The organism is Rhodococcus sp. GQ147 (genome assembly GCF_059759155.1).
In genome coordinates, this window is record NZ_JCAXDU010000005.1 from 168385 (window position 1) to 222746 (window position 54362).

The following is a 54362-nucleotide window of genomic DNA, read 5'->3' on the forward strand; positions in this document are numbered from 1 at the left end:
CGGAGCGGGCTGTCCCGGACCCGGCTGTCCCTGACCGGCACCGGCAGGAGGACCGGGACGTTGCTGCCCGGGTTGCGGTCCGGCGGAACCGCTGCGCTGGGGCGGGACGGCCTTGTTGTCCTCGGGTTCGTTGTCGGGGGAACTCACGTACTCATCTCCAACTGTTCTCGCGACGCATCACGCCGCGGCCTCGACACTGCTCCACGAAGAGCCGATCGGCGATGCCGACGGACGGCAGTCGATCGACGATGTGCGCAGCGGACGACGCGACGATCAGGTCGTGCGGGTCGGACCCAGGAGCGAACTCCACGAGAAAGCGTACGGGCACGTTGCCGGTACCCCTTCACTCGCTGGCGGTACGACGGCTCGATCCCGTCGACCGGCGACGCGGGCTCTTGGGTGCTGGTTGCGATCCCAGGACGTACGACTGCACCAGGTGATTCCAGCTGCAGGTGCGGCACACCTCGACCACGTGAACCGAGAATTCCTCCTGGCTGGCGGCCAGACGCACCAACTCTTCGGGGGTGCGCGCCGACCCGGACACCGGACCGAGTTTGTCGCCGAAGACCCACGAGACAAGAGTCAACTGCTCCTTACGGCAGATGGGGCACATCACATCGCTGCCCCGGCCGTGAAATTTCGCCGCCCGCAGCAGATAGGGGCTCGCGTCGCAGACCTCGCTGACTCCGCGTCGCCCCGAGTAGACCTCTGCGAGCAGCGAGCGCCGCTGCAACGCGTAGTCCACCACCTGCCGCTGAATTCGCACGGCTTCCAGAGTACGTGCGGGCGATGCGGCAAGGGGCGGGGAGTGGCCCACCGGACATCGAAGACGGGTGGTCGAGTTGGCACCGACGCATGTCCGATCGGGTCCGGAGAAGGGTGCCCGCCCGCAACCGGACGTGACACGAACCGTATGGGGCGTATCGTCGTATATATCGGCGCGATATAGTTCCGTGTCGTATCAATCGGTTGGTTCGAACGGAAACAGGAGGTGACCCGTGCTGGAACTGGCGATACTCGGGCTCCTCCTCGAATCGCCCATGCACGGCTACGAGCTGCGCAAGCGTCTGACCGGGCTCCTCGGAGCCTTCCGCGCCTTCTCCTACGGGTCGCTCTATCCGACTCTGCGGAGAATGCAGGCGGACGGCCTCATCGAAGAGGATCCGGGAATTCCCGGTCCCGTGAAACGACGTGCCCGCCGCGTCTATCAGCTCACCCCGAAGGGTCGAGAACGCTTCACCGAGCTGGTCGCCGACACGGGACCGCAGAACTACACCGATGACGGATTCGGCGTGCACCTCGCCTTCTTCGGTCGCACTCCCGCCGAAGCGCGGATGCGAATTCTCGAAGGCAGGCGCCGCCAGGTCGAGGAGCGCAGAGAAGCGCTCCGCGATGCGATCGGACGGGCCAGCGGCACACTCGATCGTTACACCCGTCAGCTCCATCAGCTCGGCCTCGAGTCCAGCGAGCGCGAAGTGCGCTGGCTCAACGAACTCATCGCCGCCGAGCAGTCGTCAGCAGCACGCAACAAAGAAGGAGAACCCGACCATGGGTGAGAACAGCACCGCGGTGCGCGTGGCCATTGTGGGCGTGGGGAACTGTGCCTCTTCCCTGGTCCAGGGCGTCGAGTACTACAAGGATGCGGACGCCGAGACCACCGTCCCCGGCCTGATGCACGTCGAATTCGGTCCCTACCACGTGCGCGACGTCCAGTTCGTCGCCGCGTTCGACGTGGATGCCAAGAAGGTCGGCTTCGACCTGTCCGAGGCGATCCTCGCGAGCGAGAACAACACCATCAAGATCGCCGATGTGCCGCCGCTCGGCGTGCCCGTGCAGCGCGGCCACACGCTCGACGGCATCGGCAAGTACTACGCCGAGACCATCGAGCTGTCCGACACCGAGCCCGTCGACGTGGTTCAGGCGCTCAAGGACGCCCAGGTCGACGTTCTCGTCTCCTACCTCCCCGTGGGTTCCGAAGAGGCCGACAAGTTCTACGCGCAGTGCGCCATCGACGCGGGCGTCGCCTTCGTCAACGCTCTCCCCGTGTTCATCGCCTCCGACCCCGAGTGGGCGCAGAAGTTCACCGACGCCGGTGTCCCGATCGTCGGCGACGACATCAAATCGCAGGTCGGCGCCACCATCACCCACCGCGTGATGGCAAAGCTGTTCGAGGACCGCGGTGTCGTGCTCGACCGCACGTACCAGCTCAACGTCGGCGGCAACATGGACTTCAAGAACATGCTCGAGCGCGAGCGTCTGGAGTCGAAGAAGGTCTCCAAGACCCAGGCCGTCACGTCGAACCTCAACGGCCCCCTCGCCGGCAAGGTCCACGACCGCGACGTGCACATCGGCCCCTCCGACTACGTGCAGTGGCTCGACGACCGCAAGTGGGCATACGTCCGCCTCGAGGGTCGCGCCTTCGGTGACGCCCCGCTGAACCTCGAGTACAAGCTCGAGGTCTGGGACTCTCCGAACTCGGCCGGCATCATCATCGACGCCATCCGCGCGGCGAAGATCGCCAAGGACCGCGGCATCGGCGGCCCGATCCTCCCGGCTTCGGCATACCTGATGAAGTCCCCGCCGGTCCAGATGGCCGACGATTCCGCTCGTGCCCAGCTCGAGGCGTTCATCATCGGAGCCGACGCGTAAGTCGTTCTCCGGCAGTATTTCCGGCGAAGGCCGCATCCCTCACGTGGGATGCGGCCTTCGCCGTTGCCGCTGTGGGTTCCGGACCCGCCTACGCCATCTTCCGGATCACCGACAGCGGCAGCACCTTCATCGCGTAGCCGAGCGGAATCCACGGCCAGCCCGGCACGTACGCCTTGGCCGGTTCCTTCTCGATCGCAGCCGCCAGTGCGCGACAACCTGTTTCGGTGTCGACGATGAACGGGACCTTCTTCACCTTCTCGTTGATCTCCGACCGGATGTATCCCGGGAAGATCGTGCTCACCGAGATGTCGGTGTCGGCGAGGTCGGCCCGCATCCCCTCACCGAGCGAGGCGACGGCGGCCTTCGACGCGGCGTAGGTCGTCAGGTTGCGCGGCATGCCCCGCACCGCGCTCATGGACGAGATGAGGACGACGTGCCCGCGCCCACGGGGCCGCATGAGCTCGAGGGCCGCTTCGCTCTGCGCCAGTGCACCGAGGAAGTTGGTGTTCGCCGTCTGGGCGTTCGCGCGGAAGTAGCCGGTACCGAGCGGTTGTCCCTTGCCGAGGCCGGCGTTGACGATCACCCGATCGAGACCACCGAGCTCCTCGTCGAACTCGCGGAAGACGGTGAACACGTCGTCGTGCTTGTTCACATCGAGAGCGCGCACGCTCACGGTGATGCCCGGGTACGCGGCGAGCAGTTCGTCCCGCAGCTCCTCGAGCCGTTCGACGCGCCGAGCGGCGAGCGCGAGATTCCTTCCTCGCGCGGCGAATTCACGCGCCATTCCGGCACCGAGGCCGGAACTCGCACCGGTGATGAGGATGTTCCGTCGCTGCGGGCGGCTCATCGGCTCTCCTTCTCGTATCGATCGATCAATGCACTGCAACGGGATTCGAGATAGCCGACCACGATCCAGAAGTCCTTGAAGGCAGGATTGGAGGTGTGGCCGTGGTGATAGCGGTAGTAGATCTGCTGGGCGATCACGGCGAGGCGGAACAGTCCGAACACCTCGTAGAATCCCCAACCGTACACCGGCAGTCCGGTTCGCTCGGAATAGTATTCGACGATCTCCTGACGAGTGAGCATGCCGGGGAGATCGGACGGCTGTCGCTTCGTCAGCAGCAGCATGTCGTCGTCGTCCGCCTGGACCCAGTAGGCGAGCGACGAGCCGAGGTCCATCAGGGGGTCGCCGATGGTGGCCAGCTCCCAGTCGAGGACCGCGACCGGATTCAGCGGATCGTTCTCGTCGAGGACGATGTTGTCGAGCCGGAAGTCGCCGTGGATCACGGTCTGCGCGACGTCCTGCGGCTGCCGAGCCGCCAACCACTCGGTGACACGGGCGAAGTCGGGGACGTTGTCGGTGCGGGCCTTGGCGTAGCGCGACGTCCAGCCCGCGACCTGCCGTGCGACGTAACCGGATCCGCGACCCAGTTCGGACAGTCCTGCGGACTCCGGATCGATGCCGTGCAGTTCGACGAGCAGATCGACGATGCGCAGGCACAGGGTGCGGGTATCCGCTTCGGAGAGGTCGAGTTGCGTGGGCGGATTCGTCCGCAGGATGGTTCCGGGAACGCGGTCCATGACGTAGAAGTCGCTGCCGAGCACGTTGTGATCGGTGCACAGGCCGATCATGGTGGGCACGTAGGGGTAGACCGGTGCGAGCATCGACTGGATGCGGTACTCGCGTGCCATGTCGTGACCGGACGACGGCTTCGCCCCGGCCGGCGGCCGGCGCAGCACGAGATCGCGATCCGGATAGCGCAGCAGGTAGGTCAGGTTGGATGCGCCGCCGGAGAACTGGCGGACCTCCGGCACTCCGGTGATGCCGGCGTGCTCGGCGAGCCAGGCCGCGACCGCGTCGACGTCGAAGGCGTCTTCCTCGCGAACGGTGCGGGCGTTGTCGGGAAGTGTGGTCATCGTCGAGATCTCCCTCTCACGCGTACTTGCCGAGTTCGAACCGGGCGACGAGCCCCTGGTGCACCTCGTCGGGTCCGTCGGCGAGACGCAGTGCTCGCGCCGCCGTCCACGCACCGGCGAGGGGGAAGTCGTCGGAAAGGCCGCCACCACCGTGGATCTGGATGGCGAAGTCGACGATCTGCTGGGTGACGCGCGGTGCGACGACCTTGATCTCCGAGACCGCCGAGCGCGCTCCGGCGAGTCCCTGCGTGTCGAGCAGCCAGGCCGCGTGCAGGACGAGCAGCCGCAGTTGGTTGATCGCGATACGGGCGTCGGCGATGCGTTCGCGGTTGCCACCGAGGTTGATGATCGGCTTGCCGAAGGCGGTGCGCTCGAGGCCGCGGCGACACGCGAGTTCGAGGGTGTGCTCGGCCAGCCCGACGAGGCGCATGCAGTGGTGGATGCGGCCGGGACCGAGCCGGCCCTGGGCGATCTCGAATCCTCTTCCGGGACCGGCGATGACGGCATCGAGCGGCAGTCGCACGTCGGTGAACGACACCTCGCCGTGGCCGCCGGGCTCGTCGAAGAAGCCCATCGTCGGGAGCATGCGTTCGACCTTCACGCCGGGGGTGTCGAAGGGCACGAGGACCATCGAATGTCGCTGGTACTTGTGGGCTTCCGGATCGGTCAGGCCCATGAAGATGAGCACCTTGCAGTCGGGATGGCCGACGCCGGTGCTCCACCACTTACGGCCGTTGAGCACGATCTCGTCGCCCTCGACCACGGCGGTCGCGGCCATGTTCGTCGCGTCCGACGACGCGACCTCGGGTTCGGTCATACAGAAGGCCGAACGGATCTCACCGTCGAGGAGCGGGCGCAGCCACTGTTCCTTCTGCGCCTCGCTGCCGTAGTGGTAGAGGACCTCCATGTTGCCGGTGTCGGGGGCGTCGCAGTTGAACACCGCGGAGGCGAACTGTGAGCGGCCCATCTCCTCGGCGAGCGGGGCGTATTCGATGTTCGACAGTCCGGCACCGAGTTCGGCGTCGGGCAGGAAGAGGTTCCACAGGCCCTCGGCGCGGGCCTTGCGCTGCAGCTCGCGGAATTCGGGGGAGACGGCCCACCTCTCGGCGGCGTCGATGTCGCGTCGTCCCTCGCCCGGGGTGCGTCGCTCGGCCCGCAGTCGCTGTTCGACGGGCGTGACCTCGGCGACGATGAACGCTCGGAGGCGTTCGAGATAGTCGCGACTGCGCTCGGACTGTGCGAAATCCATCGGGTGCCTTCCGTCGAGTTCGACCGGGAATCTGCCCGGTCGGGCGGTCGTAACTGAGCGATGCTCAGTTAGGCTATCGGTGTGAGCACCCCGCGACAAGAGGCGTCCAAAGGACGGCGTCGCCTGCCACCCGAGGAACGTCGCCGGCAACTCGTGGCGATCGGGCTGCAGGAGCTGTCGACGCGCCCGATCCACGCCCTGTCGATCGATCGCGTCGCCGAGATCGCCGGCATCTCCCGCGGCCTGCTGTTCCGCTACTTCCCCACGAAGCAGGACTTCTACGTCGCCGTCGTCGGCGCCGCATCACGCCGGTTGCTCCGCGCGGCGGATCCCGATCCGGACGAGCAGGATCCCCTCCGGGCGGTGCTGCACCCGTTCGTGTCGTTCATCGACCGCCACGGCGACAACTACCAGACGTTCTTCCACAGCGGCGTCGGCTCCGACCCTCAGATCCGCGACATCCACGACTCGATGCGCGACACCATGGTCGAGCGGGTCGTCGCGGCGCTGGGCTGCGATGACACCCCCGTCACCCGCATGCGGCTGCGGGCGTGGTGGGCGTTCGTGGAGTCGCTGGCCATCGACCGGTTCCGCGAAGGCACACCGAGCGTCGACGAGGTCGTCGACTGTTCGGCCGCGCTGCTGCCGACGGTGCTGGCCGGGCCGTAGACCCGAACCGCCTCGACGACGAAGGGGAGGTTGTGTGCGTTCCCGGACGGGAACACGCACACGACCTCCCCTCGATGGGTGGAGTGCGGATCTACAAGCCGGGGATCTGGATCGTCACGCCGGGGAACACCTCGATCTGCGAAGGCACGGGGACAGGCAGATCGACCGGGGGCGCGGGAATCGTGATCGGCGGCAGGTTCGACAGGTCGGGCAGCTGGAAGGTCGGCGCCGGGGGAGCGGTGGTGGCCTCGATGCCGGCGTCCTTCGGGACACCCGCCTGACCACCGATCGACGCCGGCCACGGGAAGCTCTCGACTGGCGTGCCTTCGAGGGCGCCGTCCATCGTTCTCTTCCAGATGTCCGACGGCAGTCCGGAACCGTAGATCGACCCGCCCCAGCTGTTGGTGATCGCCCCGGCGTCGGGGGTGCCCATCCACACGGCCGTCGACAGCGACGGCGTGTACCCGACCATCCAGGCGTCCTTGTTCAACCCGGTGTCGCCGAGCTGCGTGGTGCCGGTCTTCGACGCCGACGGCCGGCCACCGGCGAGCGCGTGCCCGCGCGAGTATGCGGCGATCGGCATCATGGCCTGGGTTGCGTTGTCGGCGACCGCGGCGTCGAAGCGCTGCTCGCCGGGTGACGGCGGACGATCGAGGAGCACGACACCGTCGGCCGTGACGACCTTCTGCACGAAGTACGGCTCGTGGAAGACACCGGACGCGGCGATCGTCGCGTAGGCGGAAGCCATGTCGATGACCCGTGCCTGGTACTGGCCGAGGACGATGCCGCCCTCCGGCGGACCGCCGTTCTCGCTCAGCGTCTGCCCCTCGACCCCGGGGATCGTCAGCGGGATCCCCGCCGCATGCGCGGCGTCGGCGATCTTCTGCGGGCCGTTCGACATGGACATCATGAGCCGGTAGAAGCTCGTGTTCAGCGACCGCTTGAGCGCCTCGGCGATCGTGCAACGTCCGCACGACTCACCCTCGACGTTGCCGATGCGGATATTGCCCACCGTGAGCGGGGAGCTGTCGAAACGCGCGTTGAGGCCGATCCCGTCGTCGAGGGCGGCGAGCAGGCCGAACACCTTGAACGCCGAACCCGTCTGGACGGGGGCCTGTGCGAAGTCGAAACCGGCACCGTCCTCACCGCCGTAGTAGGCGCGCACGGCACCGGAGCGGGGATCGATCGAGACCACGGCGGTGCGCAGTTCCCCGGGTTCGCCGGACAGCGTGGACCGAGCGGCGTCGATCGCCGCCTGCTGGGTCTTCAGGTCGATGGTGGTAGTGATGCGCAGACCTTCGGTGTTGAGGGCCTGTTCGCTGATCCCCGCCGCGGACAGCTCACGCAGCACCTGGGTACGGATGTGACCTTCCGGTCCGGTCGCCTCGGTGGCCAGCACGAGGGTGTCCGACGGCACCGTCGGGGGGAACACCTGGTCCGGCCGCTCGGCCGGGTCGAGGACCTTCATCTCGACCATGCCGTCGAGCACGTAGTTCCAGCGCTCCTCGATGGCAGGCAGGTTGTACTCGGGGTCGAGCGACGACGGTGTCTGGATCACCCCGGCCAGGACGGCGCCCTCGGAGACCGACAGTTCCTCGACGGGCTTGCCGAAGTACGCCTGGGACGCCGCGCCGATGCCGTAGGCGCCGCGACCGAAGTAGATGGTGTTGAGGTACGCCTCGAGGATCTCGTCCTTCGACCACTGCCGCGCCATCTTGGTGGAGATGACGAGTTCGCGCATCTTGCGTTCGAGCGTGCGATCGGAGCCGACGAGCACGTTCTTGACGTACTGCTGCGTGATCGTGGAACCGCCGCCGGCGGTGTCCTTGCCCATGACGTTGTCGCGGGCTGCGCGTGCGAAACCGGTGATCGAGAAGCCCGGGTTGCTGTAGAAGTTGCGGTCCTCCGCCGACAGCACGGCGTTGCGGACGTGCTCGGGGATCTGCGCGATCCCGACCTCGACACGGTTGCCCTCCGGCGGGACCACCCGGGTGATCTCGGTGGCGTCGTCGGATGCGTAGACCCGCGCGAGCTGGTTCGTCTTCATGTCCGCCGGGGTCGGCACCTCCGCCGAGTAGTAGGCGGTGGCGAAGATCCCGAGCGGGACGAGCACGGCGAGAACGAACGCGACGAGTACGGCGTAGCGAACGATGCGTCCCCTGCGCTTCTTCGCTGCGGCCGCGGCGGCGCGCGAGGATGTCGACCTTGTCGGGCTCGTCACTCGTTCCACTTTCTCGGTACCGAAAATCCGGACGGGAGGGTCTCCCGCCCACCGTATGGTACGGAAACGACCACGAGACGCCTCCGGAACACCGGTACGGTGCTCCTTCTCACGTCACGGCGGGGCCATCGTCACGACAGGGTCAGCCCGATCGGCGCCACGCGCGGAACGCGAACCCCCACATCACGACGAATGCGAGCAGCACGAGGGACGGCACGATGCCGGGTGGCGGCGACGTCAGCTCGGCGACCGCGGAGATCACGGCCATCACCGTGAACACCGTGAGCAGGCCGAGCAGCATCTCGAGTCGGTTCCGGCGCGGAACCTTCCTCACGACTTGACGCCACCCGCGGTCAGACCCGAGATGATGCGTCGCTGGAAGAGCAGCACCATCACCACGAGCGGCACCATGACGAGCGTGCCGCCGGCCATGATCGACGCGTACGGGGTGACGTACGGGTCGGTGCCGGTGAACCGTGCCATCGCCACCGTCACCGGGGCCGTGCTCTCGCTCGACAGCTGCGACATCAGCAGGTACTCGTTGACGGTCGCGATGAAGGCGAGGATCGCCGTGGTGAACAGCGCAGGTGCCGCGAGCGGCAGCATGACCAGGCGGAACGCCTGCCCGCGCGTCGCGCCGTCCATGCGGGCGGCCTCCTCGAGCTCCCACGGCAGTTCGGAGAAGAACGAGGTGAGCGTGTAGACGGTCAGCGGCAGCACGAACGAGATGTTCGGGATGATCAGCGCCTGGTACTTGCCGATCCAGCCGATGTCGGTGAACAGCTGGAACAGCGGCGTCACGAGCGCGACGACCGGAAACATCGACGCGCCGAGGATGATGCCGGTGACGAAGTACTTACCGCGGAACTCGAAGCGCGACAGGGCGTAGGCGGTGAACACGCCGAGCAGCAGCGCGACCGCCGTGGTGGCGCCGGCGATGATGACGCTGTTGAGCAGCGCCCGCGAGAAGTTGACCTTGGCGTCGGGGTCGAGCGCGTCGGCGAAGTTCTGCAGTGTCGGGTTCGACGGCCACAGGGTCGTGCTGAACGTCTCCGACGGGTCGCGCAGGGCCGTGACGATCATCCAATAGCAGGGGGCCAGGCCCCACATGACGATCAGCGCGACACCCAGATAGGTGCCGACCGTGCTCATCCTGCGCTTGAACGGCACCTTGCGGGTCTGCACCGGCGTGGGCTCCGGCTCCGGCCGGCTCCGAGGAATCTCGGTGGTGACGGTCATACGACCTCCCCCTTACGCTGCTTCTCCTGCGTACTCACCGCGTTGGCGCCGAGGAACCGCACCAGCACGAAGGCGACGGCGAAGATGAGCAGGAAGGTGATCGTCGACAGGGCGGACGCGGAGTTCGAACCCTGACGCATCTGGTCGACGACGAGCACCGAGATCGTGGACGTCGCCGGATTGGACCCCATCATGATCGCGGGCAGGTCGTACATGCGCAGCGCGTCCATGGTGCGGAAGAGGATCGCCACCATGAGGGCGGGCTTGACCAGCGGCAGCGTGATCATCTTGAACCGCTGCCAGGCGTTCGCACCGTCGACCTTCGCGGCCTCGTAGACGTCCTGCGGGATCATCTGCAGGCCGGCGAGGATGAGCAGCGCCATGAACGGTGCCGTCTTCCACACGTCGGCGACGATGATCGCGAAGCGCGCGGGCCACGGATCGGCGGTCCACAGGTAGTCGGTGCCGAGCAGTTTGTTGGCGGCACCGTCGTTGGCGAAGATGAAGAACCACAGCTTGGCGGTGACGGCGGTGGGGATCGCCCACGGCACCAGCACCGAGGCGCGCAGCAGGCCGCGACCCCGGAACGACTTGGCCATCACGATCGCCATCGCGAAACCGATCACCGTCTCGAGCGAGACCGTGACGACGGTGAAGAAGAAGGTGTTGAAGATCGACTGCCAGAACTGGGAGCCGAGGGTGCCCGGAGGGCACGGAATCGAACCGGTGGCGGTGTTGCAGGTCTGGGTGATCCAGCGCGTATAGTTCTCGATCCCCACGAAACCCCCGGTGACGAATCGGCCCGTCTCGGGGTCGAGTCGCTTCGAGTCACCGTGCAGCGACATCCACACCGCTCGTCCGAGCGGGTACAGGATGATCACGGCCAGGACGAGCATCGACGGGGCGACGAACATCCACACCGGGATCTTGCGCCGCTTCTTCACCGCCGTGACGGGAGGTGCGGGCACGCGGTGACGTCCGCCGACACGTCCGCGGTCGGGACCGGGGACGGTCCCGACCGCGGGGGCGTGTGGCGGATCCGCGGGAGTGTCGACCTGCGGGTCAGCCATGTACTGCTCCTAGAGCATCAGTTGCCGGCGGTCTCGATGCCGGCCCGGGTGTCGTCCAGCGCCTGCTGGACGGTCTTCTCGCCACGGATCGCAGCGTAGGCGTTGTCGGCGATCGCCTTCGACACGGCCGAGTAGTACGGCGACGCCGGACGCGGCTTGGCGGCCTCGAGGGCCTCCTTCAGCGTCGAGAAGTAGGGGTACTGCTCGAGGATCGAGGCGTCGTCGTAGACCTCGGCGAGAACCGGGGCGCCGCCCGCTTCCGCGTAGTACATCTGCGCCTGGCGGGTCTGCATGAACTCGAGGAAGTCGCGCGCGGTGGCGGGAGCATCCGAGAACGCGCTGATGCCGACGTTGTAACCGCCGAGCGTCGAGACGCCGGGGCCGTCGACGCCGGGCAGGACGGCGATGCCGTAGTTGCCGGCGACCGATGAGGTCTCACCGTCGGTGTAGAAGCCGGGCCACGTGCGCAGGAACAGTGCCTCGCCGTTGCCGAAGGCGGTCTGCGACTCGCCCTCGGTGTAGGTCTGCGCGGCGGCCGGGATGATGCCGTCCTCGAAGTTGTCGACGATGAACTGCAGGCCCTCGGCCGTCTTGTCGTCGACGGCCGGGGTCAGGCCGTCCTCGGCGACGAAGGAGCCACCGAAGGCGTTGACGATCTCGGTGACGTTGACCGTCAGGCCCTCGTAGTTCTTGAACTGACCGATGTAGCAGGCGATACCCGCCTCCTCGGCCTTCGGGCACTCGGCCTTCAGGTCGTCCCAGGTCGCGGGGGCCTCGTCGACGAGGTCGGTGCGGTAGTAGAGGAACGCGCCGTTGGTGTTCTTCGGGGCGGCGTACAGGGTGCCGTTGTAGGTACCCGACTCGACGGTCGCGGGCAACAGGCCCTCGGTGTCGATCGCCAGGTCGTCCTCGAGGGGGAGCAGCCAGCCGTTCGCGGCGAACTCCGCCGTGTTGGTGACGTCCACGGCGATGAGGTCGTATTCGTCGCTGCGGGCCTGCATCCGCTGGGCGATGTCGTCGTACTGGTCGTTGGCCTCCTTGGCCAGCGGCTTGAACGTCACCTGCTCGTCGGGATGCTCGGCGTTCCAGTCGGCGATGATGCTCTCGAGCGCCGCGTTCAGGGGATCCTGCCCCTCGACGATCGTGATCGGGCCGCGGCCCTCACCGGAAGCAGCGGTATCCTCGCCGCCGGTCGAGGTGTCGTCGCCACCGTTGTCCGACGAGCAGCCCGCGAGAACGAGCGCGGTCGCGGCCGTAGCGGCGATCGCAGCCCTCCGCATCGCCTTCGTATTCAGAACCATCAACAACTCCCCATTTCGAGGTCGTAGAACACACGTCGGTGACCCAGCTGCACCGACACCGGCCACTACTGTGGCACGCAGCACCGGTAAAAGTCGGCATTCCGCCCATCCTGAATCGGTCGAGTGTCGACTCCGCAGACCGATCCCGGAGCGGTGATCAGCCGATCCGCTTCCCGTCGGACGTTCCGAAGACGTGCACATGCTCGGGGTCGAAGCGCAGGTACAGCCGGTCGCCCTTCTGCGGAGGGTTGCGCCAGTCGCTGCGGGCGACGATCTGCTGGCCGATCCCGCCGACGTCGGCCCGGCCGTAGACGTAGGCCTCCGAGCCGAGCTCCTCGACCACGTCGACATCCATGGCCAGACCCTCGTTCGAGATCTCGAGGTGTTCGGGCCGGATCCCGAGCACGACCTCCTTCTCGGTGACCTGGCCGACCACGTCGCGCGGCACCGGTACGTGGGTGTCGCCGATCATCGCGCCGCGGTCGAAGACCGGGAGGCGGAACAGGTTCATCGCGGGCGAGCCCATGAAACCGGCGACGAAGACGTTCGCGGGCTTGTTGTAGAGCACGCGCGGCGACGCGCACTGCTGCAGGATGCCCTTCTCGAGCACAGCGACGCGGTCGCCCATCGTCATGGCCTCGACCTGGTCGTGGGTGACGTAGACGGTGGTGGTGCCGAGGCGGCGCTGCAGCTGTGCGATCTGCGTGCGGGTCTGCACGCGGAGTTTGGCGTCGAGGTTCGACAGCGGCTCGTCCATGAGGAAGACCTGCGGCTGGCGGACGATGGCCCGCCCCATCGCGACGCGCTGACGCTGACCGCCGGACAGCGCCTTGGGTTTGCGGTCGAGGAACTGCTCGAGGTCGAGCATCTTCGCGACCTCGACGACCCGTTCGCGGATCTCGTTCTTCGGTGTCTTGGCCAGTTTCAGCGCGAAGCCCATGTTCTCCGCGACCGACATGTGCGGGTAGAGGGCGTAGTTCTGGAACACCATCGCGATGTCGCGTTCCTTCGGATCCTGCCCGGTGACGTCCTGGTCGCCGATGAGGATGCGTCCGCTGTGCACCTCCTCGAGACCTGCGAGCATGCGCAGCGAGGTCGACTTGCCGCAGCCCGACGGTCCGACCAGGACGAGGAACTCGCCGTCCTCGATCTCGAGGTCGAGCGCGTCGACCGCAGGCGTACTCGAGCCGGGGAACAGGCACGTGGCCTTGTCGAAGGTCACCGACGCCATCTCGAAGATCCTTTCCGAAGCGGTACACGCTCGTGCGGTAGGGGAATCTACCGTGCGTCGCTCGATCGGCTCTCGACCGGCGTGACGTCGTCGTCGTTCCACACCTGGATTCCGCGGAGGCCCGGGACGTCACCGGCGCGGAAGACGGGGTCGCGACCCTGCTTGCGTTGCGCGCTGTAGTGATGGAACAACGCGTAGGCGATACCCGACAGCGGGATCAGGGCGATGAGGTTGACGGTGGCCATGATTCCCATGGCGAGGTCGGCCAGCGCCCACACCAGCGGCAGCGAGCCGATGGCCCCGAGGAAGACGCACAGCACGACCGCCGAGCGCAGGTAGGGCAGAATGCGGCGCGATCCGGTGAGGAACTCCATGTTGGATTCGCTGTAGTAGTAGTTGCCGATCACCGAGGTGAACGCGAGGAAGAAGATCAGCACGGCGAGGAAGTGCACCGTCCAGTCACCGAGTTGCAGCGCGAGCGCGTTCTGCGTCAGAGCGGCGCCCTCGAGACCGCTGCCGAATTCGGGTTCCGACAGCAGGATGATGAAAGCCGTGATCGAGCAGACCAGCAGGGTGTCGAAGTAGACGCCGAGGCTCTGGACCAGGCCCTGCTTGACCGGGTGGGAAACCGCGGCGGCGGCGCCGGCGTTGGGCGCCGAGCCCATGCCGGCCTCGTTCGAGAAGAGACCTCGGCGGATGCCGTTCATGAAGGCAGCGCCGAAGCCACCACCGATGACCTCCTCGAGACCGAAGGCGTTCTCGACGATGAGGCGGAAGACGGTCGGAACCTCGCCGATGTTGAGGACCACGACGATGATGCCGATGACCAGGTAGACGAACGCCAGGACCGGCACGACGATCTGGGAGACGCCGGAGATGCGGCGGATTCCGCCGAAGATCACCGCGCCGACGATGAGGGCGACGGCCAGCCCCACGATCACCTGGAGTGCCATGGTCTTCTCGCCGACGGAAATCGAGACGGCGTCGACGATCGAGTTGGTCTGCACCGCGTTGAACACGAATCCGTAGGTGATCGTGATGATGACCGCGAAGATCATGCCCATCCAGCGTTTCCGCAGCCCGTACTGCATGTAGTAGGCGGGGCCACCGCGGAAGCTGCCGTCCTCGTCGCGCACCTTGTACAGCTGGGCGAGCGTGGACTCGAGGAAAGCGGTCGCTGCACCGACCAGAGCCATCGCCCACATCCAGAACACCGCGCCGGGACCACCGAGGCTGATCGCGATCGCGACACCGGCGACGTTGCCCGTTCCCACGCGAGAGGCCGCCGAGACGGAGAAGGCCCGGAAGGCGGACAGGCCGGGTTCTCCGTTGGGTTGTCTCTCGGGTTTCTCCACGATGGAACGCAGCATGTCGGGCAGGAGCCGGATCTGGATGAACCGGGACCGGATCGTGTAGTACAGGCCCGAACCGATGAGCAGTGCGATCACCGCATACCAGAACGTGTCGTTGATATCGGTGACGAAATCGACCGCAGTGTCCATCTGCACGATCTTGGTGGGTCGCGGGTGGTTTCGCAGGAACTTCGTGCGTGTTCCCGGTCTCGTGGGCGGAGTCGGTGCCAAGCTCTACGCTCGCTGGGTGAGTTCGGACAAGATGTTGAGTCGTATCGGCGGGTTGCTCCGCCAGGCGGAGTCCACCGACAACCCTCACGAGGCCGACGCCTTCCTCGCCGCGGCGCAGCGGCTCGCGACGTCCTCCTCGATCGATCTGGCGGTCGCGCGCAGTCACACGGCGGCGAAGGAACGCCGCGCGACTCCCGTGCAGCGACTGATCACCATCGGCGAGACGGGCAAGAAGGGACTGCGCACCTACGCCCAGTTGTTCATCGCGATCGCCGGGGCCAACGACGTGCAGTGCGACATCACCGCGAACTCCACCGTCATCTACGCCTACGGCTTCGCCGACGACATCGACGTGTGCGAGGCGCTGTACTCCTCCCTGCTCGTGCAGATGGTGCGGGCGTCCGACGCATATCTGCGCGAGGGCACCTACCGGAACGAGACCACGGTGCGCACAGTCGTCGAGGAACGCGGTGGCCGCCGTGTGCGCACACGCGTGCGCAAGCCCGTTGCCGCGGTGACGGCCCGGCTGAACTTCCAGTCGGCGTTTGCCGCCCGCATCGGCGCCCGGCTGGCCGAGGCGAAGCAGGAGATCGAACGCGAGGTGGAAACATCCGCGCCCGGTACGGCGTTGGTGTTGCGTGGGAAGAGTCTGGAACTGCAGGACTTCTACCGCAGTACGTCGCAGGCACGGGGCAGTTGGCGGGGAAACCGGGCCCCGTCGGCGCGCTCGGCCGATGCCCGGCGCGCGGGCGACCGCGCCGGACGCGCGGCCCGGCTGGGAACGGCACCCGAACTGCCGTCGGCTCCGAGGAGGCTGAAACGGTGACCAAGGTGCGCGACACCCGCAGAACCGCTGTGTACGAAGCGGAGTCCATCGTACGGAAGATGCTCGACCGCGCCGACGAGCGCGGTCTGCGGACCGTCGAGGTAGCCGGTTCCCACGTCACGCTCCCGGTGGAGAGACGGTTCGCCTCCATCGCCTCGGTCCAGGACTACATCGACGCCGTGCTCGCCCTCGACTGGGTACGCACCCGGTGGGAGCGCGCCGCCGTGCCGGTGCGCGTGCGGGCCCGTGCGGGCAACGCGGCCGCACACTACGAACGCGACTGCGCGACGATCGCTCTTCCCGAGCACCGGGTGAACACCGCGTGGGCGTTCCGCGAGATGGTGGTGTTGCACGAACTCGCGCACCATCTCGATCCGCAGGATCCCGACGACGCCACCGAGGGGGCCCACGGGCCGGCCTTCGTCGACCGCTTCCTCGCACTCGTCGGCGAAATCATCGGTCCGGAAGCAGCATTCGCTTTGCAGGCGACAGGGATCGCCACCCCGGTGCATCTGCGGCGATAGCCTCCGGTTTCCGGAATCCTTACCGGCTCGAGAACCTTTCTTTGGCATGCCCGCGGACGGCCGGTCGAGATCTGTAGCAAGCCTCGTATCCTGTTGCACAACATACTGATTGGTACTTTTCGAGCCCGTCGTTCACTCCGGAATCCGCATGCCGACGAAGCACGCGAATCAAGGCCTCGAGTGACGTACTGTGGTTTGCATCACACAAAGACGCGCATCGGCTGCGTACCGTACCGAGACCTCCCCGGCCCCTTCCGAGCACGCCACACGACGCGCGGCATACGAAGGAGAACGGTGATGAAACCCGGAGCACGAGTCGCCCTCGGTGTGGGCATCGGATATTTCCTCGGCCGTACCAAGAAGATGCGGGTGGCCATGATGCTCGCCGGTGCCGGAATGACCGGCAAACTGCCCAGCAATCCGCAGGAACTCCTGCAGCGCAGCGCCTCGATGCTCGGCTCGTCTCCCGAGATCAGCAAGATCACCGAATCCGTTCGCGGAGAACTCGTGCATGCGGCTCGTGCCGCTGCCGTGACCGCGGCCAGCAACCGGATCGACGCCCTCAACGAACGTCTGCAGTCCCGTGCGAGCGGTGGCGGGCGATCGGAGGAACCCGAGGATGCCGAATACGAGGACGAATACGACGAATCACGCGACGAGGAGGAAAGTCGCGGCAGCAGGCGTCGCGGCAGCCGGAATCGGGACGAGGAGCCGGATTACGACGAGACGGACGAAGAGGGTTCCGACGAAGAGGATTCGGGCGAGGAGGATTCGGGCGAGGAGAATTCGGGCGACGAAGAGGAGCCGGAACCCGAGCGTCCCGCACCGCGGCGCCGTGCAGCCCGCGCCACATCCCGTCCGCGGACGTCCCGCAGCAAGAAGACGGCCGACAGCGAAGATCCGGACGACTCGGAGGAGGCACCTCCGAAGCCGCGCAAGCGCGCAGCGCGTAGCACTGCGTCGTCCTCCTCCTCCGGTCGTGCGCCCGTACGTCGAACGAAGCGGTGAGAGCGATGGCCAGGTTGAGCGATGTATCGGGCGGAGTCGCCGACGCGGTGGGCAAGGCCGGGAAGACCGCGACCGATACCGCCGGTAAGGCGGGCCGCACCGCCTCGGACACGGCAGGGAAGGCCACGGGCGGACTGACCGGCGGTCTGCAGCAGTCGTTGCAGGGCCTCGCAGGAACCGTCGCGCAGAATGCGTTGTCGAGCCTGTCGGACAGGGTCACCGGCACGGCGGGACGATTACAGGATTACTCCGAGGGCAAAGGCGGAAATCTGGCCAGTGCGCTCACCGGCGTCGACAAGCTCGCTCAGGGCGAGTCGCCGCTGAAGGCGGCGGCGAGCTCGGGGTTCGAGAATCTGAAGAACACCGCGAAGGACAAGTTCGAGGACGTCAAGGAGGCCGTCACCGGCGGGGGCCAGGGGGGCGGCGGCGGCAACAAGAAGATCAAGCTCACCAACATCGTCGAGAGCATCGACGTGGGGGTGCCGGTCGATCTGGCCTACGACCTGTGGACGCAATTCGCCGACTGGCCGAAGTTCATGAAGAAGGTCGAACAGGTCGAGCAGGTCCAGGACGAGAAACTCCATTGGACGGGCAAGGTTTTCTGGTCGCGTCGGAACTGGGAGTCCACGATCCTCGAACAGGTGCCGTTCGAACGGATCGTGTGGCGTTCCAAGGGAGGAAAAGGTTACATCGACGGCGCGGTGACCTTCCATGAACTCACACCGGATCTCACCCGGATACTCCTGGTGCTCGAGTACCACCCCCGGGGCCTGTTCGAGCGCACCGCGAATCTGTGGCGGGCGGTGGGTCGCCGGTCACGCCTGGAACTGAAGCACTTCCGGCGCCACGTCATGACCGAAGCCGTGTTGCATCCCGACGACGTCGTCGGCTGGCACGGCGAGATCCGCGACAGCGAGGTCGTCAAGGACGACGAGACCGCGCGCCGGGAGGAAGAGGAGCAGGAGCAGGAGGACACCGGCGAGAACGACGAGGAGTGGGAGACCGACGCCTCCGGTGACGAGGACGAGATCCGCGACGAGGACGAGGATTTCGAGGAGAGTGAGCCGTCCGAGGACGAAGGCGACGAGGAGTCGGCCGAGGACGAGGAGGATCTCGAGGACGAGTATCCCGAGGAGGACGAGTCCTCCGACGAAGAACCCGACGACGAAGAGGAAGAGCCCGAACCGCCTCGGAAACGTGCGCCCGCCAAGCGGACCCGGGCGACGAAGAGCACCGGTACGCGCTCGTCCCGCTCGAGAGGATCCCGGTCATGACCATCCAACCTGCAGGGGGCGGCGGTGGAGGCGGCGGGGGCGGTATGGCCCGTCCCAACTCGTCCGGCCTCGCCGACGTCATCGACACCATCCTCGACAAAGGCCTCGTCATCGACGCGTTCGTGCGTGTCTCGCTCGTCGGTATCGAACTGCTCACCATCGACGCCCGCGTCGTCGTGGCCAGTGTCGACACCTATCTGCGTTTCGCGGAAGCGGTGAACCGGCTCGAGATCTCCGACAACGAGCCGAAGGGCCTTCCGGATCTCGTCGGCGACATCACCTCCGGCGGTTCCAAGCACAAGACGAAGGGCGCGCTCGAGGCTGCGGGGGAGAAAGTCAGCGAGTTCCTCGGGGACGTCCAGGAGCAGCGGCAGCCCGCTCGACGATCACGCAGGGGTGAGGACTGATGTCCACCGAACAGACCGAACGACCCGAGCAGGGCGACAGCGACGAAACCGCCACGACCACTGCGGTCTACGTCTACGGCATCGTCCCGTCGGATGTGGAACCGGAGGAGCATGCGGAAGGGGTGGGCAATCCGCCGGCCGAGGTGTCGGTGGTCAAGTCCGGTCGCATCGCTGCACTGGTGAGCGAGATCCCGACCGATCGCGCTCTCGGCACACCGGACGATCTCGAGGCGCACGCCGCGTTGCTCGACGGGACCGTGACGGTCGCCCCCGTGCTCCCGCTGAGATTCGGTGCCGTCCTCACCGACCGGGACGCGGTGGCCGCGGAATTGCTCGAGGGGAACGAGGACGAACTCGCCTCGGCCCTCGACCAACTCGACGGTCTCGCACAGTTCGTCGTGAAGGGACGGTACGACGAGAGGGCGATCCTGCAGGAGATCCTCGAGGAGAACTCCGAGGCGGCGCAGTTGCGGGAGCAGATCCGTGGGCAGTCCGAGGACGCGACCCGCGAGGCGCGAATGGCGCTCGGGGAAATCATCAACGCGGCGATCGAGGCCAAACGGAACGAGGACACGCGCCGCACGGTCGAGGCCCTGTCGTCGCTCGACCCGATGGTCAACGAGCGGCAACCCACGCACGAGCAGGATGCCGTGCACATCGCCGTCCTCGTCGAACTCGAGCGGCAGGACGAACTCGAACAGGCCCTGCAGGAACTGGGTCGGGAATGGGAGGACCGGGTCGAGATCTCGTTGCTCGGCCCGATGGCGGCCTACGACTTCGTGGCGAAATCCGACCCCGGCGAAGGAGGTTGACGATGGGTCTGCTGACCTCCCTGCTCACGCTGCCCCTCGCTCCCGTCAGGGGAGTGATGTGGCTCGGAGAGATCATCCAGGAGCAGGTCGAACAGCAACTGCACGATCCCGCCAACGTGCGGCGCGAACTCGAGCAGATCGAGGAGGCGGCGGAGGCGGGTGAGCTGACCCCCGAGGAGAAGGACGAGGCGCAGCAGGCCGTGCTGAACCGCATGATCTCCCGGGGCGGCTCCGGCCCCGCCGGGGGAAAGGAGTGATCCCGTGGCGCAGGACACCGGCCCGCCCGCGATCTCGGCGGCCGAGGCCGCATCGGCGGCCCTCACACATCTGAAGGAACTGACCTCGAAGGAAGCTCAGGGGGTCACCTCCGTCGAACCCACCGAGGACGGATGGGTCGTCGAGGTGGAGGTCGTGGAAGACAGGCGGATTCCGTCGTCGGCCGACATGCTCGCGCTCTACGAGGTGGAGGTCGATCTGGACGGTGATCTGCTCGCGTACCGGCGGACCCGGCGTTACGGACGCGGCAGCAGCGACATCGGCGCAAGGACCGGGTCATGACGGTGGTCGGTGGGGGAGGCGGCATGTCGTCGCCGCAGCCCTACGGGGGTGGAGGACGGTCGACCAATCTCGGCGACATCCTCGAACGTGTCCTGGACAAGGGGTTGGTCATCGCCGGCGACATCCAGGTGAATCTGCTCGACATCGAACTGCTCACGATCAAGCTCCGCCTCGTCATCGCATCGCTCGAGACGGCCAAGGCCGTCGGGATCGACTGGTGGGAGAGCGATCCGTGGTTGACGAGCAAGGCTCGCTCACCCGAGGTCGATTCGAGCCGGGTGGAACTCGAATTGGAGAACCGGCAGCTTCGCGAACGGTTGGCCGCACTCGAGGCCCGAGCGGAGGAACTGGAGTCGGAACCGGCGGAGATCGTGGACGAGGAGAACCGTGACTGACACGACCGGGACCTGGATGTACGCCGTGACCGACGGGACGCTCGTCGGCCACGAGACCGAGGGCGCCTCCGGCGTCGCCGGCGAGCAGGTCCGCACGGTGCAGGAGGGCGGACTGACCGCCGTCGTCGGAACGGTGCCCCTGGACGATTTCGGCGAGGCCGCACTGGCTCGCAATCTCGAGGACCTGGACTGGCTGGAAAGAGTGGCCCGCGCCCATGATTCGGTCGTCGCCGGATTGGCACGGCACGTCTCCGTGGTACCCCTTCGACTCGCGACCGTCTGCCTCGACGACGAACGGGTCCGGGCCCTGCTCACCGAGCACCGGGAGCAGTTCGCGTCTGCGCTCGCCCTCGTGACCGGTCGTACCGAATGGGGGGTCAAGGCGTTCGCCGATCGCAAGGCGCTGACCGCGGCCGCCGCGGAAGCGCATGCGGAGGGTGCGGGTTCCGGCAGGGGCACGGCCTATCTGCTGCGTCGCCGCGCGCAACTGGCGACGCAGGAGAGCATCGAACGCGATGCGGCCGAACGCGCCGCCGATATCCACGATCGGTTGCTGCGTGTGTCGGCCGCGGGTCGCCGGAGCGCGCCGACCGATCCGGCACTGAGCGGCAGCCAGGAGTGGATGCTGCTCAACGGGACATATCTCGTCGACGACGACAGGGCGGACGAATTCTATTCCGAGGTGGAGGAACTCGGGTCCCTGAATCCGGGGATCAGGCTCGAGACGAGCGGCCCGTGGCCGCCCTACTCGTTCGCTGGAGCAGAACGGATCTCGCCGTGAGATACGCCGACGGATCGGTGGACGAGGAACGGCGGATCGCTCTGATCGATCTGCTGGATCGGGTGCTGTCGGGCGGCGTGGTCATCACCGGCGACATCACACTGTCGATCGCGGAGATCGATCTGGTGCGGATCTCGTTACGCGCGTTGATCTCGTCGATCAGTACCCTGTCGCTGCCCGGGGTCGACGTCCCCGTTCCCCGTGGGGCCCGGGAGGGTTCGTGAGCGAGCCGGTGAACTTCCCGTCGCGTATCGACGCCGATCCCGAATCCGTGGAGCGGGGTCTGGTGACGCTGGTGCTCACGCTCGTCGAACTGCTCCGGCAGCTGATGGAGCGTCAGGCCCTGCACCGCATGGATGCAGGGGATCTCAGCGACGAGCAGATCGAACGGCTCGGCACGACACTGATGCTGCTCGAGCAGCGCATGGGCGAACTGCGCGACCATTTCGGGCTCACCCCCGAGGATCTCAACATCGATCTCGGTCCGCTGGGGACACTGCTGCCCCGGGAGTGAGCCCGATCGGTCACATTCCGGCGATCTCCACGAGCTCGTAGTCCTTCACACCGCCGGCGAGCACCCGCAGGTGATCGTCCATGGTGCCGAGGGTGTGCTCGATCGCGGTCAGGCGGCTCAGGTAGTGGCCGATGGAGTGCTCGGCCGTGACACCGATGCCGCCGTGCATCTGCACGGACTCCTGGCCGATCTTCCGAGCGGACCGGCCGACCTGCAGCTTGGCGCGCGAGGCGATGGTCGGGTCGACGATGCCGTCGGCGAGGGCCATGGTCGCGTACAGGCTCATGCTCGACGCCAGCTCGTACAGCACGTACATGTCGGCCGCACGGTGGGTGAGCGCCTGGAACATCGACAGCGGCACACCGAACTGCTTGCGCTGCTTGAGGTAGCTCGTGGTCAGCTGCACCGAGGAGTCGAGGGCACCGACCGCCTCGGCGCACAGTGCCGCCTGCGCGTGCACCTGCGCCGCGGTGATGGCGGCGGACGCGTCGGCCGCCTCACCGAGCGGGGTCGCCGCAACATCGTCGAGCACGAGTTGCGCACCGCGACGCTCGTCGTGGGTGCGGTACGGCGTGCGGACCAGACCGTCGGCCGATGCGTCGACGACGAACAGTCCGACGCCACCCTCCGGGAGCTTCGCGGAGACGATGAAGGTGTCGGCGCAATCACCGTGCAGCACAGGATTCTTGCGACCGGAGACGGTCCAGGAGTCGCCGTCGCGCGCCGCGGTGGTGGCCACCTCGGTGTGCGGCCAGCGGCTGCCCGGCTCGTCGTGCGCGAACGCGAGGAGCACGGTGCCCTCGGACAGTCGCGGCAGGATGTCGGAGCGCTGCGCGTCGGTGCCGACCTCGGCGACGAGCCGGCCGGGCAGGTAGACGCAGTCGAGCACGGGCTCGGGTGCGAGCGCGCGGCCGATCTCGGTCATGACGGCCATGACCTCCACCGGTCCGGCTCCCATGCCGCCGTGCTCCTCCGCGAAGGGCAGGCCGAGCACGCCGAGTTCGCCGAGTTGCTTCCATACGTCGCGGTTCCAGCCCAGGTCACCTTCGGCCACCCGGTTGCGCGACTCGACGTCGTACGCGCCGGAGAGCAGGTCGCGGACGGTCGCGCGGAGCATGTCCTGTTCGGTGTCGAGTTCGAAGTTCATGTCCGGGGCCTCACAGTCCGAGAATCGAGGAAGCGATGATCGAACGCTGAACCTCGTTCGACCCGCCGTAGATGGTGACCTTGCGGTTGTTGAGGTAGGTCGGCATCGTCAGCTGCGCCCAGTCGGGCGAGTCGATACCGGCCTCGCCGGCGGGCAGCGAATCGGGGCCGGCGATGTCGACGAGCAGTTCGGTCGCGGCCTGCTGCAACTCGGAGCCGCGCATCTTGAGCAGCGACGATGCCGGGTTGGGCTTGCCGTCGGCCGAGCCGGCGACGACGCGTAGCTGGGTGAGCTCGAGAGCGAGCAGCTCGTTCTCGAGTTCGGCCAGGCGTGCCGCGAAGATCGGGTCGTCGAGCAGCGAGCCGCTGCCGTAGCGGGTCTCGGCCGCGAGGGACTTCGCCCGCGCGAGCTTGACCTTGGTGGCGCCGACCCGGGCGATGCCGGTGCGCTCGTTGCCGAGCAGGAACTTCGCCTGCGTCCAGCCGGTGTTCTCCTCGCCGACGAGGTTCTCGGCGGGAACGCGCACGTCTTCGAAGAAGACCTCGTTGACCTCGTAGCCGCCGTCGATCAGTTTGATCGGACGGAGGGTGACGCCCGGGGTGTCCATCGGGAAGAGCAGCATCGAGATGCCGGCCTGCTTCTTCGCGTTCGGATCGGTGCGGACGAGGCAGAAGATCCAGTCGGCGTGCTGCGCGAGCGTCGTCCACGTCTTCTGACCGTTGACGATGTAGTCGTCACCGTCGCGGACGGCGCGGGTCTTGAGGGACGCGAGATCGGAGCCGGCCTCGGGCTCGGAGAAGCCCTGGCACCACCAGATGTCGAGGTTGGCGGTGGCGGGGAGGAAGCGTTCCTTCATCTCCTGCGAGCCGAACTGTGCGATGACCGGCCCGATCATGGACGCGTTGAACGGCAGCGGGTCGGGCACCGACGCGAGCTGCAGCTCGCTGAGCCAGATGTTGCGCTGCATCGGCGTCCAGTCCTGACCGCCCCATTCGACGGGCCAGTTGGGAACGGCGAGGCCGCGCGAATGCAGGATGCGCTGGACGGCGACGTAGTCGTCCTTGCCCAGCGGAGTGCCGGAGGCGGTCTTCGCACGCACTTCGGCGGGGATCTCGGTGGTGAAGAAGGTGCGCAGTTCGTCGCGGAACGCACGCTCCTCCTCGGTGAGCTTCAGGTTCATGGAGGGACCTTCCAGGGATGCCGGCGCCGTAGCGCTTCTCGCGATTCCAAACTAACCTTACATTGTTAGCTCGTCCAGGCCGGGCCGGAAGGAGGACGATGGATGGCGCGCCCGCGCACGCCTCTGCTCAGCCGTGAGCTCATCCGCGACGTCACGCTACGACTCGTCGACGAGCACGGCCTCGACGCCGTCTCGATGCGTCGGATCGCCGCCGAACTGGGTGTTCGCGCCCCGTCGCTGTACAGCCACTACGCCACCAAGGAAGAACTGCTCGACGACATCGCCGACGCCATCGGTGAATCGGTCGACGTCAGCGGGTTCGCCGAGGACGACTGGCAGGAAGCGCTCCGACGCTGGGCTCGCACCTACCGCGACGCGCTCGCCGCGCACCCGAATATGGTGCCCTTCCTCGCCTCGAGTCCCGGCACCCGGCCCGTCTCCCTCCAGGCGTCCGACGCCATCCACGGCGGCCTCACCCGCGCCGGCTGGCCGCCCCGCTTCGCGACGATGATCGGAGCCTCGATCAAGTACATCGTCATCGGTTCCGCGATCACCTCGTTCGCGGGCGGATTCGACGATCACATCGACACCTACAACGAGCGGTATCCGCATCTGTCGCAGGCGCATCGGCTTCGCGAGTACGCCGCCGAGATCGATGCCGAGAGCTTCGACCTCGTTCTCGAGTCCTTCCTGCGGGAACTCGGGCGACGATACGAGATGTTTCCTTAGCCCGAATGCACCGATCAGCTGAGCGCGTTGCTGTGAATATGGTTGTGCGGTAACGATCGCTCTGCTGGCATGGCTGATCGTCCGACCACTCGGGTCGGGTTGTTCCACTGGATCGTCAAGTCCCGAGTTTTGTTGAGGCTGAGCGTGTGTTCAGTCCTCAGGCCGCAGGTGCGGCCGGTGGTTGTGCGTAGCAGGCGGTCTCGATCTCGGTCGGGGTGCGGTAGTCGAGTATGCCGTGGACCCGTTCGGTATCGAACCAATGCACCCATTGCACGGTGGCCGCTTCGACGTCTTCCCGGCCGGTGTTCTCCGACAGAACGCGACAGATCGGTTCGATCCCCCAGCGGTGCCTGTGTTCGTCGATGAACACAGGCGATTACTTCAGTCGGCGTGGGGCCACCTCCCACTTGCGGGGGACGAACTCCGCCTTCGCGAAAAACACTGTGGCAGAGCGAAGTATCTCCATCAACTGCCGTAGTTCGCGGTTCTCTTTCTCCGGACGGCGGATGCGCGCTTCGGCATCGACCGGCTCGGTCGGGAGCTCGTCGTCTTCGGCTTTGCGCACCCAGGTCCGCAGGGCTTCCTTGTGGACGCCGGTCTGCTCGGCGATCCGGTTGATGGCGCGCCGGTGCGGGTGTCGGGGTCACGGCGGGCTTCGACGGCGAGTCGGGTCGCTCGCTCACGCCAGTTCCTGAGGGTATTTATAGTTCGCCATGATGAGCCTGGGGTGATCCTTCCGGGATGCCTGGCTCACCCTCGATGAGATCAGGGACGATTCAGTAATCATGCTCGACGATGACGTGATCGCCGTGCTCAGCACGGCGTGGCGTCGAACCGCTGGATGGGGCGCGGTCTATCGAGCGCGCGTGGCAGTCGCCGCGCCTTCCGCACGAAACGGCAGGACGTGGCATCGGCTGCTGCGGCGTTCAGCCTCACCCCGAGGCGTGAGCGTTGCGCCAGGCCGCCCACACCTGGGGACGGAGCCGGCCACGATCGGGGACCTTCATGCCCTCGCCGCGGGCCCACGCGCGTACGTCGGCGGTGGACGGTTCCGCGGTGGGAGCGTCCTTGTGCTGCGGTGTGATGCGGTCACACGCCGCGTCCTCGACGCCGGTCCACTCGTGCGCGGCGGCGAGATAGCGGTAGGTCCACTCCTCGGCGAGCTGACGAGTCTCGCAGAACACGATCGGCACACCGGGGTAGCGGACCTGCAGCTCGGCGAGACCGTCCGCGATCATCGCCGGCCGGACCCGTTCGAACTTGAACACCGCCGAGTAACGGTCTTCGACCACCACTGCGGCGCGGGGCAGGGCAGCGAGCTCGGCCATCGCGAAACGCAGCCTCCCGCTGGTCAGGCTGCCTACCAGGTCGGCCAACGACTTGCGTTCGACCGAGGCGACCAACCGGTCGTCGACGAGCAGACCGTAGTCTCCGCACGCCAGCGCACGGCGGACGGTGTCGACCTGCTGCCCGGGGAATTTGTAGGGGTAACGCTCGTGGGAATCGACGACGATCGTCAGTTCGGCGATGCCGGCGGCTCGGGCGGTGGGGGTGCGCACATTCGGACGTGCCTGCTTCCGAGTGCGCGGGGATTGCCAGAACACGGCATCGCGCCCCCGAGCTTGGGTGAACACGATCTGCGACCGGTTCTCCCGTCCCCGGTCCAGGACCACGTCGATCGCGGCGCCGCGACGCACACACGAACGCAACCGAACCTGCTCGACGATCTCGGGGTCCTCAGGCCACTCGTCGGCCGGAACGGGATAGCAGAACAGGGCTTTGGTACGCGGCCAGGTGTCGGAGGTGCGAAACACCAGTCCGTCCGACAGGGGCAGGCGCAGCAGGAACGGCAGCCGTGATTCCGGGTCCGGGTTGCGGGCGATCACCATGTCCACGAAGTTCGGCGGCCTTTCGCTCGGCGATACATACCGAGCAGTGTCCGATACCGATCGCCCGCCGACAAGCCTGCCGGACACGCGTGTGCGAGGCAGGAATGCATCGGGTGGACGCGACAGAAACCGGTCGTCGATGAAAGGTCCTGCCAAATGTCCGACAAGAGCAGAGGTTCGGCCGGGCAGAAGCGCGCCGCGAAAGCCAAGAAGCGAGCGCAGAAGAACCAGGGGACGGTGGTCTCGCTCGCAGATCGCTCTCGCCGAACCGCGGTCGACGAGTACCAGCGGCTCATACCCATATTCCATGCGTGGCTGCTCGACAGCGGAATAAGCACCGGGGTGGAGATGGCCGCGGCGCACGTCGTCGGTGTCGGGCAGGCAGTGGACTTACTCGCTCAGGACACGATCCGGTTCTCGGCGACCGCGTGGCGCACATCGGACATCGACCATCTGCTCGAGGTGGTGCCGGGCGGTGAACAAGACCGGCTTCTTATCGCCGGTGAGGTGGCGGTATATCTCCTGTTCCTCGGCGAGTCGGGGTTGTGGACGGGCTCGGATGCCGACTTCGAGGACTGTATCGAGACGGTGGACGAGTACATCGACCTCGACGATGACAGGCAGACGATCTGGGATCAGCACTTCCGAAGGTGGGTTCGAAGCTGACCTACGAGTACGACTTCGGTGACAGGTGGATCCACGAGATCGTCGTCGAGGTGATCGGTGATATCGAACCGGACGCTCCACGCGCGGTATGCACGACCGGGCGTGGCATGGCACCCGCCGAGGACTCGGGGGGATCGTGGGGTTGGGAGCACCTCGTCGAGACAGTCAATGATCCGACCGCAGACAAGCACGAGGACATACGCGAGTGGCTTGGTTTGGAACCCGGGGAACGTGTCGATCCGAAAGCGTTCGACCTCAACGTGCCGAACGGACGGTTGCGGCGGTTGTTCCGGTAGAACCGGATGACTCGTCGGGCCGCCGGACTCGTCGGCGTACACACCTCACGGCTCACCCAGGCGAGATGCTCGCGCGAGCGACGCGTCGGTTCGATGATGAGGATGCCCCGCCGATCGAGGCGGAGGTCCCCGACGTCGAAGCCGACGCCGTCGGTGAGCAGGTCGACCAGATGCGTCGCGCGGCGCTCGCGGGGGCGGCCCTCGCGAGCGGACTTGTCGCGTTGACCGGATGCGGCGACCAGCCGCGCGACGCTGCGGCAGTGTCCACCTCGTTCAGTGGCCGGGTCGTCACCGGCACCAGCACCGATTTGGGCAGCATCGCGCTCGGCTGGGGAGATACGCACTCGGACACCGAGATCACCACACCTCGACCGGACGAAATCACCGCGCGCTGCACCGGCCACGGCGATGACCTGGCCGTCGAGATCACTGCTCCGCACGGGTGGACGATCCGCGCTGCGTGCGGCTCGCCGGTACTGACGGTGGGCAACACCGACCATCGGCAAGGATGTGTCTGCGGTTGCTCAGTCAGAAGTGATAATCCTGCCCGGATTCGGTCGTCGGACCGTGGATCGGGTCAGTAGTGGTAGCGGGCGGCGATGATGACCAGGGCACCGTCGATGACCTCGTAGACCAGGCGGTGTTCTTTGTCGATACGTCGAGACCACAGTCCTGACAGGGCATGTCTGAGCCGTTCGGGTTTGCCGATCCCCGAGTACGGGTCTCGTTGGCAATCCCTGATCAGCTCGTTGACACGCTTGAGCAGTTTTCTGTCGGTCGAGGTCCAGAACTGGTAGTCGTCCCAGGCTTCGTCGGTGAAGGTGATGTTCACTCGATGAGTTCCCTTTCGGTGTGTTCACCTCCGCGAGCTCTCTGCATGCTGGCGAGCAGTCGTCGGGCGTTGGCCGGAGACTGCATCAGGTACGAGGTCTCGAGCATGGCGTCGTAGTCATCCTTCGACATCAGGACGGCATTGCCCCGCTTGGATACGATTTCCACAGGGGTGTGGTCCTTGTTGACCTGTTCGAGCAGCGGAAAGAAGTTTTTTCTCGCTTCGGTAGCAGTGATGGCAGCCATAGGTACTCCTTCCCCGAAGTCTCTCGGCCCAGCTCTTGAACCGGTACATTAAACGGTACCACTTCGGTACGGCATTCGGTACCAAAAGGTGTGAGGTGCGGCTTTCGTTTCCTCTGCTCGTCCATCTGCCGGCGCTGCGCTCCGGGTGCACGCACGCTGGCTCGTCCACCATCGACATCGACACCACCGACGGCGACACCCCCGCACGAATCCTTACCTTCAGCGGACCGCCGATCGGCGAACCCGTGGTGCTCGGCGGACCGTTCGTCATGAACACCAAGGTGGAAATCACCAATGCATTCGAGGACTTTCACGCCGGTAAATTCGGCGACATCCCCCGCCGGTCCCGACTGCAGTACCTCTGATCGACCTTGTCATTGCCGGTGGCGCCGCCAGCGATCGATTCCTCGACGGTAAGCCCGTCGCTCTACTCATCACCCGCGGCGGCTCTTACGGCGCCGGCGCCCCGCGCGACGGCTGGGATCACAGCACCGCGTTCCTCGTCCGAATCCTCGGCGACCTGTGGGGTGGCGACGTCACCGTGATCGGACGCGATTCACACTCGTCGGCGTGAATCCCGCCCTCGACCAGTTCGCCGAGACCGCAGCGACTCTGGAGAAGGACGCGCGGGAAACTGCCGACATGGCCCCGGACCCGGCCCGCCGTCCGGCTGCGCCCGAGCTGGAGGTCATCGTCGTGCGCGTTCCCCTCGTCCGCCGATCGCTATCGAGCCCGGCGGGGAACATTTCGTCGGGTTCCTCCATCTCGGTGCTGCACTCACTTGCTTCAAGAAGCCGTCCACATGAGACACACTCTCTTAACCTGGACTCCATGACGCGCCCCATTCGCATCGGACTCCAACTACAGCCCCAGCAGCAACCCGATTACGGCGTCATCCGCGACACCGTGCTCCGCGCCGAGGACGCAGGCGCCGACATCGTGTTCAACTGGGACCACTTCTACCCGCTCTACGGCAACCCCGACGGCGCCCACTTCGAGTGCTGGACGATGCTCGGCGCCTGGGCGGAGCAGACCGAGCGCGTGGAGATCGGCGCACTGGTCACCGGTGGCGGCTACCGCAATCCCGATCTGCTCGCCGACATGGCCCGCACCGTCGACCACATCAGCGGCGGTCGTCTCATCCTCGGCATCGGCTCGGGCTGGTTCGAACGAGATTACGACGAGTACGGCTACGAGTTCGGCACCAAGGGCTCCCGCCTCGACCTGCTCGCCGAGTACATGCCCCGCATCGTGAATCGCCTCGGCAAGCTGAACCCGCAGCCCACCCGGCACATTCCCATCCTCATCGGTGGCGGCGGCCCGAAGAAGACGCTTCCGATGGTCGCGAAGTACGCGGACATCTGGCACAGCTTCGGCGAGATGGAGACCCACGCCGAGAAATCCGAGATCCTCGCGCAGCGCTGCGCCGAGGCCGGTCGTCGACCCGAGGACATCGAACGGTCCACCTCGTGGCCCGGCGCCGACGCGGCCCCGTCCTATGTGGAGCTCGGGATCACGCAGTTCACGGTGGGTGTCGGTGGTCCCGACTACGACCTCACCGAACTGCGCGAAGCCATCGCGTGGCGAGACGACAACTCCGCACCCCCGCTGACGGGGCTGAGCTGATCCCGGCCCGTGCCGACGGACCCTGAGCCGAGCACAGTACGTCGGTAGCATCGGTGGTGCATGTCGAACGCACCATGGCTACCGCCCTGCACCGCCGACGACTGGGACGACGGTCGGCGGCGGCGACGTCTCCGCGATACCCGCGCCGGTCATCACTGGGTACGGTTCGGCCGGCTTCGACGAGCCCTCGCGCGCACCGCCGTCGCGGCGCTCCCGCTCGTCGCCCTGTTCACCCAGTACTGGGCATGGGACGTCGCGCCGGTCCGTGAGCGACTCGCTCTCACGCAGCCACAGCTACATCCGATCCACGACGCGGCGACGCGGGAGGACCGCGACACGGCGGTCGTCGACCTGGTGGGCCTGGGCAACCTCGACGCGACCGAGACCGCCACGGCACTGCCCGCACTGAGCGAACTCGGGCAGGTGTGGGCGGTCGAGTACGACAACAGCGGTCTCGACACCGCCGTCGTCAGCCGCCTGATCCGCGAGCGTGCCGCGTGGTCCGGGATCGAGAACATCGTGCTCACCGGGCACAGCATGGGTGGGATCATCGCCCTCGAGGTCGCCCAGCACCTGTATCAGGACACCGATCTCGAGGTGACCGGCGTGATCCTGGACTGCACGCCGCTCGACCTGCACGCCGTGCGGGCCGACGCGCGCGACGCCGGTGAGGACCTGTTGCGCTGGATCGGCTGGCTGCCCGGCGCGCGGGAGAGCCGCAGTATGCGGATGCTCGTCGAGGTCGTCGCCCGCATGGACCGTTTCGTACTTCCCTCGGACCGGTGGTACCGCCGTATCGACACCGAAGAGTTGCACGACGTCGCGGTCGAGGTGCTCCACGACAAGATCTTCTCCACCGACGCCGCGAGCAACGGACTGATCGAATCGCAGTTCCGGGCGATCGTCGCCTCCGGTGCGGTCGACAACCTGCGGGCACTCGCCGACGAACGCGACGACAAGATCCGTCCCGCCGTGGTGTTCCTCCGGCCCCGGAACGCACTGTCCGACAACGTCGTCGACGTCGAGTACAGCCACCGGATCCTGATCGACCAGTCCGGCGGTGTCGACGGCACGCTGCTGGTGTCGAAACTCGACCGCACCGGACACGCCAATCCCATCCAGGCTCCCGCCGAATACAACACGGCGATCACCGACCGGGTGGTGCCGTTCGTCGACGGCCGGCCCGGCGAGGTCGAGGACGAGGACGAGCAGTCGCGGGACGAGGAATTCTCCGATGGCAACCGTCCCGGCCTACGGCCGATCGTGGATCTCGACCGCATCGCCCCGGGCTGACCTCGGCCCGTTCTGTGACCGCCGTCTCACGGCCGCCGAATGCTCATCGGGTGTTCACCTTCTCGTTCCGTCCGACTCGCCTGACGCTCCTACGGTTCCGGCGTCGAACCGATTTCCGAGGAGAACGTTGTGGCCCGTAGAGTCCTGCCCTTGTTCGTCACGCACGACGGCATATCGTCGCGCTCGAACATCACGTGCAAGTACAAGTGCGGGGATGCCTGTTCGCACGCCGTCCCGAACACCTCCCGCGGTGAATACTTCGGCGACATCGTGCGCGCCGCCGTCTCGCGTCGCGGGGTCCTGCGAGGCGGTGCTATGGCCGTGCTCGCCGTCGGCGCCGGTGGTGTCCTGACGGCCTGTGCGGACGACTCCGCTGCGGCCGCCGGCAGTGACGCCGGGGCGGCGGGAGATCTCGGGCCGGTGCCCGACGGCACCAACTTCACGGCGGTCGCGCCGAACACCGATGACGCGGTGACGGTTCCGGAGGGGTACGAGAACGACGTCGTCATCCGCTGGGGCGATCCGGTGCTGCCCGATGCCCCGGCCTTCGACATCGGGAACCAGACGGCGACCGCGCAGGAGAAGCAGTTCGGGTTCAACAACGACTTCGCCGGCCTGCTCCCGGTGGACGGCCGACCCGACACCTACCTGCTCGTCGTCAATCACGAATACACCACCGAACCCTTCATGTTCGCCGACTACGATGCGGACGACCCCACCGAGGAACAGGTGCGCATCGGCATCGCCGGTCACGGGATGTCGGTCGTCCAGGTGAAGGGCGAGCCCGGGACCGGCCGCCTGACACCGGAATTCGGTGAATACAACCGTCGTATCACCGGAACCACCGAGTTCCTCCTCACCGGACCGGCCGCGGGCAGCGGCCTGCTGAAGACCACCGCCGACCCGACGGGCACGCGGGTCTCGGGGACGTTCAACAACTGCGCCGGCGGGCTCACCCCGTGGGGCACCGTGCTGTCGGGCGAGGAGAACTTCAACCAGTACTTCGCCAACGCTGAAAGCGTCACCGACCCGGTCGTCGCCGAACGTCTCGCCCGGTACGGACTCGAGGGCGCCGACACCGAACGGAAGTGGGAACGATTCGACCGGCGCTTCGACATCGCCACGGAACCCAACGAGGTCAACCGGTTCGGGTGGATCGTCGAGATCGATCCGTGGGATCCGAATTCGGTGCCCGTCAAGCACACCGCACTGGGACGGTTCAAGCACGAGGCGGCCACCGTCCACATCACCGACGACGGCACCGTCGTGTCGTACAGCGGTGACGACGAACGCTTCGACTACATGTACAAGTTCGTCTCGTCGCGGAAGATGCAGCCCGGAAACTCGCGAGCTGCGATGCGGCACAACATGACCCTGCTCGACGCCGGCACGCTCTACGTCGCGAAGCTCAGCGGTGACCATCCGGACGAGATCGACGGATCCGGAACACTTCCCGAGGCCGGCGAGTTCCGCGGCAGCGGCGAGTGGATCCCGCTGCTGCGCGCGAACGAGGACGGCAGCGCCGAGTCGCTGGTCGACGGCATGAGCGCCGAAGAGGTCGCGGTGTTCACCCGCCTCGCCGGCGACCGGGTGGGCGCGACGAAGATGGATCGCCCCGAGGACTTCGAACCGAATCCGGTCTCCGGCAAGGTCTACGTCGCACTCACCAACAACACCAAGCGCGGCGTCGACGGCGCCGCGCCGGCCGACGAGGCGAATCCGCGCGAGAACAACAAGAACGGTCAGGTCCTCGAGATCGACGACGACCACGCGGGTACGTCCTTCACGTGGAGGCTGCTGCTCGTGTGCGGGGACCCGAACGAGGCCGACACTTACTTCGGCGGCTTCGACAAGTCGCAGGTCAGTCCGATCTCGTGCCCCGACAACCTGGCCTTCGATTCGTACGGCAATCTGTGGATCTCGACCGACGGCAACGCACTCGGCTCCAACGACGGATTGTTCAGCGTCGTCCTCGACGGTCCGCGTCGCGGTGAGACGAAGCAGTTCCTCACCGTGCCGATCGGCGCCGAGACGTGCGGGCCGATCGTGCAGGACGGCCGGGTCGTGGTGTGCGTCCAGCATCCCGGGGAGACCGACGACGCGTCGTGGGCGTCGCCGGCCTCGCACTGGCCCGACGGAGGCGACTCCCAGCCGCGTCCCGCCGTGGTCGCGGCGTGGAAGTCCGACGGCGGACGTATCGGGGTCTGACACCTCGTGCGTGGTTCCGGTCGCGCTCGCTCCCGGAACCACGCACGGGTCATCCGAGCCAGTCCAATACCGCTGCGGCGGTCCACGACTGCTGCATGCTGCCGAGCGGGTCGCCGGTGAACGGTTCGTAGTACTCGGCGAAGGTGCCGTCGCTCGCCTGCCGGAGTCCTTCCGCGCGAAGCACGTTGGCCCGTTCGGCCCAGCCACGACGGGCGAACGCCCACGAGAACAACCACGTCATCACGGGCCACACCGGTCCGCGCCAGTACTCGCGGGGACGGAAGTCGCCCGAGACGGGGGACGTCGACGGCGGTACCGCATAGCGAAGATCCGGATGCCCGCAGAACTTCGGCCCTTCGAAGGTGCGCAGCAGCGCCCTCTCGGCCTGCCGGTCGAGACCTCCGCACAGCAGTGGCGCGAACATCGCGAGAGTGTCGGTGGCGACCCACTTCCCGCTGCGTAGATCGAAATCCTTCGCCGCGCCCGTGCGGGAGTCGGTCGTGGTGATCACGCCCTTCCGGAACCGCTCGGCCCACTGATACAGCTCGCGCACATCCGCGTTGGGACGGGAATGCTCCTCACCGATGGTTGCAAGCACCTCGCACGACAGCGAGAACACCGCGCTGACGAAGACGTCCTCGACCGCGAAGCTCATGGCCTTCGCGAGCACGCTGTCCTCGTAACGCGCCGTCTTCATCTCCTCGAGCAACCACAGATAACGCGCGTATTCACGGTCGGTGGGTCGCTGGGTGGCGTCGGCGACGTGCTCGAGATCCTCGCGGTGGAAGGGCGGCACCGGACCGGCGATAACGTTGGCGTACGCCGTATCCCAGCGCGGGGAGTTGTCCATGCCCGACTCCCACCCGTGGTACAGCGCGATGCGGCCGTTGCCGTCGAGATCGCGTGCGTGCGAGAGCCAGCGGTGCCACCGCACGAGATCCGCCCACCGGCGATCCAGGAACTCCTCGGCGACAGCACGTGTCGAGCGGCCGTGCCGTCGTGAATGCTCGAGGATGCGCTGTACGGCGATGGCGTGCACGGGAGGCTGTGTGATACCCGAGGTCTGCACCTGCGCCGGTGCGTGCGCGGCCAGTTCGGAGACCGCCCAGCGCGCCGGGCCCGGGAAGTAGCCGTCGACACCGTTGGCGAAGACGATGTGTGGGATCATCCCGTTCTTCCACTGCGCCGAGAGCAGGGTGTCGAGTTCGACCACCGCCCGTTCGACACTGAGCGGCGCGAGCCCCACGGCGACGAACGCCGCATCCCAACTCCACATGTGTGGATAAAGCTTGGGAGCGGCACTCGTCATGGCGCCCAGGTCGTTCCCACGCAGCAGGTACGCCGCGCGTGCGGCGAGCTGTGTGGAGGTGAATCCTCGGTCCGGCATGGCCCCATTCTCTGTGCTGCGGACGGATCCGCACGACGAGGGCCGCAGCTGTAACAGCGCCGACACATTTCGCGCCGGCGCTGTGTCGAGCTGTGCTGTATCGATGTGTCAGGGATGGTCAGTGCGCGGAGGGCAGGAAGGCCGTCGAGCCCGACAGGTCGCCCGGGCGGTGGGAGGCCGGGGCGAGCAGGCCGCGACGCTCGAGGATCGGACGCACGCCCTCACCGAAGCGGTAGGCCTCCTCGAGATGCGGGTAGCCCGACAGCACGAAGTGGTCGAGTCCGATCTCGGCGTACTCGGCGATGCGGTCGGCGACCTCCTCGTGGGAACCCACGAGCGCGGTGCCCGCGCCACCACGGACGAGTCCGACGCCCGCCCACAGGTTGGGGGAGACCTCGAGGCTGCGGGCGTCCTTGCTCGCGGCGTAAGCGCTGCCGCCGCCGTGCAGCTCGACCATCCGGCGCTGCCCCTCGGAACCGGAGCGGGCCAGGCTCTGCTGGGCCTTCTCGATGGTCGCGGGGTCGAGCGCGGAGAGCAGGCGGTCGGCCTCGGCCCAGGCCTCGTCGGAGGTGTCCCGGCTGATGACGTGCAGGCGGATGCCGTAGTCGAAGGTGCGTCCCTGGATGTCGGCAAGGCCGCGGATCCACGCGATCTTGTCGGCGACGGCGGCCGGCGGCTCACCCCACGTGAGATAGGTGTCGCAGAACTGCGATGCGACGGTGCCGGCGGCGGGAGAGGACCCGCCGAAGAAGAGCGGCGGCACCGGATCGGGGATGCGCTGGAGCTGGGCGTTCTCGACCTGGATGTATTCGGCCTGGAAGTCGACCGGGCCGTTGCCCGCCCGTGTGTGAATGTGTCGGACGTGGTTGGCGTCGCCGGGTTGCACGCTGTCCACCACCGGGAATCGAGTCCGTGACCACGCTGTCACAGCCCAGTTCCGCACCCGAGTCCGATCTCGATCGTCGCAGGAGACTACGCACCGTGGTCGCGGCGAGCCTGCTCGGCACCACGGTGGAGTGGTACGACTTCTTCCTCTACGCGACGGCTGCGAGCCTGGTGTTCAACCAGCTGTTCTTCCCCGACCAGAGTTCGTTCGTCGGCACGATGCCTCTGATCCGAGGCAAACGAGCCGGTACTAGGCTCGTCGTATGAGCAGGCAACGAGGTGGCCGCGCCGCATCGTCGCCGCGCAAGGAGAAGACGGGTGCACCGGGCGGCCCGGCCGAGGGGTTGTACGACATCGACACGGGTACGTGCGAGCTCGTCAAGGACCGCTATCTCGCCGACGGATGGGTCCTCGAGATCAACGGGGTGCCCAGCTCGCACATCGACCTGAGCGACCCGGCCCTGCTCGAGTTCGAGTACATGCGGTGGATCGCGATGCTCGTCGAGAGCAGGTTCGAACACGACTCGAGATTGCGCGTGCTGCACCTCGGTGGGGGTGCGTGCACGATGGCGCGCTACTTCGCCGCGGTCTACCCCGACGCTCGGCAGGTCGTCGTCGAGATCGACGGTCGCCTCGCCGAACTCGTCCGCCACTGGTTCGATCTGCCCCGCGCTCCGTTGCTGCGTATCCGGGTGGGGGAGGCCCGTCAGGTCCTCACCTCGCTCTCCGACGCGAGCCGCGACGTGATCGTGCGGGATGTCTTCGCCTACAACCGCACTCCCGTCGCACTCACCACCCTCCAGTTCACACAGCACGCCCGACGCGTGCTCGCGCCCGGCGGTGTCTACGTCGTCAACTGCGGCGACTTCCGCGACCTGACCGTCGCGAAACGTGAGGCCGCGACGATCGGTGAGGTCTTCGAGCACACCGTGATCATCGCCGACCCCGCGATGTTCAAGGGACGCCGCTACGGCAACGTCGTCATCGCCGGCAGCGACCTGCCGCTCGGTGACTCCCCGGCCCTGGCCCGCGACCTGCTCGGCGGAGCCGTCCCCGCGCAGATCCGGCTGGGTGACCAGGTCGAGAAGTTCGCCGCCGGGGCGCGCGTGCTCGACGACAGCGAGGCCACCACACCGCCCGGAACAAAGAGCACGGGCACGTAGTTGCACGGGTCATGACGTCAGCAGCCCCTACTCCGGTACTCCAGGTCTTCCGGCTCGGTATGCCCTGGCAGACGATCGATCCCTTCCTGTTCGTCGCACACCACGTCGACGCGTATCCGGCGGGCAACGACGAGCTCGGACCCGACGCGTCGCTCGACGGCCGCCCGATCGGCCAGGACTTCGGCAACCCGGCGGGCTGGAGCATGTACCACGGCACCACCGTCCCAGGATTCCCCGGCCACCCGCACCGCGGCTTCGAGACGGTGACCTTCGTGCGCTCGGGTTTCGTCGACCACTCCGATTCGGTGGGTGCGGCGGCGCGTTTCGGTGAGGGCGACACGCAGTGGCTCACCGCCGGCAACGGGGTCGTCCACAGCGAGATGTTCCCTCTGCTGAACAAGGATTCGGACAATCCGCTCGAGTTGTTCCAGATCTGGCTGAACCTGCCCGCCGAGTCGAAGACCGTCGATCCGCACTTCTCGATGCTGTGGAACGAGGACACCCCCACCGTGACCGTCTCGGACGAGGACGGACGCACCGTCTCCGTCCGCGTCATCGCCGGTGTGCTCGACGACGTGACTCCGCCGCCGCCCCCGCCGAATTCGTGGGCGTCCCGACCCGGCACCGACGTGGCGATCTGGAACATCGACCTGTCGTCCGGTGCGCGCTGGGAACTGCCGGCCGCGCGCGGTGAGCAGACGCAACGGGTCCTGTACGTGTACAATGGTTCCCCCGTGCGGATCGGTGACCGGACGATCGAGTCCGGGCACGGGGTCGTCGTCGACGCGTCGGTGCCGGTGCACCTCACCGGCGGCGACGAGGGCACGCAGATCCTGATGCTGCAGGGTCGCCCGATCGGCGAACCCGTCGTCTCGTACGGCCCGTTCGTGCTCAACGACGAGACGGGTGTCCGCCAGGCGTTCGAGGACTACCGCCGCACCGGATTCGGCGGATGGCCCTGGGACAGCGACGGTCCCGTGCACGAACGTGACGCCGGCCGGTTCGCGCGGTATCCCGACGAGAAGCTCGAGCAACGCTGACGGCGTGCGCAGATCCTGTCGATTTCCGGCGGGATCTGCGACGAGAACTACTCGTTCGACGGCTGCACATCCGGGACGAGGTACTCGGAGACCTCCATCGACCGGATCTCCCGGGCCTGATCGTCGTCGGGTCCGCTGCCGCGGAAGTCGTCGAGGTGTGCCTGTGACTCCCACCGTTCGTAGATGCAGACGCGGTCGGGCTCGATCAGGTCGGCGGTGACAGCGAAGTCGAGGCAGCCCGGCGCTCTACGGGCGGCCTCGACGACGGACCTGCAGGTCGCCAGATAGAACTCACGCCTGTCGGCGTCGACGGTGAGATGTCCTGCGACGATGATCATGAATTCCCTCCTGTGGTCACTGCCTCGTCGTGGATAGGACCTGCGAACGGGGTCGAACTCATCGCGGCCCGTCGTACCATGCCGGAGTGACCCAGCCCGGATACGACGCCCTCGCGGATCTGTACGTCGAGCTGTTTCCCGATCCGTACCTGACTCCGCTCGAACGCCACACCGTCGCCGCCTTCTCCGAGATGGTGTGCCAGAGCCAGGTGCAGGGTGTCGTGCTGGACGTGGGCTGCGGACCCGGATACGTGGCCGCGGATCTCGCCGACCGCGGACTCGACGTGATCGGCCTCGATCCCAGCACCGAGATGCTGCGCATCGCGCGGGGCGCCTACCCCGCCCTGCGATTCGTGCGGGACGACGCGCGACTCGGGTCCGACGAACTCCGCGGAGTGGTTCCGAGCGCGATCATCGCACGGTGCAGCCTCATCCATGTTCCGCCGTCCGAGATCCCCAGGATCCTCGACGCGTGGTCGGAGCGGATTCCGTCCGGCGGCGTGGTGCTCATCGCGGGCCAGACCACCGACACCCCCGGCGAAGTGGTGGAGTTCGATCACGCGGTGGCGCCGGCGTGGCGGTGGCACCCGGATCGTCTCGCCGCGGCCCTGTCCGACGCCGGATTCGACGAGGTGTGGCGGACGGTCGGCCGCCCCGACACCGATCATCGCTTCCCCGACGTCCACCTGGCGGCGCGGCGGCGCTGACGGGTCAGGGCGTGAACTGCATCGATTCGTCGACACGCCCGAGCCGCATGGTGGGCAGGTCGAGGAGATAGTTCTGCCGCATCAACCACGGGCTGCGCGCACCCTGTTTGGGCAGAGCACCTTCCGCGCGGTGGATGTACCCGGCGTCGAGACCGAGCAGCGGGCGGGTACACCCGTCGCCCGAATACCTCGGAACCGCCGAACGGTAACCGTTGCGTCGCATGTACCGCAGCAACCGGCACACGTAGAGGGACGCGAGATCGGCACGCAGGGTCCACGACGCGTTGGTGTAGCCGAGACACATCGCGGCATTGGGCAGGCCGTCGAGCATCATGCCACGGTAGATGAACCGGGCCGAGAGGTCGATCTTCTCCCCGTCGACGACGAACCCGATTCCGCCCGCAGGCACCAGTTGCAGACCCGTCGCGGGGATCAGGATCTCGGCCTCGAGTTCGCGGCCGGACTCGAGGCGGACACTCTTCTCGGTGACGGTGTCGATCCGGTCGGTGACGATCTCGGCCTTCCCGGCGCGCAGGGTGCGGAACAGGTCGGAGTCGGGGACCACGCACAGTCGCTGATCCCACGGGTCGTAGCGCGGTGAGAAGTGGGGATCGACCGGGATCCTGCCGCGTAGGCGACGTTCGGTGAGGGTGCGCAACATGCGTTTCGCGGCCGAGGGGAACCGCTGGCAGAACTGGTAGAAGCCGAGATTGGCTACGACGTTCTTCGTCCGCACTGCGCGGTGGGCCACCCTGTCCGGCAACAGGCGTCGAATCCGCGTCGCGATCGGGTCGCGCGCGGGCAGCGACATCACGTAGGTGGGGGAGCGCTGCAGCATCGTCACGTGCTCGGCCTTCTCCGCCAGGGCGGGCACGAGCGTGACGGCCGTGGCGCCACTGCCGATCACCACGATCCTCTTCCCCTCGTATTCGAGGTTCTCGGGCCAGAACTGCGGATGCACGACCGTGCCCGCGAAGTCCTGCAGACCGGGGATGTCGGGGAGGTAACCCGACTCGTAGCTGTAGTAGCCGCTGCAGAGATAGAGGAAGGAACAGGACATCTCGACGGTTCCGTGCCCGGTCGAGGCACGCACCGTCCACCGGGCGTCCTCCGACGACCAGGATGCATCGATCACCCTGTGGCTGAATCGGATCCGTCGGTCGATGCCGAATTCGGCGGCGGTGTCGCGGATGTACTGCAGGATGTCGGGGCCGTCGGCGATGGACTTCTCGCCCCGCCACGGGCGGAACGGGAAGCCGAGCGTGTACATGTCGCTGTCCGATCGGATCCCCGGATAGCGGAACAGATCCCACGTACCACCGATCGCGTCGCGACTCTCGAGGATGGCGTACCCGAGATCCGGGCACTGTGTCTGCAACCGGTAACCGGCATCGATGCCGGACAATCCGGCTCCCACGATCAGTACGTCGACGTGTTCCACGCGCATCTCCTACCTGTCGGCCCACGCCAGCAGGTCGTCGATCTCCCAGGTGTTGATCACCTGTTCGGGTTCGACACCCCGCTCGACGGCACGTTCGCAACCGTACCCGAGCCAGTCGAGCTGCCCGGGTGCGTGCGCATCGGTGTCGATGGAGAACAGGCAGCCCGTCTCGAGCGCGAGGTCGATGAGACGCGACGGCGGGTCGCGGCGTTCGGGCCGGCAGTTGATCTCGACGGCGGTGTCGTGGTCGCGACATGCGGCGAAGACCTTCTCGGCGTCGAACTTCGACTCGGGACGGTTTCCGCGCCCCCCGGCGACGAGCCGGCCGGTGCAGTGCCCGAGGACGTCGACGTGGGGATTCGCCGCCGCACGCAGCATGCGTTTCGTCATCGCCGACCGGTCGGCCCGCAAGTTCGAGTGCACGCTCGCGACGACGACGTCGAGTTCGGCGAGCAGCCCCTCGTCCTGGTCGAGCGACCCGTCGTCGAGGATATCGACCTCGATACCCGTGAGAATCCTTGAACCACTGTCGTTCTCGTTGATCTCCGCGACGACGGCGAGCTGCGAGCGCAACCGCTCCGCGGTGAGCCCGTTCGCGACCTTCAGGCGAGGGGAGTGGTCGGTGAGGGCGAAGTACTCGTGCCCGATCATCGTCGACGCGACGCGGTGCATCTCGTCGATCGGGCTGCCGCCGTCGGACCAGTTCGAGTGGGTGTGCAGGTCGCCGCGCAGGGACTCGAGCAGGTCGCGGCCGCCGCGCCCGATCGGGTCGGCCTCCTCGCGTAACTGCTCGAGATAGGCGGGCACTTTGTCGAACGACTCCCGGACGACCGTCGCGGTCTTCTTTCCGACGCCCGGTAGATCGGTCCACGAGTCGGTCTTCCGCAGAACCTCCCGCTTGTGGTCGCTCACCTCGGCGAGCACCTCCGCCGCGCGTCGATAGGCCTGCACACGGTAGGTGTCGGCGTGTTCGCGTTCGAGCCAGAAGGCGACTTCGCGGAGTGCGTCGACGGGGTCCACCCCTCCATTGTGGCCGCCGGGCGTCCGTAATCTGGGACGCATGCTCGAATCCGTCCGGTCGTCGTCCCCCCTCGGTGCGGTCTCCGCACTGGTCGTCGGTGCGGTGTCCGCGCTGACACTCGTCTCCGCCCGCGTGGCGTCCGAAGCGAAGGACCTCATGTACGAGGTGGACGGCGCGCCGCCCGCCCCGGTGGTGATCGTGCCGGGCGCGCGGGTGCACGAGGGCCGTCCGATGCGGGTGCTCCGCAGCCGCCTCGACGTCGCGGTCGCGTTGATGGCACGGGGACGGGTGCAAGCCGTGCTCGTCTCGGGCGACGGGGCCGGAACCTCGGGCGACGAGATCGAGGCGATGATCGCGTATCTCGTCGAGCAGGGTGTGAACCGGGAACGGATCGTCGCCGACCCGTACGGTCTCGACACCTACGACACCGCCCGGCGTGCGGTGGCCACCTACGGCGTGCGGCAGGCGCTGATCACGACCCAGGCCTTCCACCTTCCGCGCGCAGTGGCGTTGTGCCGGCGGGCGGGCATCGACATCGCCGGAGTCCGCGCCGCGAACGACGTGCGACTGCGCACGCGGCTGAGGAATCTGGCGCGCGAGTACGTGCTGTCGCGACCCAAGGCGTTCCTCGAACTCCGGTTCCCGCGCGACCCGGCGGTGGAGACCCCTCCGGACGACCGGCTCGCCGAGATCCTGGCCGGTCTCGAGCACGGTGCGGTGGCCGCCCCACCGTCTGCTTCCTAGGCTCGTGATCATGCGCCCCACAGCTCTCGTCACCGGAGGGGGTCGCGGTCTCGGCGCCGCGATCGCCCAGGAACTCGCTCCCACCCACGATCTGCTCCTCGGCGGACGACGTCGCGAGTCGCTCGATGCGATCCTCGAGGAACTGCCCGACGCCACGCCGTGGCCCGTGGACCTGCTCGATCACGTCGCCGTCGCCGCGGCCGCCGCCGACATCGATCGGCTCGACGTGCTCGTCCACAACGCGGGCGTCGCCGAACTGGGCACGATCGCCGACAGCGAGCCCCGGCAGTGGCGCGAGACGTTCGAGGCGAACGTCGTCGCCGTCGTCGCCCTGACGCAGGTGTTGCTACCGGCCCTGCGGACCGCGAACGGCCACGTGGTGCTCATCAACTCGGGGGCGGGTCTGCGCGTTCGCCCCGGGTGGGGTGCCTACGCCGCGAGCAAGTTCGCACTGCGGGCGTTCGGCGACGCGCTGCGCGAGGAGGAACCCGCGCTGCGGGTCACCTCGATCCACCCGGGCCGGATCGACACGGACATGCAGCGCGCGATCGTCGCGTCGGAGGGCCGCGAGTACGACCCGTCGCAGTTCCTCAGCCCCGGCACGGTGGCGCGTGCGGTGCGGCAGGTCGTCGAGGCGCCGGTCGACGCCCACCCCACCGAGGTCGTTCTGCGTCCTCGCTGACGACTCGAAAGAGCTGACGGCTCAGAACGGCAGGGGGATCACGACCGGGGGAGCGCCCGGAATCTGGATCTGGATCTGCGGAGGCGGCGGCGCGGGAGCCCGCGGCGCCGGCGGGGGTGCCGGTGCCGGAGCGGGTTCCGGAGCCGGCGGCGGTGGCGGTGGCGGCGGTTCCGGAGCAGGGGGAGGCGGAGGCGACGGTTCCGGGAGAGGAGGCGGTGGTGGTGCCGCGACTTCCGGCACCGGATCGCGCCGCGGTGCAGGAACGGGTACCTGCAGCGCCTCGGTCTCCGGGCGGGTTTCCTCCGTGGTCTCCGGTGCGGCCGGAGCCATGGTTTTCGGCAGGGCCTCACCGACCGGCACGGGGACCATCGCGCCGGTCGTGATGTCGATGACCTCCAACTCCCGCACGGCAGTCGCGGCGGGCTGGACGACGAACATCCGCTCGGCGTTCAGTCCGGGCCATTTCGGACCTTCGAGTTCGTCGTTTCCGGTGAGCACCGGCGCGGACAGCGGATTGCCGCGCACGCACCGCACGCGCGGAACACCGAGTTCGTCGACGAGGACGATCGTGCCGCGTTCGAGCAGCGACTGCACGGGCCGCGCCGCACCGTCGCGGTACTCGTGCATGGTCACCCGGGTGTCGGCGCGCAACAGGACCGCCGTGAGGGTGTCGGTGTAGCCGCGGATGTCGGGCACGCCGAGGACACCGCGCCACGCTTCGGCCTTGGCGGGATCCTCCTCCAGATGACGGATGAGCCCTTCGCGATCGCACAGGGGCCGGTCGAGACTGCCCCCGTAGAGCGCCGGCCGATCACCGGAAACGGCCGGGGTCCCGGCGGTCGCGGTGACCGGATCACCGCCTTCCTCGACGACTTCGGGGGGAGCTGGCGGCACCGCGACCGGCACCTGCGGCGGCACGAGACGCGGCGTCCACGGGTCGTCCTGCGCGGTGGCGACATGCAGTTGCACGGGCGTCGTCGTCTCGACCGAACTGCCCGACGAGCAGGCACCCGCCACCAGTGCCGTCAGGGCGAGTGCCAGACCGAATCCACGAACCGTGTCGCTGGCCACGCCGTCATGCTAGGTCGATGATCGCCGGTGAAAGTGTTGTTCGGCGGTTCTCGTCGGTATCCGGATCCGGAGAGGAAACGCAGGAGGAGGTTGTTCACCTCGTCGCGACGTTCCATCTGCACGAAATGCCCCGCGCCCTCGAGCAGGTGGACACCGCGCATATCGGGGACGAAGGCACGCATCCGTTCGAGCGCCGACGACCCCGACATCGTGATGACGGGATCCCGGTCGCCGGCCACGAACAGCGTCGGTACCTGCACCTTCGCGCCCTCGTAGGGACGCGACGCCTCCCAGTTCGCGTCGTAGGCGCGATACCAGGACAGACCTCCGCCGAATCCGGTGCGGGCGAACTCGGACGCGTAATGGGCGAGTTCGTCGTCGGTGAGCCAATCCCACGGCAACTCGGGAGCGGTGTGCAGCACGTCGAGATATCCGCGTCTCTCGGACGGATGCGACCATACGTCGCGATAGCGGTATCCGCCGGACCGGCGACGCGGTCCGGATGTCGCAGCGCCGTCGTCCATGCGACGGGCGCACCGAAGTCGTGACCGACGACGACCGCGCTGTCGATCCCGAGGACGTCGAGCAGTCGGACGAGGCGATTGGAAATCGCGACGTTCGTGTACTCCTCGGCCTCCCGGGGCCGGCCGGTTCGGCCGTAGCCGGGCATGTCGGGGGCGACGGCACCGTATCCGGCGTCGACGAGCGGCGCGAACTGGTGCCGGTAGCTATACCCCAGGCCGGGGAAGCCGTGGCACATGACGACCGCGGGTCCGTCGCCCCGATCGTCGATGTTCCACGTGAAACCATCGACCTCGACGATGAGGCTGTCCATCAGGAGGCGGGGACGGTCTGCATGTCCTCCTGGCTCCAGAACGCCCTCATGCTCGTGATCCTCGCGTCGTCGTCGAAGGTCATCACGTCGACGACCTCCATGACCAGATCCTGCTCACCCAGGTGCGTGACCAGGCGGAACACGAAAGCGGCGTTGTTCTCCGCGATCTTGAGGGTTATCACCTCACCGGTCTGCGCGAGCGGTTCGACCACTCCGTAGAACTCGCGGATCTCGGCCTCGGTGGCGCGGACCGGCGTGCCGACCGGATCCTCGACCGTAGCGCCCGGTGCGTACAGCGCGAGGACATCGTCGACGGTGCCGGAGGCCACGGACTTCACGTAGTTCTCGACGGTGGTGCGGATCGCGTCCCGACTCGGTGCCATGGGGTCTCCTTCGTTCGAATCGGGAACACGTTTCAATTCGACGGTAGTGGGCCGGATCCGCGGATGCACTCGCGATTCCCACTCGGAAGACCCCCGCGCCGGAGGACGATGACATCGCCATCACCCGGAACGATCGGAGACCCGATGATCGACGCTGTCGCCTTCACCCTCGACGGACACGCCGGTGCTCTCGCAGCCCGCACGTGGGTCGGCGAGGCCCCGCGCTACGTGGCGTTGTTGTGCCACGGTTACGGCGAGCACTGCGGACGCTACGAGTATGTGGCCGCGCACCTCGTCGCCGACGGCGCCGCCGTCTACGCGGTGGACCACATCGGTCACGGTCTCAGCGACGGCGAACGCGTCCTGATCGACGACTTCGAGAAGGTGGTCGACGATTTCCGTCTGCTCGATCTCACGGCGCGACGCGAGCATCCCGACCTGCCGGTCGTGCTCGTCGGACACTCGATGGGTGGCATGATCGCCGCCCGGTACGCGCAGCGATACGGCTCGGAACTGGCCGCGGTCGTCCTGTCCGGCCCGGTCCTCGGCAGGTGGGCGGCCGTCGACGCCCTGCTCACGGCCGAGGAGATCCCCGATACCCCCATCGATCCGTCCACCCTCTCCCGTGATCCCGAGGTGGGTCGCGCCTACGTGGCCGACCCGCTCGTCTGGCACGGCCCGTTCAAGCGCACCACCGTGCAGGCGCTGAAGACCTGCATCGACACGATCACCGCCGCCGGTGCCGTCGACGACGTGCCCGTGTTGTGGTTGCACGGCGAGGACGATCGACTGGTTCCCCTCGACGGCACCGCCACCGGATGGTCGTCGCTGGCAGGTCGCGGGGCGTCGTCGAAGACCTATCCCGAAGCGCGGCACGAGATCTTCAACGAGACGAATCGGGACGAGGTCCTGGGCGATGTCGTCGACTTCGTCGGCGCGCACATCCACCCTCTCGAGACTCTCGAGGATTGAAGCCGACCGCGTCTGGCTACCCCAAGCCATGGGGGCCGTCCCCTTCGTGTCCCGTACGGAAGGAGATGACCGTGGTCGAAGACAACACATCCGACAGGGCACGCCCTGGTGCATCCGACAGGGCTCGCCCCGGTCCGGCCGACAAGGCACGCCTCGGGTTGAAGCAGACCGTGGTCGGTAAGGCGAAGGAGGTCGCCGGCGCTCTGACCGGCAACGACTCCCTCACCACCGAAGGCCGTCTCGAGCAGGAGCAGGCTCGGCAGACCAGGAAGGCCGACACCCTCTCGCACATGGCCGAGGCCGAGAGCGACGAGGCGGTCGAACAGCTCGACGCCGTCCGCGAGGCCGGACAACAGGAACGCGAGGCCGTGCAGCAGCGGACCGACGCCGTCGAGTCGCAGGCCGAGCGGGAGGCACGGGTCCGCAAACAGGCCGCCGACCTCGAACATCAGGAGAACATCGTCCGAGGGCGATCCGATGCCGCCCGTGAGGCCACAGCCGCCGAACAACAGGCACGTCGCGAGGAGAACGAGCAGGTCACGGATGCCGCCGCAGAGGTCGCGGCCGCCGACGAGGACCACCGACGAGCCTCCCACGACGCCGAACGTGCACGCCTCCAGGCCGAAGAGGAACGCCGCAAGGCCGAAGCCCTCGAACGCACGCTGACCGACGAGCCGGATCGCTGACGAACACCACCGACATTCCCTACCGGAGCTGTACCCCCATCGAAGTTGGAGATGCGCCCATGAACCTCGCCACTCTGCCCAAGAGCGTTCTGCGACTGCAGTACAAGATCGCCCGCTTCCCGCTGGGATTGATCGAGCAGCAGTTGCGGTTCCTGCCCACCGACGCCCCGCCGCGCCTGATGTACGAGCGGGGGCTGGGCATGCTGGACGGCATCGTCGGCAGCGTGCTCGACGACCAGGAGATCGCCACCCGCGGGGCGCTCGCCACCGAACGCGCCGAGGCGGTGAAGCGCGCGGAGAAACTCGACGCGCAGGCCGCAGCCGAGAAGCGCGCGGCAGACGCCGAACTCCGTCGAACGCGTGAACGTGCCGCTGCCCAGCAGGAAGCCGCGCGACGCGACCGCGAGAACGAAGTCGAGCAGGCCCGGGAGCGTGCGCAGGAACGCGCGAAGCAGGCGGAGAAGGAGGCCGAGCAGAAGAAGGCCGCCGAGACCGCGAAGGCCGACCAGGAGGCCGCCGCGAAGCGCCAGGCCGCCGAGACCGCGAAGAAGAAGGACGAGGAGCGCATCCGCAAGGCCGAGCAGGAGGCCGCCGAGCCCGCCAAGGTCTCCCTCAAGGATGCCGTCGCCAAGCAACTCGAGGCGAAGGAAGCGGAGGAGCGCGCGCACGATGCGGGCGAGGTCGCCGAGTTCGAGAAGATCGAACACAAGCACCCCTGATCCCGGTTGTAGTCGACGAGACCCCGGTGCATCCTGTGCACCGGGGTCTCGTCCGTCGTAAGCGGTTGCTACTTCACGACATTGACCATCTTGCCGGGAACCACGATCACCTTGCGCGGTGCGGCACCGCCGAGCAGGTCGGCGATCTTCTCGTCCACGAGCGCGGCGGCCTCGATCGCGTGGGGTGCGGCGTCGGCCGGGACGGTGATGCGGCTGCGCACCTTGCCGTTGACCTGGATCGGGTACTCGACGCTGTCCTCGACGAGCCACTTCTCGTCGGCGACCGGGAACGGGCCGTGCGCAAGCGATTCGGTGTGTCCGAGACGCGACCACATCTCCTCGGCGAGGTGCGGGGCGACCGGGCCGAGCATGAGCACGAGCGGTTCGACGGCGCCGCGCGGCGCACCCGACGGGTACTGCTTCGTCAGGTGGTTCGTGTACTCGATGAGCTTGGCGATCGCCGTGTTGTCGCGCAGGTGGGTGAAGTCGTCCGACACACCCGCGACCGTCTTGTTGAGCGCCCGCAGCGTGTCGTCGCCGGGGGTGTCGTCGGTGACGCGCAGCGCGCCACCCTCCTCCTCGACGACGAGACGCCACACGCGCTGCAGGAAGCGGTGCGCGCCGACGACGTCCTTGGTCGCCCACGGACGCGACTGGTCGAGCGGGCCCATCGACATCTCGTAGACGCGCAGGGTGTCGGCGCCGTACTCGTCGAAGATCTGGTCGGGGCTGACGGAGTTCTTGAGCGACTTGCCCATCTTCCCGTACTCGCGAGCGACCTCCTGCTCACCGTCCGGGCCGGTCCAGTAGAACGTGCCGTCGCGCTCGACGACCTCCTCGGCCGGCACATACACGCCGCGCGAGTCGGTGTAGGCGTAGGCCTGGATGTAACCCTGGTTGAACAGGCGACGGTACGGCTCCGAGGAGGTGACGTACCCGAGGTCGAAGAGCACCTTGTGCCAGAACCGCGCGTACAGCAGGTGCAGCACCGCGTGCTCGACACCGCCGACGTAGAGATCGACGCCACCCGGGTCGTTCGGGCCGTGCAGTTCCGGCCGCGGGCCGGTCCAGTACGCCTCGTTCTCCTTGTCACAGAAGGCTTCCGAGTTGGTGGGGTCGATGTAGCGCAGCTGGTACCACGAGCTGCCGGCCCACTGCGGCATCACGTTGGTGTCGCGCGTGTAGCGCTTCAGGCCGTCGCCGAGATCGAGCTCGACGTTCATCCAATCCACCGCCTTCGCGAGCGGCGGGGACGGTTCGGAATCGGCGTCGTCCGGATCGAAGGAGACCGGCGCGTAATCCTCCACCTCGGGAAGTTCCACGGGCAGAGCGGATTCGGGCAGAGCATGGGCGCGTCCCTGCTCGTCGTAGACGATCGGGAAGGGCTCGCCCCAGTACCGCTGCCGCGCGAACAGCCAGTCGCGCAGCTTGTACTGGATGGTGCCGCGTCCGGCGCCGTCCGCCTCGAGCTTCGCGACGATCGTCTTCTTCGCCTCGGCGACGTCGAGACCGTCGAGCAGGCCGGAGTTCACCAGCACACCGTCGCCGGTGTACGCCTCGGCGGTGACGTCGCCGCCGGAGATGACCTCGCGGATGGGCAGACCGAAGGCGGTCGCGAACTCCCAGTCGCGCTGGTCGTGGCCGGGAACGGCCATGATCGCGCCGGTACCGTAGCCGGTGAGGACGTAGTCGGCGATGAAGATCGGCAGTCGCTCGCCGTTGACCGGGTTCACGGCGTAGGCGCCGAGGAAGACACCGGTCTTCTCCTTCGACTCCTGCCGCTCGAGATCGGACTTCGCGGCGATCGACGCGCGGTAGGCCGCGACCGCGGCAGCCGGATCGGCGGCGCCACCGGTCCAGCGCTGGTCGACGCCCTCGGGCCAGGACGCGGCGACGATCCGGTCGACGAGTTCGTGCTCGGGAGCGAGGGTCACGTAGCTGGCACCGAACAGGGTGTCGGGCCGGGTGGTGAACACCTCGATCGCCGAATCGTGGTCGGCGACGGCGAACTTCACCTGGGCGCCGTGCGAGCGCCCGATCCAGTTGCGCTGCATGGACTTGACCTTGTCGGTCCAGTCCAGATGCTCGAGATCGTCGATCAGGCGGTCGGAGTAGGCGGTGATCCGCATCATCCACTGGCGCAGGTTCTTCCGGAAGACCGGGAAGTTGCCGCGCTCGGAGCGGCCGTCGGCCGTGACCTCCTCGTTGGCGAGCACCGTGCCCAGACCCGGGCACCAGTTGACGAGCGAATCCGACCGGTAGACCAAGCGGTACGAGTCGATGACGTCGGCGCGCTCACCCTCCGACAGCGACGCCCAGTCGCGTCCGTCCTCGAGACGACGCGTGCCGTCGGCGAATTCGGCCTCGAGTTCGGAGATGCGACGCGCCCGGCCGGCCTCGCGGTCGTACCAGGCGTTGTAGATCGTCAGGAAGATCCACTGCGTCCAGCGGTAGAAGTCGACGTCGGTCGTCGCGACCGAGCGACGCTCGTCGTGCCCGAGACCGAGCCGGGAGAGCTGCCGCTTCATGTTCCCGATGTTGGCCTCGGTGGTCGTGCGCGGGTGCGTGCCCGTCTGCACGGCGTACTGCTCGGCCGGCAGACCGAAGGCGTCGTAGCCGAGGGTGTGCAGCACGTTGCGGCCCTGCATGCGGTTGAAGCGCGCATACACGTCGGTGGCGATGTACCCGAGCGGGTGCCCCACGTGCAGGCCCGAGCCCGAGGGGTACGGGAACATGTCCTGCACGAACAGCTTGTCGGAGGGCACCTCGCCGGCGAGATCGCCCACCGGATTGGGGGCGTGGAAGGTGCCGCGCTCGCGCCAGAGCTCCTGCCAGCGCTGCTCGATCCGCCCCGCGAGCTCGGCGGTGTACCGATGCTGCGGAGTGCTGCCGGGTTCGTGCTGGGAGGTCTGTTCGGGACGGGTCACGGTGATCACTATCTACTCGGCCGGGCGTGTGAGTGCTCCCACCAGGGTAGAACGTGCCCGCACCCGCGCAGACCGGTGGCACCACCGGCCGCGTATCCTGGTCGGGTGTTCATCGTCGCTGTCCTGCTCTTCGTGCTCGCTCTCGTCGTCGGCGCGGTGGGTGTCGCGGCACTGACCGGCAAGCTCCCGCGCAACCGCTGGGCCGGTGTGCGCACCCCCGACGCGCTGCGTGACGACGAGGCGTTCGCCCTGGCCAACAAGGTTGCCGCACCCAGCATGCTCGGGTCCGCGGTGCTCCTCGCCCTCGGTGGTGTCGCGTCGCTGACGCTGCCCACCGTCGCCGGGATCATCGCAGTCGTCGTCACCGTGGTGGCCGCCCTGATCACCGCCGGAGCCGGCGGATCCGTCGCAGCGCGGGTCGCTGCGGCGACGAAGCCGGAGGAGACAGCCGGCTGCGGTACCTCGTGCGGGGCGTGCAGCCTGCGCGGGGCGTGCGAGCCGACCGCCTGACGGTCCTCCCACCGGCAGTCCTCACGCCCAGCGGCGCTCCCGTGCGTAGCGCGGTGTCCACCAGAACCGGTTGAGCACCCGCACCGGTACCGGGAGACTCTTCAGCACGACGGCCACGCGGTCCTTCGGTGCTCCATCGAAGAGGTAGGGCAGCATTTCGGAGACCTCGCGCTTGTCCAGTTGCGCGAACGCCCGCATCGAGATGTCGTGCCATTCCTCCTTGGTGATGGATTGTTCGATCAGCGGGAAGGCGTCCCGTTCCTCGTGCGCGAGGTGAGCACCCAGCGACGTGACGAGACCGTCGAGCAGACCGCCGAGCCGCTCGGTCGCCGTCTCCCGGTCGTCGAGCACAGCCTCGATCTCCGCCAACGCCGGGTCGATCACGGAATGTTCGGCCTCCATCGCATCGAGCACCTCCATCGCCCCCGCATCGTGTGCGAGGCGTGGCCGCATGAACGGCCAGACGTAGACGTCCTCGACGGAGTGGTGCGTGTGCAGTTCGGTGCTGAATCCGTGCCAGCCGAGGAGCAGCGCATCGTGCGTGCCGGGATCGGCGGTCCGCCACTTCTGCGCGAAGTCGGCGAGACGTTCGGTGTCCCGGCGTAGAGCGGAGTGGATCAGATGCACGACCTCCAGATCCTCGGCGGACAACGGCGTGGCGTGAGTGGTGGTCATGGCGGGTACCTCGACTTCCGTATGAATGTCCCCGTGTCCATGGAGCCTCGTCGCCGCGTGAGGTGTTCTCAATCCCACATTCGAGGGGGATACTTCGGGATATGCGCTCTGCACAGCGGTTGAGGGCAGGCATCCACGACGCAGCATCCGCGGCTGCGGACGGGGCGCAGTTTCGCGAGTTCGTGATGGATGTGCTCGGCGCTTTCATTCCGTACGACGGTGGTTGTGTCGCACCCGTGGACCCGGCCGTCGGGGTTCCCACCGGCTTCACCACCCGCGGCCTCGACGACCCAGCCGAGGTACTCCGATTGTCGATCGAGTTCGAGTACGGTCCGGACCTCGATCCGGACAGCCTCTACGCGCTCATGCAGCACCGGTCCGGAGTGCGGCGGATCGAAGAACCCTCCGGCCGCGGACCGGGATACGGCAACAGGCGGTATCTCGAACTCGTGTCGCATCTGGGCATGAGACACGAAGTGCAGCTGGTCTTCCGGGACGGAGACCGTCGGTGCTGGGGTGTCGGTGATCTGCTCCGCGCGTCGGGCCGAGGTTTCTCCGACGCCGAACTCACGATGCTCGACGACGTTCTCGACGACATCGCGAACGGATTCCGCACCACGTTGATCCGGCACGCATCCGCACGAACACGGAACACGGTCGTCGAGGGCACCGCCTGCGAATGCTCGGGTCCGGCCGTGGTGGTAATCGGGGCGGACGACGAATTCGATTCCGTCACTGCCGCAGCGATGATCTTCTTCGAACGCCTCGGCTGGGAGAGTCCCGCTCGGGGGCGCCCCGGACCGGCGCATGTGATCGCCCGTCAGGTCCGTAGAACACGACCCGTGCCCGCGGATGTGCGTGTCCGCACCCTCGACGGCGAATGGCTCGTACTGCGCGCCGCGATCTTCGACGAGACCGGCCGCGTCGTCATGACCTTCGAGCGGGCACGCCTGCCCGAGGTCGTCGCCCTGGTCACCGCCGCCTACGGTCTGACGCCACGCGAATCGGAGGTACTCGTCGAAGTGCTCGCCGGACGGTCTCGCAACGAGATCGCGAGTCGGTTGTTCATCAGCCCGTACACCGTGCAGGACCACCTGAAGAACATCTTCACCAAGACCGGTGTGAACAGCCGGCGCAGCCTCGTCTCGCGACTCGCGTGTACCGAGTACATGCCCCGGTTCGGTGGCGACCTGCGACCCGACGGATGGTTCGACGAGAGCGGAACGAGGACGGCGCCGGTGGAGGCCCGTACCCTAGGCTGACCCCCATGACGACGCGTCAGGTCGACCCCGTCGGTGCGCTGCTCGGACTGGCCGTTCCGTTGCTGTGTGCCGTGGCCGTACTCGTGCTCACCCGCTCGTGGATCCCACGATTGCCCGAGGAGATCGCCACGCACTGGTCGGGCACGACACCCGATTCGTTCGGGTCACCGATGACCTCGGCGTGGACCGCCGCCCTGCTGATCGTGCTCGTCGGGGGAGGGTGCTGCGCGATCGCCGCGATCGCGCAGGCGCAACTGCTCATGCGTCGCTACATGCTCGCGATCGGTCTCGGGGTCACCGGCACGATCACCGCACTGTTCCTGGCCGGTCTCGCGGGGCAGCTCGACACGACCGACGCCACGCAGGCCGCGTTGGAGGGCTGGCCGGCGGTGCTCGGCATGTGGGTGGGTATCGCGGTGGGCTGGTTCGGGGGACGGCTCCTGCGCGACGGTCGGGAGCGGAAGGCGGCGACCGCCGCTCCGGATCCGGCGCTGCCGCGCGGTCGTGCCGAACTGCCGATCGTCGAGCAGGTGGGCACCGGTGTGGGCACGACGGCGGGACTGTCGCTGCTCGTC

Annotated in this window: 60 protein-coding genes and 3 pseudogenes (1 of these 63 running past the window's edge); 35 read left to right on the forward strand and 28 right to left on the reverse strand. The window is 67.4% G+C overall.

What is annotated here, in order from left to right; translation table 11 throughout:
• Positions 1-151: 151 nt before the first annotated feature.
• Both AC6CID_RS08330 and AC6CID_RS08335 read right to left on the reverse strand, forming a co-directional pair.
• Entirely contained in the window at positions 152-328 is a 177-nt protein-coding gene (locus AC6CID_RS08330) for a hypothetical protein (protein WP_153811623.1), read from the reverse strand.
• 15 nt (positions 329-343) lie between these two features.
• Positions 344-766 (reverse strand): DUF5318 domain-containing protein, encoded by a 423-nt coding sequence (locus tag AC6CID_RS08335; protein WP_172414849.1) that lies wholly within the window; start codon positions 764-766, stop codon positions 344-346.
• A gap of 232 nt (positions 767-998) precedes the next feature.
• Here AC6CID_RS08335 and AC6CID_RS08340 point away from each other — a divergent pair, with 232 nt between their 5' ends.
• Both AC6CID_RS08340 and AC6CID_RS08345 read left to right on the forward strand, forming a co-directional pair.
• Positions 999-1556, forward strand: a complete 558-nt coding sequence (locus AC6CID_RS08340; protein WP_006550821.1) for a PadR family transcriptional regulator — start codon at positions 999-1001, stop codon at positions 1554-1556.
• Positions 1549-2649 (forward strand): inositol-3-phosphate synthase, encoded by a 1101-nt coding sequence (locus AC6CID_RS08345; RefSeq protein ID WP_006550822.1) that lies wholly within the window; start codon positions 1549-1551, stop codon positions 2647-2649. The genes AC6CID_RS08340 and AC6CID_RS08345 overlap by 8 nt, the downstream gene beginning before the upstream one ends.
• Before the next feature lie 88 nt (positions 2650-2737).
• Here the strand turns inward: AC6CID_RS08345 and AC6CID_RS08350 are convergent, their stop codons facing one another.
• The 3 genes from AC6CID_RS08350 to AC6CID_RS08360 are packed head-to-tail and all read right to left on the reverse strand — an operon-like array spanning position 2738 to position 5815.
• Positions 2738-3496, reverse strand: a complete 759-nt coding sequence (locus tag AC6CID_RS08350) for an SDR family oxidoreductase (RefSeq protein WP_006550823.1) — start codon at positions 3494-3496, stop codon at positions 2738-2740.
• Entirely contained in the window at positions 3493-4566 is a 1074-nt protein-coding gene (locus AC6CID_RS08355) for a phosphotransferase family protein (protein WP_498353819.1), read from the reverse strand. Before AC6CID_RS08355 ends, AC6CID_RS08350 begins: the two co-directional genes overlap by 4 nt.
• Positions 4567-4582: 16 nt before the next feature.
• Positions 4583-5815 carry an acyl-CoA dehydrogenase family protein gene (locus AC6CID_RS08360; RefSeq protein WP_006550825.1) on the reverse strand — a complete coding sequence of 411 codons (1233 nt, stop codon included), beginning with the start codon at positions 5813-5815 and terminating at the stop codon, positions 4583-4585.
• Positions 5816-5896: 81 nt separating this feature from the next.
• Here AC6CID_RS08360 and AC6CID_RS08365 point away from each other — a divergent pair, with 81 nt between their 5' ends.
• Positions 5897-6484 (forward strand): TetR/AcrR family transcriptional regulator, encoded by a 588-nt coding sequence (locus AC6CID_RS08365; protein WP_024102478.1) that lies wholly within the window; start codon positions 5897-5899, stop codon positions 6482-6484.
• A gap of 91 nt (positions 6485-6575) precedes the next feature.
• On the opposite strand, the gene AC6CID_RS08370 is transcribed toward AC6CID_RS08365, so the two are convergent.
• From AC6CID_RS08370 to AC6CID_RS08400, 7 genes are all read right to left on the reverse strand, one after another.
• Complete coding sequence (locus tag AC6CID_RS08370) at positions 6576-8705, reverse strand: transglycosylase domain-containing protein (RefSeq protein ID WP_217579377.1); 2130 nt, start codon at positions 8703-8705, stop codon at positions 6576-6578.
• Positions 8706-8847: 142 nt separating this feature from the next.
• Positions 8848-9039, reverse strand: coding sequence for a hypothetical protein (locus AC6CID_RS08375; RefSeq protein ID WP_498353820.1), 192 nt, complete (start codon positions 9037-9039; stop codon positions 8848-8850).
• Positions 9036-9857 (reverse strand): carbohydrate ABC transporter permease, encoded by an 822-nt coding sequence (locus AC6CID_RS08380; protein ID WP_064256104.1) that lies wholly within the window; start codon positions 9855-9857, stop codon positions 9036-9038. Before AC6CID_RS08380 ends, AC6CID_RS08375 begins: the two co-directional genes overlap by 4 nt.
• An 83-nt stretch (positions 9858-9940) precedes the next feature.
• On the reverse strand, positions 9941-11014 hold the full coding sequence (locus AC6CID_RS08385; protein ID WP_019290533.1) for a carbohydrate ABC transporter permease: 1074 nt from the start codon (positions 11012-11014) through the stop codon (positions 9941-9943).
• 17 nt (positions 11015-11031) lie between these two features.
• The gene (locus tag AC6CID_RS08390) at positions 11032-12315 is read right to left on the reverse strand and encodes an ABC transporter substrate-binding protein (protein ID WP_006550832.1); all 1284 of its coding nucleotides are present in this window, start codon (positions 12313-12315) and stop codon (positions 11032-11034) included.
• 157 nt (positions 12316-12472) lie between these two features.
• A complete protein-coding gene (locus AC6CID_RS08395; protein ID WP_006550833.1) occupies positions 12473-13546 on the reverse strand; it encodes an ABC transporter ATP-binding protein in 1074 nt (357 codons plus the stop codon).
• A 47-nt stretch (positions 13547-13593) separates the two neighbouring features.
• A complete protein-coding gene (locus AC6CID_RS08400) occupies positions 13594-15048 on the reverse strand; it encodes an alanine/glycine:cation symporter family protein (protein ID WP_498353821.1) in 1455 nt (484 codons plus the stop codon).
• 97 nt (positions 15049-15145) lie between these two features.
• On the opposite strand from AC6CID_RS08400, the gene AC6CID_RS08405 reads away from it, so the two are divergent.
• The 12 genes from AC6CID_RS08405 (at position 15146) to AC6CID_RS08460 (ending at position 22228) form a co-directional block, all read left to right on the forward strand.
• On the forward strand, positions 15146-15955 hold the full coding sequence (locus AC6CID_RS08405; RefSeq protein WP_498353822.1) for a DUF2786 domain-containing protein: 810 nt from the start codon (positions 15146-15148) through the stop codon (positions 15953-15955).
• Complete coding sequence (locus tag AC6CID_RS08410) at positions 15952-16479, forward strand: TIGR04338 family metallohydrolase (RefSeq protein WP_498353823.1); 528 nt, start codon at positions 15952-15954, stop codon at positions 16477-16479. Before AC6CID_RS08405 ends, AC6CID_RS08410 begins: the two co-directional genes overlap by 4 nt.
• Positions 16480-16776: 297 nt before the next feature.
• Entirely contained in the window at positions 16777-17487 is a 711-nt protein-coding gene (locus AC6CID_RS08415) for a hypothetical protein (protein WP_498353824.1), read from the forward strand.
• Positions 17488-17492: 5 nt separating this feature from the next.
• Positions 17493-18761: an SRPBCC family protein gene (locus tag AC6CID_RS08420; protein ID WP_498353825.1), complete on the forward strand. Its 1269-nt coding sequence runs from the start codon at positions 17493-17495 to the stop codon at positions 18759-18761.
• Positions 18758-19168 carry a gas vesicle protein GvpJ gene (gvpJ, locus tag AC6CID_RS08425; RefSeq protein ID WP_024102484.1) on the forward strand — a complete coding sequence of 137 codons (411 nt, stop codon included), beginning with the start codon at positions 18758-18760 and terminating at the stop codon, positions 19166-19168. Before AC6CID_RS08420 ends, gvpJ (AC6CID_RS08425) begins: the two co-directional genes overlap by 4 nt.
• Positions 19168-19980 carry a GvpL/GvpF family gas vesicle protein gene (locus AC6CID_RS08430; RefSeq protein WP_033098477.1) on the forward strand — a complete coding sequence of 271 codons (813 nt, stop codon included), beginning with the start codon at positions 19168-19170 and terminating at the stop codon, positions 19978-19980. The genes gvpJ (AC6CID_RS08425) and AC6CID_RS08430 overlap by 1 nt, the downstream gene beginning before the upstream one ends.
• Positions 19981-19982: 2 nt before the next feature.
• Complete coding sequence (locus AC6CID_RS08435; protein ID WP_019290525.1) at positions 19983-20237, forward strand: gas vesicle protein GvpG; 255 nt, start codon at positions 19983-19985, stop codon at positions 20235-20237.
• A 4-nt stretch (positions 20238-20241) separates the two neighbouring features.
• Positions 20242-20538 carry a gas vesicle protein GvpO gene (gene gvpO, locus AC6CID_RS08440; protein WP_019290524.1) on the forward strand — a complete coding sequence of 99 codons (297 nt, stop codon included), beginning with the start codon at positions 20242-20244 and terminating at the stop codon, positions 20536-20538.
• On the forward strand, positions 20535-20933 hold the full coding sequence (gene gvpJ / locus AC6CID_RS08445) for a gas vesicle protein GvpJ (RefSeq protein ID WP_006550843.1): 399 nt from the start codon (positions 20535-20537) through the stop codon (positions 20931-20933). Before gvpO ends, gvpJ (AC6CID_RS08445) begins: the two co-directional genes overlap by 4 nt.
• Positions 20926-21714 (forward strand): GvpL/GvpF family gas vesicle protein, encoded by a 789-nt coding sequence (locus AC6CID_RS08450; protein ID WP_498353826.1) that lies wholly within the window; start codon positions 20926-20928, stop codon positions 21712-21714. Before gvpJ (AC6CID_RS08445) ends, AC6CID_RS08450 begins: the two co-directional genes overlap by 8 nt.
• Positions 21711-21938: a gas vesicle protein gene (locus AC6CID_RS08455; protein ID WP_060652494.1), complete on the forward strand. Its 228-nt coding sequence runs from the start codon at positions 21711-21713 to the stop codon at positions 21936-21938. The genes AC6CID_RS08450 and AC6CID_RS08455 overlap by 4 nt, the downstream gene beginning before the upstream one ends.
• Positions 21935-22228, forward strand: a complete 294-nt coding sequence (locus AC6CID_RS08460) for a gas vesicle protein K (protein WP_016693994.1) — start codon at positions 21935-21937, stop codon at positions 22226-22228. Before AC6CID_RS08455 ends, AC6CID_RS08460 begins: the two co-directional genes overlap by 4 nt.
• A 10-nt stretch (positions 22229-22238) precedes the next feature.
• Here the strand turns inward: AC6CID_RS08460 and AC6CID_RS08465 are convergent, their stop codons facing one another.
• Positions 22239-23375 (reverse strand): acyl-CoA dehydrogenase family protein, encoded by a 1137-nt coding sequence (locus AC6CID_RS08465; RefSeq protein ID WP_024102488.1) that lies wholly within the window; start codon positions 23373-23375, stop codon positions 22239-22241.
• A 10-nt stretch (positions 23376-23385) separates the two neighbouring features.
• Entirely contained in the window at positions 23386-24555 is a 1170-nt protein-coding gene (locus AC6CID_RS08470) for an acyl-CoA dehydrogenase family protein (RefSeq protein ID WP_019290521.1), read from the reverse strand.
• 102 nt (positions 24556-24657) lie between these two features.
• Between AC6CID_RS08470 and AC6CID_RS08475 the strand changes: the two genes are divergently transcribed.
• Complete coding sequence (locus AC6CID_RS08475) at positions 24658-25284, forward strand: TetR/AcrR family transcriptional regulator (protein WP_006550849.1); 627 nt, start codon at positions 24658-24660, stop codon at positions 25282-25284.
• A gap of 376 nt (positions 25285-25660) precedes the next feature.
• Here AC6CID_RS08475 and AC6CID_RS08480 read toward each other — a convergent pair whose 3' ends face one another.
• Positions 25661-25903 carry a transposase gene (locus AC6CID_RS08480; RefSeq protein WP_082331778.1) on the reverse strand — a complete coding sequence of 81 codons (243 nt, stop codon included), beginning with the start codon at positions 25901-25903 and terminating at the stop codon, positions 25661-25663.
• 313 nt (positions 25904-26216) lie between these two features.
• On the reverse strand, positions 26217-27173 hold the full coding sequence (locus tag AC6CID_RS08485) for an ERCC4 domain-containing protein (RefSeq protein WP_019290518.1): 957 nt from the start codon (positions 27171-27173) through the stop codon (positions 26217-26219).
• Positions 27174-27329: 156 nt separating this feature from the next.
• On the opposite strand from AC6CID_RS08485, the gene AC6CID_RS08490 reads away from it, so the two are divergent.
• The 3 genes from AC6CID_RS08490 to AC6CID_RS08500 all read left to right on the forward strand — a co-directional run bounded on the left by AC6CID_RS08490 (position 27330) and on the right by AC6CID_RS08500 (position 28719).
• A complete protein-coding gene (locus tag AC6CID_RS08490) occupies positions 27330-27839 on the forward strand; it encodes a hypothetical protein (RefSeq protein WP_498353827.1) in 510 nt (169 codons plus the stop codon).
• Positions 27824-28135 (forward strand): plasmid pRiA4b ORF-3 family protein, encoded by a 312-nt coding sequence (locus tag AC6CID_RS08495; protein ID WP_498353828.1) that lies wholly within the window; start codon positions 27824-27826, stop codon positions 28133-28135. Before AC6CID_RS08490 ends, AC6CID_RS08495 begins: the two co-directional genes overlap by 16 nt.
• Positions 28136-28200: 65 nt before the next feature.
• On the forward strand, positions 28201-28719 hold the full coding sequence (locus AC6CID_RS08500; protein WP_498353829.1) for a hypothetical protein: 519 nt from the start codon (positions 28201-28203) through the stop codon (positions 28717-28719).
• Here AC6CID_RS08500 and AC6CID_RS08505 read toward each other — a convergent pair.
• Together AC6CID_RS08505 and AC6CID_RS08510 are read right to left on the reverse strand one after the other, a co-directional pair.
• Complete coding sequence (locus tag AC6CID_RS08505; protein WP_498353830.1) at positions 28713-28967, reverse strand: Txe/YoeB family addiction module toxin; 255 nt, start codon at positions 28965-28967, stop codon at positions 28713-28715. The two genes, AC6CID_RS08500 and AC6CID_RS08505, sit on opposite strands and share 7 nt — an antisense overlap.
• Positions 28964-29212, reverse strand: coding sequence for a type II toxin-antitoxin system Phd/YefM family antitoxin (locus tag AC6CID_RS08510; RefSeq protein WP_019290515.1), 249 nt, complete (start codon positions 29210-29212; stop codon positions 28964-28966). Before AC6CID_RS08510 ends, AC6CID_RS08505 begins: the two co-directional genes overlap by 4 nt.
• A gap of 95 nt (positions 29213-29307) precedes the next feature.
• Here AC6CID_RS08510 and AC6CID_RS08515 point away from each other — a divergent pair, with 95 nt between their 5' ends.
• The 4 genes from AC6CID_RS08515 to AC6CID_RS08530 all read left to right on the forward strand — a co-directional run bounded on the left by AC6CID_RS08515 (position 29308) and on the right by AC6CID_RS08530 (position 34339).
• A complete protein-coding gene (locus tag AC6CID_RS08515) occupies positions 29308-29577 on the forward strand; it encodes a pirin-like C-terminal cupin domain-containing protein (RefSeq protein ID WP_019290514.1) in 270 nt (89 codons plus the stop codon).
• Positions 29578-30043: 466 nt separating this feature from the next.
• Positions 30044-30838, forward strand: coding sequence for an LLM class F420-dependent oxidoreductase (locus tag AC6CID_RS08520; RefSeq protein WP_006550857.1), 795 nt, complete (start codon positions 30044-30046; stop codon positions 30836-30838).
• Positions 30839-30898: 60 nt separating this feature from the next.
• The gene (locus AC6CID_RS08525) at positions 30899-32131 is read left to right on the forward strand and encodes an alpha/beta fold hydrolase (RefSeq protein WP_019290511.1); all 1233 of its coding nucleotides are present in this window, start codon (positions 30899-30901) and stop codon (positions 32129-32131) included.
• A gap of 129 nt (positions 32132-32260) precedes the next feature.
• Positions 32261-34339, forward strand: a complete 2079-nt coding sequence (locus AC6CID_RS08530) for a PhoX family protein (protein ID WP_033098483.1) — start codon at positions 32261-32263, stop codon at positions 34337-34339.
• A gap of 49 nt (positions 34340-34388) precedes the next feature.
• Here AC6CID_RS08530 and ggh read toward each other — a convergent pair whose 3' ends face one another.
• Both ggh and AC6CID_RS08540 read right to left on the reverse strand, forming a co-directional pair.
• Positions 34389-35726, reverse strand: a complete 1338-nt coding sequence (gene ggh, locus AC6CID_RS08535) for a glucosylglycerate hydrolase (RefSeq protein ID WP_006550860.1) — start codon at positions 35724-35726, stop codon at positions 34389-34391.
• Positions 35727-35844: 118 nt separating this feature from the next.
• Positions 35845-36567: pseudogene (locus AC6CID_RS08540) on the reverse strand (LLM class flavin-dependent oxidoreductase); the annotation flags it as partial.
• Between the two features lie 71 nt (positions 36568-36638).
• Between AC6CID_RS08540 and AC6CID_RS08545 the strand changes: the two are divergent.
• From AC6CID_RS08545 to AC6CID_RS08555, 3 genes and pseudogenes are all read left to right on the forward strand, one after another.
• A pseudogene (locus tag AC6CID_RS08545) lies at positions 36639-36833 on the forward strand (MFS transporter); the annotation flags it as partial.
• 41 nt (positions 36834-36874) lie between these two features.
• A complete protein-coding gene (locus AC6CID_RS08550; RefSeq protein ID WP_006550863.1) occupies positions 36875-37774 on the forward strand; it encodes a spermidine synthase in 900 nt (299 codons plus the stop codon).
• Between the two features lie 59 nt (positions 37775-37833).
• A complete protein-coding gene (locus tag AC6CID_RS08555) occupies positions 37834-38814 on the forward strand; it encodes a pirin family protein (protein WP_498353848.1) in 981 nt (326 codons plus the stop codon).
• Between the two features lie 47 nt (positions 38815-38861).
• Here AC6CID_RS08555 and AC6CID_RS08560 read toward each other — a convergent pair whose 3' ends face one another.
• A complete protein-coding gene (locus AC6CID_RS08560) occupies positions 38862-39152 on the reverse strand; it encodes a putative quinol monooxygenase (RefSeq protein WP_006550865.1) in 291 nt (96 codons plus the stop codon).
• A gap of 86 nt (positions 39153-39238) precedes the next feature.
• Between AC6CID_RS08560 and AC6CID_RS08565 the strand changes: the two genes are divergently transcribed.
• Positions 39239-39859 carry a class I SAM-dependent methyltransferase gene (locus AC6CID_RS08565; protein ID WP_498353831.1) on the forward strand — a complete coding sequence of 207 codons (621 nt, stop codon included), beginning with the start codon at positions 39239-39241 and terminating at the stop codon, positions 39857-39859.
• Between the two features lie 4 nt (positions 39860-39863).
• Here AC6CID_RS08565 and AC6CID_RS08570 read toward each other — a convergent pair whose 3' ends face one another.
• Together AC6CID_RS08570 and AC6CID_RS08575 are read right to left on the reverse strand one after the other, a co-directional pair.
• Entirely contained in the window at positions 39864-41306 is a 1443-nt protein-coding gene (locus AC6CID_RS08570) for a flavin-containing monooxygenase (protein WP_498353832.1), read from the reverse strand.
• 3 nt (positions 41307-41309) lie between these two features.
• Positions 41310-42320: a PHP domain-containing protein gene (locus tag AC6CID_RS08575; protein ID WP_019290504.1), complete on the reverse strand. Its 1011-nt coding sequence runs from the start codon at positions 42318-42320 to the stop codon at positions 41310-41312.
• Between the two features lie 40 nt (positions 42321-42360).
• On the opposite strand from AC6CID_RS08575, the gene AC6CID_RS08580 reads away from it, so the two are divergent.
• Both AC6CID_RS08580 and AC6CID_RS08585 read left to right on the forward strand, forming a co-directional pair.
• Entirely contained in the window at positions 42361-43065 is a 705-nt protein-coding gene (locus tag AC6CID_RS08580) for a SanA/YdcF family protein (protein WP_006550869.1), read from the forward strand.
• 10 nt (positions 43066-43075) lie between these two features.
• Positions 43076-43747, forward strand: a complete 672-nt coding sequence (locus AC6CID_RS08585) for an SDR family oxidoreductase (protein ID WP_037217432.1) — start codon at positions 43076-43078, stop codon at positions 43745-43747.
• Between the two features lie 21 nt (positions 43748-43768).
• On the opposite strand, the gene AC6CID_RS08590 is transcribed toward AC6CID_RS08585, so the two are convergent.
• From AC6CID_RS08590 to AC6CID_RS08600, 3 genes and pseudogenes are all read right to left on the reverse strand, one after another.
• Positions 43769-44818, reverse strand: a complete 1050-nt coding sequence (locus AC6CID_RS08590; protein WP_498353833.1) for a DUF6777 domain-containing protein — start codon at positions 44816-44818, stop codon at positions 43769-43771.
• A pseudogene (locus tag AC6CID_RS08595) lies at positions 44773-45653 on the reverse strand (alpha/beta fold hydrolase). Before AC6CID_RS08595 ends, AC6CID_RS08590 begins: the two are co-directional and overlap by 46 nt.
• The gene (locus AC6CID_RS08600; protein WP_006550872.1) at positions 45653-46036 is read right to left on the reverse strand and encodes a nuclear transport factor 2 family protein; all 384 of its coding nucleotides are present in this window, start codon (positions 46034-46036) and stop codon (positions 45653-45655) included. Before AC6CID_RS08600 ends, AC6CID_RS08595 begins: the two are co-directional and overlap by 1 nt.
• Before the next feature lie 144 nt (positions 46037-46180).
• Between AC6CID_RS08600 and AC6CID_RS08605 the strand changes: the two genes are divergently transcribed.
• From AC6CID_RS08605 to AC6CID_RS08615, 3 genes are all read left to right on the forward strand, one after another.
• The gene (locus AC6CID_RS08605) at positions 46181-47008 is read left to right on the forward strand and encodes an alpha/beta hydrolase (RefSeq protein WP_019290501.1); all 828 of its coding nucleotides are present in this window, start codon (positions 46181-46183) and stop codon (positions 47006-47008) included.
• Between the two features lie 65 nt (positions 47009-47073).
• Complete coding sequence (locus tag AC6CID_RS08610) at positions 47074-47694, forward strand: general stress protein CsbD (RefSeq protein WP_033098059.1); 621 nt, start codon at positions 47074-47076, stop codon at positions 47692-47694.
• A gap of 59 nt (positions 47695-47753) precedes the next feature.
• Positions 47754-48413 carry a hypothetical protein gene (locus tag AC6CID_RS08615; protein WP_019290499.1) on the forward strand — a complete coding sequence of 220 codons (660 nt, stop codon included), beginning with the start codon at positions 47754-47756 and terminating at the stop codon, positions 48411-48413.
• 68 nt (positions 48414-48481) lie between these two features.
• Here AC6CID_RS08615 and leuS read toward each other — a convergent pair whose 3' ends face one another.
• Entirely contained in the window at positions 48482-51349 is a 2868-nt protein-coding gene (gene leuS / locus AC6CID_RS08620; RefSeq protein ID WP_064061394.1) for a leucine--tRNA ligase, read from the reverse strand.
• 96 nt (positions 51350-51445) lie between these two features.
• Between leuS and AC6CID_RS08625 the strand changes: the two genes are divergently transcribed.
• On the forward strand, positions 51446-51850 hold the full coding sequence (locus AC6CID_RS08625; protein WP_498353834.1) for an SdpI family protein: 405 nt from the start codon (positions 51446-51448) through the stop codon (positions 51848-51850).
• 21 nt (positions 51851-51871) lie between these two features.
• Here AC6CID_RS08625 and AC6CID_RS08630 read toward each other — a convergent pair whose 3' ends face one another.
• Positions 51872-52525: a hemerythrin domain-containing protein gene (locus AC6CID_RS08630; protein WP_033098061.1), complete on the reverse strand. Its 654-nt coding sequence runs from the start codon at positions 52523-52525 to the stop codon at positions 51872-51874.
• 101 nt (positions 52526-52626) lie between these two features.
• Between AC6CID_RS08630 and AC6CID_RS08635 the strand changes: the two genes are divergently transcribed.
• The gene (locus tag AC6CID_RS08635) at positions 52627-53787 is read left to right on the forward strand and encodes a helix-turn-helix transcriptional regulator (protein WP_037217368.1); all 1161 of its coding nucleotides are present in this window, start codon (positions 52627-52629) and stop codon (positions 53785-53787) included.
• Positions 53788-53792: 5 nt separating this feature from the next.
• Positions 53793-54362, forward strand: the 5' portion of a protein-coding gene (locus tag AC6CID_RS08640; protein WP_006550880.1) for a DUF1648 domain-containing protein. The gene runs 384 nt beyond the window's last position; only the first 570 of its 954 coding nucleotides appear in the window; it begins with the start codon at positions 53793-53795; its stop codon lies beyond the right edge, outside the window.

Excerpts from the sequence above, each read along its gene's own strand:
- gvpJ (WP_024102484.1), top strand. The coding sequence starts at position 18,758 with ATGACCATCCAACCTGCAGGGGGCGGCGGTGGAGGCGGCGGGGGCGGT.
- AC6CID_RS08400 (WP_498353821.1), bottom strand. The coding sequence starts at position 15,048 with ATGGACACTGCGGTCGATTTCGTCACCGATATCAACGACACGTTCTGG.
- AC6CID_RS08605 (WP_019290501.1), top strand. The coding sequence starts at position 46,181 with ATGATCGACGCTGTCGCCTTCACCCTCGACGGACACGCCGGTGCTCTC.
- AC6CID_RS08585 (WP_037217432.1), top strand. The coding sequence starts at position 43,076 with ATGCGCCCCACAGCTCTCGTCACCGGAGGGGGTCGCGGTCTCGGCGCC.
- AC6CID_RS08380 (WP_064256104.1), bottom strand. The coding sequence starts at position 9,857 with ATGAGCACGGTCGGCACCTATCTGGGTGTCGCGCTGATCGTCATGTGG.
- AC6CID_RS08385 (WP_019290533.1), bottom strand. The coding sequence starts at position 11,014 with ATGGCTGACCCGCAGGTCGACACTCCCGCGGATCCGCCACACGCCCCC.
- AC6CID_RS08465 (WP_024102488.1), bottom strand. The coding sequence starts at position 23,375 with ATGAACTTCGAACTCGACACCGAACAGGACATGCTCCGCGCGACCGTC.
- AC6CID_RS08560 (WP_006550865.1), bottom strand. The coding sequence starts at position 39,152 with ATGATCATCGTCGCAGGACATCTCACCGTCGACGCCGACAGGCGTGAG.
- AC6CID_RS08395 (WP_006550833.1), bottom strand. The coding sequence starts at position 13,546 with ATGGCGTCGGTGACCTTCGACAAGGCCACGTGCCTGTTCCCCGGCTCG.
- AC6CID_RS08550 (WP_006550863.1), top strand. The coding sequence starts at position 36,875 with ATGAGCAGGCAACGAGGTGGCCGCGCCGCATCGTCGCCGCGCAAGGAG.
- AC6CID_RS08420 (WP_498353825.1), top strand. The coding sequence starts at position 17,493 with ATGGCCAGGTTGAGCGATGTATCGGGCGGAGTCGCCGACGCGGTGGGC.
- AC6CID_RS08525 (WP_019290511.1), top strand. The coding sequence starts at position 30,899 with ATGTCGAACGCACCATGGCTACCGCCCTGCACCGCCGACGACTGGGAC.
- AC6CID_RS08415 (WP_498353824.1), top strand. The coding sequence starts at position 16,777 with ATGAAACCCGGAGCACGAGTCGCCCTCGGTGTGGGCATCGGATATTTC.
- AC6CID_RS08610 (WP_033098059.1), top strand. The coding sequence starts at position 47,074 with ATGACCGTGGTCGAAGACAACACATCCGACAGGGCACGCCCTGGTGCA.
- AC6CID_RS08475 (WP_006550849.1), top strand. The coding sequence starts at position 24,658 with ATGGCGCGCCCGCGCACGCCTCTGCTCAGCCGTGAGCTCATCCGCGAC.
- AC6CID_RS08520 (WP_006550857.1), top strand. The coding sequence starts at position 30,044 with ATGACGCGCCCCATTCGCATCGGACTCCAACTACAGCCCCAGCAGCAA.
- AC6CID_RS08555 (WP_498353848.1), top strand. The coding sequence starts at position 37,834 with ATGCCCTGGCAGACGATCGATCCCTTCCTGTTCGTCGCACACCACGTC.
- AC6CID_RS08390 (WP_006550832.1), bottom strand. The coding sequence starts at position 12,315 with ATGGTTCTGAATACGAAGGCGATGCGGAGGGCTGCGATCGCCGCTACG.
- AC6CID_RS08630 (WP_033098061.1), bottom strand. The coding sequence starts at position 52,525 with ATGACCACCACTCACGCCACGCCGTTGTCCGCCGAGGATCTGGAGGTC.
- AC6CID_RS08485 (WP_019290518.1), bottom strand. The coding sequence starts at position 27,173 with ATGGTGATCGCCCGCAACCCGGACCCGGAATCACGGCTGCCGTTCCTG.
- AC6CID_RS08345 (WP_006550822.1), top strand. The coding sequence starts at position 1,549 with ATGGGTGAGAACAGCACCGCGGTGCGCGTGGCCATTGTGGGCGTGGGG.
- AC6CID_RS08500 (WP_498353829.1), top strand. The coding sequence starts at position 28,201 with ATGCTCGCGCGAGCGACGCGTCGGTTCGATGATGAGGATGCCCCGCCG.
- AC6CID_RS08635 (WP_037217368.1), top strand. The coding sequence starts at position 52,627 with ATGCGCTCTGCACAGCGGTTGAGGGCAGGCATCCACGACGCAGCATCC.
- AC6CID_RS08580 (WP_006550869.1), top strand. The coding sequence starts at position 42,361 with ATGCTCGAATCCGTCCGGTCGTCGTCCCCCCTCGGTGCGGTCTCCGCA.
- AC6CID_RS08355 (WP_498353819.1), bottom strand. The coding sequence starts at position 4,566 with ATGACCACACTTCCCGACAACGCCCGCACCGTTCGCGAGGAAGACGCC.
- AC6CID_RS08360 (WP_006550825.1), bottom strand. The coding sequence starts at position 5,815 with ATGGATTTCGCACAGTCCGAGCGCAGTCGCGACTATCTCGAACGCCTC.
- AC6CID_RS08430 (WP_033098477.1), top strand. The coding sequence starts at position 19,168 with ATGTCCACCGAACAGACCGAACGACCCGAGCAGGGCGACAGCGACGAA.
- ggh (WP_006550860.1), bottom strand. The coding sequence starts at position 35,726 with ATGCCGGACCGAGGATTCACCTCCACACAGCTCGCCGCACGCGCGGCG.
- gvpJ (WP_006550843.1), top strand. The coding sequence starts at position 20,535 with ATGACGGTGGTCGGTGGGGGAGGCGGCATGTCGTCGCCGCAGCCCTAC.
- AC6CID_RS08470 (WP_019290521.1), bottom strand. The coding sequence starts at position 24,555 with ATGAACCTGAAGCTCACCGAGGAGGAGCGTGCGTTCCGCGACGAACTG.
- AC6CID_RS08570 (WP_498353832.1), bottom strand. The coding sequence starts at position 41,306 with ATGCGCGTGGAACACGTCGACGTACTGATCGTGGGAGCCGGATTGTCC.
- AC6CID_RS08615 (WP_019290499.1), top strand. The coding sequence starts at position 47,754 with ATGAACCTCGCCACTCTGCCCAAGAGCGTTCTGCGACTGCAGTACAAG.
- AC6CID_RS08600 (WP_006550872.1), bottom strand. The coding sequence starts at position 46,036 with ATGGCACCGAGTCGGGACGCGATCCGCACCACCGTCGAGAACTACGTG.
- AC6CID_RS08490 (WP_498353827.1), top strand. The coding sequence starts at position 27,330 with ATGTCCGACAAGAGCAGAGGTTCGGCCGGGCAGAAGCGCGCCGCGAAA.
- AC6CID_RS08435 (WP_019290525.1), top strand. The coding sequence starts at position 19,983 with ATGGGTCTGCTGACCTCCCTGCTCACGCTGCCCCTCGCTCCCGTCAGG.
- AC6CID_RS08350 (WP_006550823.1), bottom strand. The coding sequence starts at position 3,496 with ATGAGCCGCCCGCAGCGACGGAACATCCTCATCACCGGTGCGAGTTCC.
- AC6CID_RS08510 (WP_019290515.1), bottom strand. The coding sequence starts at position 29,212 with ATGGCTGCCATCACTGCTACCGAAGCGAGAAAAAACTTCTTTCCGCTG.